Genomic DNA, 55,547 nt, shown 5'->3' with positions numbered 1-55,547 from the left:
GAGATTCTCAGGAGAACCCCGCTGACCCGGCGGCGTGTTTGCCGTTGTTCCGTGTCAGTGGTGGCGCATTATAGGGAGTTATTCCGGCCTGACAAGAGGAAATTTAAAATAATTTTCCGACCGCGCACTTTTTATTCTTTATGCTTATTTCAGCGTCGGTTTGTCGGTTAAATGGGCGATTTCTCGGGCGAAATTCGCCACCTGCTCCCAATCGGTATAGACAACTTCTTTGCGCGTATCCGTTTCACCGCCTGACATCTTCATAATCAGTTTGATCATAAAGCGGTCGTACCAGCGATAACGTGGGTAACGCAGCGCCCCGGCAATGACCGCGCAGCGATCGGGACGCCATTGTGAACTCATCAGAAACTTCCGCGCGTAGCTGTTGGTCTGTGGAGTACGCTTCTCCGGTTTACGCGCCACCAGGTTTACGGAGTAAAAGGCGCTCGGCATCGAATTCAGCCGCGTCGCATGCTTTTTGACAAATTCCTGGAACGCAGAGTGGTAGTGACCATAGCGAATAGAAGCACCAATGACCACACGGTCGTAGTTTTCCCACTGTGGTTCTTCAATGCGGTGCACATTGGCGACATCCGCCTGGATCCCCAGTTCTTTCAGTTCCGAAGCCAGGTAGGAGGCAATCTCGCGCGTTTGTCCGTCCCTTGTTGAGAAAAGAATTAATGTTTTCACGTATTACTCCATCATTCACGCCAGAAAGTCGGGGTAAAGAGCACCAGCAATGTAAAGACCTCGAGACGACCAAACAGCATGTTGGCAATCAGGATCCATTTAGCCACCGGGTTCATACTGGTAAAGTTATCAGCAACCACGCCAAGCCCTGGCCCCAGGTTATTCAATGTTGCAACAACCGAGGCAAAGGCAGAAAAGTCATCCACGCCCGTGGCGATAATCGCCAGCATACTGACAATAAACACCAATGCATAGGCGGAGAAAAATCCCCAAACGGCTTCGAGGATACGTTCCGGCAGTGCGCGATTCCCCAGCTTAATGCTGTAGACGGCGTTCGGATGCACCAGTCGTTTCAGCTCACGGTTCCCCTGCTTAAACAGCAGCAGGATGCGGATCACTTTCAGGCCACCGCCCGTTGACCCGGCACAACCGCCGATAAAAGCTGAACATAAGAGCAGTACCGGCAAAAAGAGCGGCCAGCGGGCAATGCTGTCAGTCGTAAACCCGGCGGTTGTCGCCATCGACACCACCTGGAAAAACGCCTGGTTAATTGTCATCAGCGCCGAACTGTAGACATTATGAAACCACAGTACGAGTGTACAAATAACCACCAGTGAAAACTGTACGCCGATAAACATGCGAAATTCCGGATCGCGCCAATAAACCTTCAGACTACGCCCACTTAACAGTGAAAAGTGCAGACCGTAGTTACAGCCAGAGATCAGCAGGAAGATAGCAATGATAGTGTTAATAGTCGGGCTGTCGAAATAACCGATACTGGCATCATGTGTCGAGAAGCCGCCAATAGCGATGGTCGCAAAGCTATGGCCGATGGCATCAAAGGCATCCATTCCAGCAAACCACAACGCCAGCGCACAGGCGACGGTCAGCAAGACATAAATCAACCACAGGGTTTTCGCCGTTTCCGCAATTCGCGGGCGCATTTTGTTATCTTTCAGCGGGCCGGGCATTTCTGCGCGATAGAGCTGCATCCCACCCACGCCGAGGATAGGCAGTATCGCAACCGCCAGCACGATGATCCCCATACCGCCAAACCATTGCAGCATCTGGCGATAAAAGAGGATGGCATGAGGGAGCGAATCCAGCCCCACCAGCGTAGTGGCCCCCGTGGTGGTCAGGCCAGAGAAAGATTCAAAAAACGCATCGGTAATCGTGAGGTTCGGGCTTTCCGAGAAGATAAAAGGGAGCGCACCGACGCTACCCAGCACGGTCCAGAACAGCACCACTATCAGAAACCCCTCACGGGATTTCAGTTCGCCCTTCTCTTTGCGGTTCGGCCACCAAAGCATAGAGCCAATGGCGAGGGCGACAAAAAAGGTCTGGGTAAAAGCGCGGCCCGCTCCATCCCGGTAGATGAGTGCTACCAGCCCAGGGATAATCATGGTCCCTGAAAATAAGATGACCAGTAGTCCAACGATTCGGGTAATGGCGCGAAAATGCATCTCTGCCGCTTCCTTAGTTCTGCAAAACGAAGTGGGGATTATTCTTCAATCGCTAACAATTGCAATGAACCACGGCTAAAATCCGCCAGCTTTGCGGAAAATTCAGCCACTTTCGCCGCCGGAAGCGCCACCCGCAGCAGAACGAATGCCTGATAATCACTGTTGATAATTTTGCCGTCACACTGCCCCAGCAACGCTTCAATGCCGGTTAACTGACTATATTCACATTGCAAAGTATATTCGGTTAATGGTGTCTTGCGTTGGGTCGTTAGCTGGCGCAGCGCCTGATTCACGCCGCCGCCATACGCTTTCACTAACCCACCGGTGCCAAGCAATATGCCGCCGTAGTAGCGCACCACCACAGCGGTAATTTCCCCGACGCCGCTGCCCATTAGTTGGGCGAGCATCGGTTTACCTGCCGTTCCCGCCGGCTCCCCGTCGTCAGAGAAACCCAGCTGTTGAGAATCATCCGGCGCACCCGCCACCCACGCCACGCAATGGTGGCGGGCATCGGGGTGTTCTGCCCGCACCGATTCAACAAACGCTTTTGCCGCCTCAACGCCATCGGTATGCGCCAACAGCGTAATGAAGCGGCTCTTTTTGATCTCTTCAACGACCATGACCGGTGCCGCAGGAATTAACCAGCTTTCCATCACGCCAGTTTCAGATCCCGGGTCATGTTTTCCACGTTGTTTTCGTGAATCACCACGTTGTCTTCGATACGAATGCCGCCGAACGGTTTCAGTGCTTCAATTTTCTGCCAGTTGAAGTGTTTGCTGAACTGCCCTTCACGCCACGGTGCCAGAAGCGATTCGATGAAGTAGATACCCGGTTCGATGGTTAACACCATGCCCGGCTGGAGAATACGGGTGCAGCGCAGGTACGGATATTTTGCCGGTGCCGCGAGGTGCGTACCGCTATCATCCTGCATAAAACCGGCTACGTCATGCACCTGCAGGCCCAGCGGATGGCCGATACCGTGCGGCATAAACGGTCCGGTGAGATCGTTTTCGACCATCGCTTCTTCACTCATATCGGTGATGATTTGATGTTTACGCAGCAGTTTGGCGATGCGCTGATGGAACTGGATATGGTAATCCACATAGCTGACGCCTGCTTTCATGTTGGCGATCAGCGCCAGTTGCTCATCATTTACGTCTTTCACCAGCTGTGCGTAGTCGTTGTCGCTTTTTGCCGACCAGGTACGGGTTAGATCAGCCGCATAGCCGTTATATTCGGCCCCGGCATCCAGCAGGAAGCTGCGCATCTCTTCCGGTGCCTGGTGGTCCAGTTTGGTGTAATGCAACACCGCAGCGTGTTCGTTAAGCGCCACAATGTTGCTATAAGGTACGTCGGTATCACGATGACCGGTCGCGGTCAGATAGGCAATGTTGATATCGAACTCGCTCATGCCAGAACGGAACGCTTCTTCTGCCGCGCGATGACCGTTGACCGCCATTTTCTGCGCTTCACGCATACAGGCCAGTTCGTACTCGGTTTTGAAGGAGCGATAGTAATGCAGGTAGTCGATCACCCCTTTCGGGTTGATATTGCTGGCCTCAATACCCAGTTGCAGCGCACGTTCTGGCACCGGACCGATATAACCGATATTGCCGCGCGCAGCAGGCAACAGACTACCAATGCCATCGGCTTTCGGCAGCGCGATCACTTCTACATCTTCAGTCCAGAAGGAGTTCGGCAGCGGTTCGACGTTGTGCCAGTAATCAACCGGCAGATAGAACCACAGTTTCGGCTTATTCACGCCATCCACCAGCAGCCAGCAGTTTGGCACCTGAGTTACTGGCACCCACGCTTTGAATTGCGGGTTCACTTTAAACGGATAGGGATGATCGTCGAGAAAAACGTTGAACAGTTCGCCGGAGTGAATAAGTAACGCATCCAGCTTGAAGCGCGCCAGCGCATCGCGAGTCCGTTCCTGTAAGGTAGCTATATGATTTTTATAGAGCGAGGCCAGTGATTCCATTTTTTACCCTTCTGTTTTTTTGACCTTAAGTCTCCGCATATTAGCACATCGTTCATCCAGAGCGTGATTTCTGCCGAGCGTGATCAGATCGGCATTTCCTTAATATTTTATTTGCATATTTTTAACACAAAATACACACTTCGATGCATCTGGTACGACCAGATCACCTTGCGGATTCAGGAGACTGACATGCTTTACAAAGGCGACACCCTGTACCTTGACTGGCTGGAAGATGGCATTGCCGAACTGGTATTTGATGCCCCAGGTTCAGTTAATAAACTCGACACTGCCACCGTCGCCAGCCTCGGCGAGGCCATCGGCGTGCTGGAACAGCAATCAGATCTAAAAGGGCTGCTGCTGCGTTCGAACAAAGCAGCCTTTATCGTCGGTGCTGATATCACCGAATTTTTGTCCCTGTTCCTCGTTCCTGAAGAACAGTTAAGTCAGTGGCTGCACTTTGCCAATAGCGTGTTTAATCGCCTGGAAGATCTCCCGGTGCCGACCATTGCTGCCGTCAACGGCTATGCGCTGGGCGGTGGCTGCGAATGCGTGCTGGCGACCGATTATCGTCTGGCGACGCCGGATCTGCGCATCGGTCTGCCGGAAACCAAACTGGGCATCATGCCGGGCTTTGGCGGTTCTGTACGTATGCCACGTATGCTCGGTGCTGACAGTGCGCTGGAAATCATTGCCGCCGGTAAAGATGTCGGCGCGGATCAGGCGCTGAAAATCGGTCTGGTGGATGGTGTAGTCAAAGCAGAAAAACTGGTTGAAGGGGCGATGGCGATTTTACGCCAGGCCATTAACGGCGACCTCGACTGGAAAGCAAAACGTCAGCCGAAGCTGGAACCGCTAAAACTGAGCAAGATTGAAGCCGCCATGAGCTTCACCATCGCTAAAGGGATGGTCGCGCAAACGGCGGGGAAACATTATCCGGCCCCCATCACCGCAGTAAAAACCATTGAAGCGGCGGCCCGTTTTGGTCGTGAAGAAGCCTTAAACCTGGAAAACAAAAGTTTTGTCCCGCTGGCGCATACCAACGAAGCCCGCGCACTGGTCGGCATTTTCCTTAACGATCAATATGTAAAAGGTAAAGCGAAGAAACTCACCAAAGATGTTGAAACCCCGAAACAGGCCGCTGTGCTGGGCGCAGGCATTATGGGCGGCGGCATCGCCTACCAGTCTGCGTGGAAAGGCGTGCCGGTTGTCATGAAAGATATCAACGACAAGTCGTTAACCCTCGGCATGACCGAAGCCGCGAAACTGCTGAACAAGCAGCTTGAGCGCGGCAAGATCGATGGTCTGAAACTGGCTGGCGTGATCTCCACAATTCACCCAACGCTCGACTACGCCGGGTTTGACCGCGTGGATGTTGTGGTAGAAGCGGTTGTTGAAAACCCGAAAGTGAAAAAAGCCGTGCTGGCAGAAACCGAGCAGAAAGTACGCCCGGATACCGTACTGGCGTCTAACACTTCAACCATTCCTATCAGCGAACTGGCCAACGCGCTGGAACGTCCGGAAAACTTCTGCGGGATGCACTTCTTTAACCCGGTCCACCGAATGCCGTTAGTAGAAATTATTCGCGGCGAGAAAAGCTCCGACGAAACCATCGCGAAAGTCGTCGCCTGGGCGAGCAAAATGGGCAAAACGCCGATTGTGGTTAACGACTGCCCCGGCTTCTTCGTCAACCGTGTACTGTTCCCCTATTTCGCCGGTTTCAGCCAGTTGCTGCGCGACGGCGCGGATTTCCGCAAGATCGACAAAGTGATGGAAAAACAGTTTGGCTGGCCGATGGGTCCGGCATATCTGCTGGATGTTGTGGGCATTGACACCGCGCATCACGCCCAGGCAGTCATGGCAGCAGGCTTCCCGCAGCGGATGCAGAAAGATTATCGCGATGCCATCGACGCGCTGTTTAATGCCAACCGCTTTGGTCAGAAGAACGGCCTCGGTTTCTGGCGTTATAAAGAAGACAGCAAAGGTAAGCCGAAGAAAGAAGAAGACGCCGCTGTTGACGACCTGCTGGCAGAAGTGAGCCAGCCGAAGCGCGATTTCAGCGAAGAAGAGATTATCGCTCGCATGATGATCCCGATGGTCAACGAAGTGGTCCGCTGTCTGGAAGAGGGCATTATCGCCACTCCGGCAGAAGCGGATATGGCGCTGGTCTACGGCCTGGGCTTCCCTCCGTTCCACGGCGGCGCGTTCCGCTGGCTGGACACCCTCGGCAGCGCAAAATACCTCGATATGGCACAGCAATATCAGCACCTCGGCCCGCTGTATGAAGTACCGGAAGGTCTGCGTAATAAAGCACGTCATAACGAACAGTACTATCCCCCGGTTGAGCCAGCCCGTCCGGTTGGCGACCTGAAAACGGCTTAAGGAGTCACAATGGAACAGGTTGTCATTGTCGATGCAATTCGCACCCCGATGGGCCGTTCGAAGGGCGGTGCTTTTCGTAACGTACGTGCGGAAGATCTCTCCGCTCATTTAATGCGTAGCCTGCTGGCGCGTAACCCGGCACTGGAAGCGGCGGCCCTTGACGATATTTACTGGGGTTGTGTGCAGCAAACACTGGAGCAGGGTTTTAATATCGCCCGTAACGCGGCACTGTTGGCTGAAGTGCCGCACTCTGTCCCGGCGGTTACCGTTAATCGCTTGTGTGGTTCATCCATGCAGGCACTGCATGACGCAGCACGAATGATCATGACCGGCGATGCGCAGGCATGTCTGGTTGGCGGCGTGGAGCATATGGGCCATGTGCCAATGAGTCACGGCGTCGATTTTCACCCCGGCCTTAGCCGTAATGTCGCCAAAGCGGCGGGCATGATGGGCTTAACGGCAGAAATGCTGGCGCGTATGCACGGTATCAGCCGTGAAATGCAGGATGCCTTTGCCGCGCGGTCACACGCCCGCGCGTGGGCCGCCACGCAGTCAGGCGCATTTAAAAATGAAATCATCCCGACCAGTGGTCACGATGCCGACGGCGTATTGAAGCAGTTTAATTACGACGAAGTGATTCGCCCGGAAACCACCGTGGAAGCCCTCACCACACTGCGTCCGGCGTTTGATCCCGTCAGCGGTACGGTAACGGCGGGTACATCTTCTGCGCTTTCCGATGGCGCAGCTGCCATGCTGGTGATGAGTGAAAGCCGCGCCCGTGAATTAGGTCTTAAGCCGCGCGCCCGCGTGCGTTCGATGGCGGTCGTTGGTTGTGACCCATCGATTATGGGTTATGGTCCGGTTCCGGCCTCGAAGCTGGCGCTGAAAAAAGCGGGGCTTTCTGCCAGCGATATCGGCGTATTCGAGATGAACGAAGCCTTTGCCGCGCAGATCCTGCCGTGTATTAAAGATCTCGGGCTAATGGAGCAGATTGACGAGAAGATCAACCTCAACGGTGGCGCGATCGCGCTGGGTCATCCGCTGGGTTGTTCCGGTGCGCGTATCAGCACCACGCTGCTGAATCTGATGGAACACAAAGACGTCCAGTTTGGTCTGGCGACGATGTGTATCGGTCTGGGTCAGGGCATTGCAACGGTGTTTGAGCGGGTTTAACCACTTGCCGGATGCGGCGTGAACGCCTTATCCGGTCTACGGTTCAGAACTTTTGTAGGCCCGATAAGACGCGGCAGCGTCGCATCGGGCACTGTATGCCGGATACGGCGTGAACGCCTTATCCGGCCCACGGTTCAGAACTTTTGTAGGCCCGATAAGACGCGGCAGCGTTGCATCGGGCACTGTTTGCCGGATGCAACGTAGAGTAATGCCACTGTATAAAGTTTTAGTTGCCGTTCTTCCCGCCTGTCAGGGGCGGGTTTTTTATATCTCAGATAAATGCAAACGCATCGCCAAACAGGCGATCTTCCCGCGCATTACGCTCACTGCAAAACAGGTCACGGGCAATTTTCGCCATCTCAAAACGTCCGGCAATATAGATATCATGCTCTGCCAGCGTACCATGATCCTGCAATACCGCCGTTAACACGGTGCCAGTACGCCCACGCCAGCCCGCTTCCGGTTGTTCAACCACCGGCACCACTTGTAGACCAGGATGCTTCAACGAAAGCGCCTCAAGCTCGCAGAGATCATACAGATGCTGCTCTTCACGCCCGCCCCAGTAAATGGTGATATCACGGTTTGGGTTACGCGCCAACGCTGTCAGCAAAATCGAGCGGGCATAAGAGAACCCGGTGCCGCCCGCAATCAAAATCATCGGACGCTCTTCATCATCGCGCAGCCACGCTTCTCCGTGGGGAATATCGACCACGATTTGATGATCTTTGAGGATGCGGTCCATGACTGCTTTCGCGTAAAGGTTGATTTCAGAAGCGCCAATATGCAGCTCGATAAACCCTTTTTCATCTGGCGTCGAAGCCATTGAGAACGGACGTTTGTCGCGCTCATCCATCACTACCATCAAATACTGACCAGCACGAAAAGAAAAGGCCGCGTCTGGCACGATGCGGACACGATATACGGTATCCGTGATAGCTTCTACCGAGGTCACTTTACAGCTTAAGGTTGTCATGCGCTTTCTCTGTCGGATCGATAAATAGGGCAAAACAAACGCGCATCAGGCGCTTTTACCGTTGTTAAAAATAGCCAGTTCATCCCAAATGGCGTCAATATGCGCGACAACATCTGGATCTTTTTTGATGGGACGTCCCCATTCACGCTGGGTTTCCCCCGGCCATTTATTCGTGGCATCCAGCCCCATTTTTGAACCCAGCCCGGAGACAGGCGAGGCAAAATCCAGATAATCAATAGGCGTATTTTCTACCAGAACAGTATCCCGCGCCGGGTCCATACGGGTGGTAATCGCCCAAATCACATCGTTCCAGTCGCGTGCGTTGACGTCATCATCGCAAACGATCACAAATTTAGTGTACATAAACTGGCGTAAGAACGACCAGACGCCCATCATGACGCGCTTCGCGTGTCCGGCGTACTGTTTTTTGATCGTCACTACCGCCAGACGATAAGAACAGCCTTCCGGCGGCAGGTAAAAATCGACAATTTCCGGGAACTGTTTTTGCAGAATCGGCACGAACACTTCGTTCAGTGCTACACCCAGTACCGCAGGTTCATCTGGCGGACGCCCGGTATAGGTGGAATGATAAATCGCATCTTCACGCTGGGTAATATGCGTCACGGTAAATACCGGGAAACTATCGACTTCGTTATAGTAACCGGTGTGGTCGCCATACGGCCCTTCCGGCGCAGTTTCGCCTTGTTCGATATACCCTTCCAGCACAATCTCCGCACTGGCGGGCACTTCAAGGTCATTGGAGATACACTTCACCACTTCGGTCTTGGTGCCGCGCAGCAATCCGGCAAACGCATACTCTGAAAGCGTATCCGGAACGGGGGTGACTGCACCGAGAATCGTGGCAGGATCGGCACCCAGCGCCACAGAAACCGGGAAACGTTCGCCCGGATGCGCCGCACACCACTCCTGATAATCCAACGCGCCGCCGCGATGCGACAGCCAGCGCATAATCAGTTTGTTTTTACCAATTAGCTGCTGGCGATAAATGCCCAGATTCTGCCGCTCTTTATGCGGGCCGCGCGTTACGGTGAGCCCCCAGGTAATCAGCGGCGCGGCATCTTCCGACCAGCAGGTCATAATGGGAATACGATTGAGATCGACGTCATCGCCAGAGACGATTTTTTGTTGGCAGGGCGCACCACGCAGTCGCTTTGTCGGCATGTTCAATACTTGCTTAAACTGCGGCAGTTTATCAAACAGGTCGCGGAAACCTTTTGGCGGCTCCGGCTCTTTCAGAAACGCCAATAATTTACCAACTTCACGCAGCGCCGAAACATCCTCCTGCCCCATGCCCATCGCCACGCGCTTTGGCGTACCGAACAGGTTGCACAGCACCGGCATTGAGTAGCCTTTAGGGTTTTCGAACAACAGCGCAGGCCCACCGGCACGCAAAGTGCGGTCAGCAATTTCAGTGATTTCCAGGTGCGGATCCACCGGGAGCGTGACACGTTTTAGCTCACCCTGCTGTTCAAGCAGCGTCAAGAAGTCGCGTAAATCGTTATATTTCATGGCGTCCATTGTAGCCTCTTAATCTGCGCCCATTATACGGCGTTCATCTTTGCGATGCTGTAAATTTGTTAAATTAGCGTGAACTCTGACGGTATAACGCAAACCGGGGAATATAATTAACTTAGCGTAAAGCTTTTGCTATCCTTGCGCCCCGATTAAACGGATAAGAGTCATTATGCAATCCTGGTATTTACTGTACTGCAAGCGCGGGCAACTTCAACGTGCCCAGGAACACCTCGAAAGACAGGCTGTGAATTGCCTGGCACCGATGATCACCCTGGAAAAAATCGTGCGTGGCAAACGTACTGCAGTCAGTGAGCCATTGTTCCCCAACTACTTGTTTGTGGAGTTCGATCCGGAAGTGATTCATACCACGACTATCAACGCGACTCGTGGTGTCAGCCACTTCGTGCGCTTTGGCGCGTCGCCAGCGATAGTCCCATCGGCGGTGATTCATCAGTTATCAGTGTATAAACCGAAAGATATTGTCGATCCATCGACGCCGTATCCTGGTGATAAAGTGATTATTACTGAAGGCGCATTCGAAGGTTTTCAGGCCATTTTCACCGAGCCCGATGGCGAGGCTCGCTCCATGCTATTGCTGAATCTTATTAATAAAGAGATTAAGCACAGTGTGAAGAACACCGAGTTCCGCAAACTCTAAAACGCAATCCCAAACAGTGTTTTGACATTGGCATCCGTGGTGGCAGCCAGCCATGCGGCATCTTCTCCACGCCAGTGCGCAATACGTTGCAAAATATGGGGCAGATGGGCTGGCTCGTTGCGCCGGGATGATGGCTTTGGCGTGAGATCGCGAGGGAGCAGATACGGCGCATCAGTTTCGATCAGCAATTTCTCCGCCGGAATCAACGGCAACAATTCCCGCAGCTCCAGCCCGCGTCGTTCATCGCAAACCCAACCGGTAATGCCGATATAAATTCCACGCGCCACGCACGCCTGCATCTCTTCGCGTGTGCCGGTAAAGCAATGAAGAACCGCACCAGGCAGTTTATCCAGCCACGGCTCCAGCAATGTCATAAACCGCTCGTGGGCATCGCGACAGTGCATAAATACCGGCATGTTTAATTCTGCGGCAATGCGTAGCTGGGCAACAAAAGCGAGTTCCTGCTCTTCCGGCGTCGAAAAGTTGCGGTTAAAGTCGAGACCACATTCACCAATCGCCACCACTTCTGGCTGCGCGGCCAGCTCAATAATCGCTTCTTCAGTCACAGCTTGCCACTGGCTGCTGTCGTGAGGATGTACGCCCGCCGTTGACCAACAGGACGAATACTGACGCGCCAGCTTTTGCGCCTGCTGGCTTTCACGCAGATTGGTACCGGTGATGAGTAGCCCATTAACTCCCGCGTCAAAAGCGCGCGCTACAACATCATCACGGTCTTTCGCAAATTGCGAACTGGTCAAATTAACGCCGATATCAAACATCCTGTACTCCATATGACAACCGCCCTGACGGGCGGTTGAATTTATTCTTCAGTTTTTTCGCTTTCTGCTTCAGCGTCGTTTTCCTCTTCCCGGTTTCGCCCTTTACCAACGTAAAAGCGTGAGAAGAAGACACCGATTTCAAACAGGCAGTACATAGGGATCGCCAACAGCGTTTGCGAGAAGACATCCGGCGGCGTCAGCAACATCCCGACAACGAATGCACCAACCAGCACATACGGGCGTTTTTTGCGTAAGTCTTCTGGCGAGGTAATCCCCATCCAGCACAGCAACACAATTGCCACCGGCACTTCAAAGGAGACACCAAACGCCATAAACAGCGCCATAACGAAGCTTAAATAGCTCGCAATGTCGGTGGATACCTGTACCCCTTCCGGCGCGGTATTGGCAAGGAAGCCAAATGCCAGCGGAAAGACCACAAAGTAGGCGAACGCCATGCCGATATAAAACAGCAGAGAGCTGGAAACCAGCAGCGGCACCACCAGGCGACGTTCATGCTTATACAGCGCTGGGGCGATAAACGCCCACACCTGATAGAGAATCACCGGCGCTGACAGAATCAGCGACACCATAAAGGTCAGCTTGATCGGCGTAAAGAACGGCGAGGCCACGTCGGTGGCGATCATCGTTGAACCTTGCGGCAACTGCTTGATCAATGGCGCGGATACCAGGTGATAGATGTCATTGGCGAAATAGACCAGACACAGGAATATCACGATCACCGAGATAATGCAGTTCAGCAGACGCTTACGCAGCTCAATCAGATGCGTGATAAGCGGTTGAGTATCTTCTACAGACATGTTTACGGTTTATCACTCGACGAAGGGGAAGGTGCAGCGGTTTTCGGTTCAGCGTCCGCAGCAGGTTTTACCACCGGCTCTGGCGTAGTTTCTGGCTTCTGTTCCGGCGAACTGGCCTGCGTTTGTGCAGCAGCAGGCGTTACGCCTTCATGCGCAGTTTCATTGTCTTTCACCACCGGGTTATGGATGGTGTGCGCTTCATCGCTCGCCTTTTCAGGATCGTTTGCAACGTAGGAACGCTTCATCGACTCCGCAGCCTGGCGTAATTCATCCATCGACGCTTTCAGTTCGGGCGTCAGGTTAGTGAGGCTCGCCTTTTCAACCTTTTTCAGACTGTCCTGAAACTCCTGGAGTTTTAACTCCTGGGTCAGTTCGTTCTGCACCGTTGTCGCCAGTGAACGCAACGCGCGAATCCAGCCCGCTACCGTTTTTACCGCCACAGGCAGTCGTTGCGGCCCCAGAACGACGAGGCCGATGATGAACACCAATAGCAGTTCGCTAAAACCGATATCAAACACAGATTACACCTGCTCTTTATCGTGGCGCTTCGCGTCTTCTGTTTTAGCCTGTTCCTGATTCGTATCCGCCTGCTTATCGGCGATAGTTTTCGCAGTAAAATCAGCATCCTGGCTGGTTTTATCCTGCTTTGGTTCATCATCGCTCATTGCTTTTTTAAAGCCTTTGATCGACGCACCAAGATCGGAACCGATGGAGCCGAGCTTTTTGGTGCCAAAAAGCAGTACAACGATGACGGCAATAATCAATAACTGCCAAATACTGATACCACCCATACATGTTCCTCTGTGGTAGATGATGATTAAACAAAGCCGCATTATACGTTACACGGCCCGCCTTGAGCGATGAAAAAATCAGCGTGTTTTGCGCCAACCGACAAACCAGGCGATCAGACCACCTGCCATTAACCAGCCGGGCATCAACCCCCATTCAGGTCGGCTGACCAACAAGAATGTGCCACTTAATACTAACGTAGCGCCAATTCCGAGAAAATAACGCGATTGTCCCTGACGTACATGATTTGACTGAAGCTCGCGGGCAATCTTATCAACACTATGCTGTAAATACTTGCCCTGGCGCAAACTGTCGTAAACCAGTTCGGGCAGTTCTGGCATTTTTTCGACCCAGAACGGCGCTTTTTCTTTAAATGCTCTCACCAGCGCAGGAATACCGACCTGATCTTTAATCCACGACTCCAGGAAAGGCTTCGCCGTTTTCCATAAATCGAGTTGCGGATAAAGCTGGCGTCCTACCCCTTCGACGTAGAGCAGGGTTTTCTGGAGTAACACCAGTTGCGGCTGCACTTCCATATTGAAGCGACGCGCCGTATTAAACAGATTTAACAGTACATGTCCAAACGAAATTTCGGCCAGCGGTTTCTCAAAGATAGGTTCACAGACCGTACGAATGGCAAATTCGAACTCTTCAACGTTGGTATCTGGTGGCACCCAACCAGAATCGACGTGTAGCTCTGCCACTTTGCGATAGTCGCGATTAAAGAAGGCGATAAAGTTTTCCGCCAGATAGCGTTTATCTTCTTTGTTTAGCGAGCCAACAATCCCGCAATCAATGCCGATATATTTCGGGTTTTCCGGGTGTTCATAGCTTACGAAGATGTTGCCAGGGTGCATATCGGCATGGAAAAAGCTGTCGCGAAAGACCTGAGTGAAGAACACCTGCACGCCGCGTTCCGCCAGCAATTTCATGTTGGTGCCGTTTTTCTCCAGCGTCGCAACATCAGACACCGGAATGCCGTAAATACGTTCCATCACCATCATCCCTTCACTACAATAGTCAGGGTAAACTTCCGGGATGTAGAGCATCGGGCTGTCTTCAAAATTGCGTCGAAGCTGAATGGCGTTGGCAGATTCCCGCAGCAAATTCAGTTCATCAATCAAGGTCTTTTCGTACTCGCGCACCACTTCGGTTGGGCGCAGACGGCGACCATCCGGCAGCAAACGCGGCACCCAGCGAGCCAGACGGTAAATAAGTTTCAGATCCGCTTTAATGACCGGCAAAATATCCGGGCGGATAACTTTAATCACCACCTCTTTACCATTCGATTTCAATCGCGCGGTATGAACCTGGGCGATAGAAGCAGAAGCCAGCGGCTTGATTTCAAAATCGTCAAACCACGCTTCTACCGGCAAGCCGCCCATTGCAGCTTCAATCTGCTGCTTCGCCAGCTTGCCATCAAACGGAGCGACTTTGTCCTGCAATAACGCCAGCTGATCGGCAATATGCGGCGGAAAAAGATCGCGGCGGGTTGATAACATCTGCCCGAACTTGATCCATACCGGTCCCAGTTCTTGCAGGGCCAGTCGTAGTCGCTCACCTAAAGGTTTGTCTTTATGCCGATTTGGCATCCAGAATAATGAGTATCGCCATAGCCGTAGCGGCAGGGTGATACGCATTTTGGGGATCAGTTCATCAAGTCCGTAGCTTAAAAAAGTGCGAATGATGAAATATAGGCGCCGTACTTCACCTGGCGTCATTTAGCCTCCAGTTTTTCCAGCCGTTTGGTCAGGGCATCAACAGCACGCTCGACGGCAGCCGTCTCTTCCGCAAACCAGGCCACTTCAAGCGGACCGGGTGCCATACGCCACTCTTCAGTAATGGCTTCCGCCACATAACATTGCTGGCGCTTAATGCCGTGATGCAGGAACTTTGCGCCTCCGCGCAGGGCTTTGCTGATACCTTCAGCGGCGATATCACCGGTATAAGGGGCCAGCAGTTCCGCAGGGTCGAACTCTGCCAGATCTGCCAGCGCAACGAAGTTTTGCACCACCTGAATATCACCCTGCACTTCCAGCTCACCACTGCGAATCAGTGCGGCAAGCTGCTGGCGATCACGAAGTTTCGGCAACACGCTGGCGTAAGCGATAACGGTGCAGTCAGCATCGCCTGCCCATTCGCCCAGTACATCGACCTGGCGTTCGCTGAACACCAGAATCAATGACGTCGAAAAGCCTTTTACCTCCACGCGCAGCACTTTGCCCAACAGACGCGAGCGGGCCGTTTTCAGCGCGGGTGAGCGATACAGGAAGGTGTTGAGCAGACTTTCAATTCCTGCCGTCACTAAAGGTTTAAAAGGCATTTCCGGTCTCCTGTCAGAACTTATAACCACGATGCAGCGCCACAACCCCTGCCGTCAGATTGTAGTAGTCGACACTTTCGAATCCGGCATCCTGCATCATGGTTTTCAGGGTATCCTGATCGGGATGCATACGGATGGATTCTGCCAGATAACGGTAGCTGTCGGCGTCGTTCGCGACCAGTGAGCCAATACGCGGCAGCACATGGAAGGAGTATGCATCATAGGCTTTGCTCAGCGGCTCGATAATTGGCTTCGAGAACTCAAGTACCAGCAGGCGGCCGCCGGGTTTCAGCACGCGATACATTGAACGCAGTGCTTTATCTTTGTCGGTGACGTTACGCAGACCAAACGAAATGGTGATGCAATCAAAGGTGTTATCCGGGAACGGCAGCGCCTCAGCGTTCGCCTGAACATACTCAACGTTGCCAATCACACCGATATTACGCAGCTTCTCGCGGCCCATTTTGAGCATGGATTCATTGATATCAGCAAGGACCACTTTGCCAGTTTCTCCGACCAGGCGAGAGAATTTCGCTGTCAGGTCGCCGGTGCCACCAGCCAGATCCAGCACGGTCTGCCCACGGCGTACGCCGCTGCAATCAATCGTGAATCGCTTCCACAAACGATGAATACCGAATGACATCAAATCATTCATGACATCGTATTTTGATGCCACGGAATGGAAAACGTGGGCGACCATATCCGCTTTTTGTTCCTTCGCGACGGTCTGAAAACCAAAGTGCGTCGTTTCTTGTGACTTATCCACCATCTCAATGCCTGCTCATCAAAAAATTGTTCCAGAAGTGTAACAGATTGGGCGTCGATGCCCTAGATTTCTACCCGGCTTAACTACCCCCAATGGGCTAGCGCGACTGCTGATTATATTCATCATCGCGTTGATAAGCTTCATCATTCGGCTGCTCCGGAACCGACCGAAGTCGATACTCTTCATCCTGGCTCACCGCCTGTTCAGCCAAATCCGGATTAATCTCGCGTTTAATTTCTACCCCTAAACCGCGAAACGCTTCTGCCTGCGCCAGCACATTTCCGCGACCTGAAGAGAGTTTTTTCATTGCCTGGCGATAGTTATCCTGCGCTTTGTCGAGACTTTGACCGATCGCGGACATGTCATCGACAAACAAGCGCATTTTGTCGTACAGCTTGCTGGCGCGATCGGCGATTTTCTGGGCGTTACGACTTTGATGCTCATAACGCCACAGGTTGGCGATAGTGCGCAGCGCCACCAGCAGCGTAGTCGGGCTAACCAGCATGATATTGTTTTTCAACGCTTCGGTGATCAGCTCCGGCTGACGGTCAAGCGCCAGTAAAAAAGCGGGTTCAACGGGAATAAACATCAGCACGTAATCCAGAGTTCGCAGCCCCGGCAGCTGTTGATAATCTTTGCGTCCCAGCAAACGGATATGGTTACGTACCGACGCGATATGTTCCTGTAGCGCGCTTTCGCGGGTGTAGTCATCTTCGGCGTTGAAATAGCGTTCATAGGCGACCAGCGTCATTTTGGCGTCGATCACCACATCTTTTCCCTGCGGCAACCGCACGATGACATCCGGCTGCATCCGCGAGCGGGCGTCATTTTCGATGCTGACCTGGGTTTCATATTCATACCCTTCACGCAGACCGGAAGCCTCCAGCACCCGCGTCAATACTACCTCGCCCCAGTTGCCCTGGGTTTTATTGTCGCCTTTCAGCGCACGCGTCAGGTTGATCGCTTCCTGGGCCATCTGGGCGTTGAGTTGCTGGAGGTTGCGGATTTCGTGAGTCAGGGTATGACGTTCTTGGGCTTCTTTACCAAAGCTGTCCTGGACCTGACGGCGGAAACCATCCAGTTGTTCACGCAACGGCGACAAAAGACTGTTCAGACTCTGGCGATTTTGCTCATCAACCCGACGATTACTGTGTTCAAAAATACGGTTGGCAAGGTTTTCAAATTGCTCACTGAGGCGCTGTTCGCTGTTGATCATCTGGCGAATTTTATCGTCAGCGTGTTGCTGTGCGGCTTCCATCCGCGTGGTCACTTCACGCAGATCGGCCTCCAGAGAGGTGTTAATACTTTGCAGGCTGCGCACTTCGTTATTGAGCAATTCACACTCTGCGCGCCAGTGCTCGCTTTGGGTAATTTGTTGTTTTGCCGCGCTTAACTCCGCGACCATCTCTTCACGTTCAGCTAATTGCTCGGCTTTTTGCTGCGCATGTTGATAACTGGCAAACAGCCAGCCAATTGCCACACCCACCAATGCAATAACTGCGTAAACCATGATTGAGAAATCCACAACGCCTCCTGACGCAACAACTTACCCGCACAAAATAGAATTGTGCTGTACAAACGTCCAGTTTGAAAGAAGTTTCCTGCGAGGCGCTACGCAAAACGATCGTTAATTTTCATTATTTTATCCCACAATATGAGATGGAGTTTATATTGTGGGATATATCACCTTTTCCCCACGTCATTATGTGGAACACTTCAGCAATATCATCAGGAGAAACGTATGGCAGAAACCTCTTCAACCACCGCAGGCGCACAAACGTTATTACGTGGACTGGCGGTTCTTAATGCTGTTTATAACGGCTGCCATGACCTAAAAAGTATCGGCGAGTTCACCGGCACGACCCGGAGCACAACCCATCGTTTAGTCACCGTTCTGGTGGAACAACGCTACCTGCGCCATGTCCCAACGCAGGGCTACCAACTGGGTGCCAAACTGATCGAATTTGGTGCCAGAGCACTGGAAAGCACCTCGCTGTACGAAATTGCCCAGCCCGTTTTGCAACGCCTTGCCCGTTACACCCTGGACACCGTGCATCTGGGGATCGTTGAAGGCGACGAAGTGCTGTATCTGGAGAAGATCAACAGTCAGCGCGGGCTGGAAATGCGCTCACGCCCAGGCCATCGCATGCCACTGGCAATCACCGGCATCGGCAAGGCATTGATCCTCAACCGAACAGAAGAAGAGTGGCGCACACTGTTTAAGACCTGTGGTGATGAAACAAAACTGGGCACATTTATTCAGAACATGCGTCGTTATGCCGCCAGTGGTTTTGCTTTTGATCTGGAAGAGAACGAGCCGACTATCCGTTGCGTTGCAGCGCCGGTTTACAACGCCCGGGATGAAATTGTGGCGGCTATTTCTGTCGCCAGTACCACCACGTATATGTCGCTGGCGCGTCTGGAAGAACTGGCACCTTACGTCAAATCCTGTGCAGAAGAGATATCCGCTGAACTGGGCTGGGGTAAGCACGTCCGCAAAGATAAATAAACCATGATTAAAGGAAACGACTAATGCCGGGAGCACCCTCATTTATTGCCCTGGACTGGGGAACGTCATCGCTTCGGGCATGGCGTTTTGGCGAATCACCAAATCCACAAGAAAAACGTGAATTCCCCTGGGGGATCATGAAATTACCCTCCCAGGCAGCAACACGTGAGGACGCTTTCCACGATACGTTTTTACGTGTCTGCGGCGACTGGCTGGCACAAACCCCATGCCCGGTACTGGCTTGCGGCATGCTCGGCAGTGCGCAAGGGTGGCAATCAGCAGCTTATTTACCTTGCCCGGTCACTCTCGAGGGTCTGGCGAAGCAGTTGACGCCTGTTATCCACCAGCAGCAGACAATGCTGCACATCATTCCTGGCGTGATTAAAGAAGGTGAAATGCCCGAAGTGATGCGTGGCGAAGAGACACAAATCTTCGGTGCTATCTCGATGGAACCGGCCCTGCAAAACGCGATCCATCAGGGTATGCCAGTGCTGATAGGCTTACCCGGCACACATGCGAAATGGGCAGTAGTTGAAAACAACACCATTACCGATTTCCGAACCTTTATGACGGGCGAGTTATTTGATGTTTTATCCCGCCATTCGATTCTCGGTGCCACCATGCATCCTGGAGATGAACCGCACTGGGATGCCTTCACCCACGGGCTGACAGCAGCACAAGAGCATCATCAGACCGGATTATTATCGACGCTGTTTTCGACCCGTTCGCGCCTGCTGACCAGTAATCTTACGTCGTCCTCGCAGGGGGATTACCTTTCCGGATTACTGATAGGCCATGAATTATGTGGTCTGGCATCCAGTTTGCTACGTGATTTACCCGCCACAACACCGATCGCCTTAATCGGTAGCGCAAATCTGAACAGCCGCTATTCACAAGCATTCAGCCACGTTTTTCCCGACAGACAGATACACGCCATTCCCAATGCCACTGAACATGGATTATGGCGAATCGCCCACGCTGCCGGGTTACTGTCCACTAACGCCAGGGAATGTACCCATGCCATTTAATACGCTTTTGCAAAAAACCGGGTTAGTCGCCATTTTACGCGGCGTGAAACCGGATGAGATTGTCGCCATCGGTGAAAAACTGTACGCCGCCGGATTCCGCCTGATTGAGATTCCTATGAACTCGCCGGAGGCGTTGCAAAGTATCAGTTTACTGCGCGACGCCCTGCCTAAGGACTGCCTGGTCGGAGCCGGAACTGTGCTTTCGGTAGAGCAGGTGGTTGCGGTTAAAGAGGCTGGGGGCCAGATTATCGTGATGCCGCATTGCGATACTGCGGTGATCCGTCGCGCCCGTGCGCTGGGTATGTATTGTGCGCCTGGCGTCGCCACGCCCACCGAAGCCTTTGCTGCCATTGAACATGGTGCTAATGCCATCAAGCTGTTCCCGGCTGAACAAATTACGCCAGAAGTTACCAAAGCCTGGCGTGCGGTTATTCCACAATCCGTTCCGATGTTACCGGTTGGCGGTATCACACCGGAAACCATGGCGCGTTATCTGAGCCACGGCGCAAACGGCTTTGGCCTCGGTTCTGCGCTATATCGCCCCGGCATGACGCCAGAGCAAGTCTATGAAAATGCAGTACTGTTTATGAACGCATGGAACAATTTAAATAGCAACTAACTGATAAATAAGGATATAAAAGCAATGATAAAACATCTTACCTTACCGAAAAAAATGGCTGCAATGGTACTTCTTGCAGGCGCTGCCCTCAGCATTGCGCCTGTACAGGCTGCCTCCTACCCAACCAAACAGATCGAGTTAGTCGTTCCCTACGCTGCCGGAGGCGGTACGGATCTGGTTGCCCGTGCCTTTGCTGATGCCGCCAAAAACCATTTACCCGTCAGCATCGGGGTTATCAATAAACCTGGCGGAGGCGGTGCTATCGGCCTGAGTGAAATCGCCGCTGCCCGCCCTAACGGTTACAAAATTGGTTTAGGCACGGTTGAACTAACCACCCTTCCCAGCCTCGGAATGGTGCGTTTTAAAACCAGCGACTTTAAACCCATTGCCCGTCTGAATGCGGATCCGGCTGCTATCACAGTCCGTGCCGATGCGCCGTGGAATAGCTATGAAGAATTTATGACTTACGCCAAAGCGAATCCCGGAAAAGTACGCATTGGTAACTCAGGCACCGGAGCTATCTGGCATCTGGCGGCAGCTGCACTGGAAGACAAAACGGGCGCAAAGTTTTCTCATGTCCCGTATGACGGCGCAGCCCCTGCCATTACAGGCCTGTTAGGTGGGCACATTGAAGCGGTTTCCGTAAGCCCAGGAGAAGTTATCAACCATGTGAATGGCGGCAAGCTGAAGACACTGGTAGTGATGGCGGATGAGCGAATGAAAACCATGCCTGACGTCCCGACGTTAAAAGAGAAAGGCGTTGATCTCTCCATCGGCACCTGGCGCGGCCTGATTGTGTCGCAAAAAACGCCGCAGGATGTGGTGGATGTTCTGGCAAAGGCAGCAAAAGAGACGGCTGAAGAGCCTGCATTCCAGGATGCACTGCAAAAGTTGAATCTCAACTATGCATGGCTTGACGCTGCCAGCTTCCAGACCCAAATCAGCGAACAGGAAAAGTACTTTGACGAGTTGCTGACTCGCCTGAGCCTGAAAAAATAAACCTGAGGTACGGTTGATGAACACAAAACAGTCTGTTGCTCAACTCGCCGTACCGCACCGCAAGCGCCTTTCATCAACGATGGTGGTGGCGCTGTTACTTTGTGTGGTTGCTGGCGCGGTGATGATTAATGCCGCTGATTTTCCAGCAACTGCCATTGAAACGGATCCCGGTGCAAGTGCCTTCCCTACCTTCTATGCCTGTGCCCTGATTGTGCTCGCTGTCTTGCTGGTGATACGCGATCTTTTGCAGGCAAAACCAGCCTCTTGCGCCAACGCACAGGAAAAACCGGCATTCAGGAAAACAGCAACAGGAATTGCGGCAACCGCGTTTTATATTGTGGCGATGAGCTACTGCGGTTATCTCATTACTACTCCTGTTTTCCTCATCGTCATTATGACGTTGATGGGCTACAGGCGATGGGTACTCACACCGGGTATTGCGCTGCTGTTAACGGCAATCCTCTGGTTGCTGTTTGTCGAAGCGTTACAGGTGCCATTGCCTGTCGGCACATTTTTCGAATAACAGGGGCCAGCAATGTTTGAAAGTGAACTTTTAACTCAGGGTTTTTCGACATTACTCAATAATCCTCAGGCGCTGCTGTTTGCCACTTTTGGGGTGATGCTGGGTATTGTGATTGGCGCTTTGCCTGGTCTGACAGCGACCATGGGTGTGGCGATTTTGCTGCCTTTCACCTATGGCATGGAGCCTGTTTCTGGCTTGTTGATGATTTGCGGCGTCTTTTTTGGTGGCGTCTACGGTGGTTCTATCACCGCAATTTTGCTCAAAATTCCCGGAACGCCTGCCGCCGCAGCCACCGCTATTGATGGTTATGAGCTGACGAAACAGGGAAAAGCAGGGCTGGCATTGAGTGCCGCCACGTTCTCTTCCTTTAGTGGCGGAACGCTCAGCATTATCGTGCTGATGTTTCTCTCTCCGGTACTTGCCAGTTGGGCGCTGAAATTTAGTGCCTCGGAGTCCTTCGCCCTGGCAACCTTCGGACTGAGCATTATTGCCAGTATTTCCGGTGAGTCACTGATTAAAGGGCTGATTGCCGGGGTTGGCGGATTGCTGATCGCAACGATAGGCCTTGATCCAATGGGCGGTTTTCCACGGTTTACAGGTGGATTTGTGGAGCTGATGAATGTGCCATTTATCCCGGTGATGATTGGTTTATTTGCTGCTTCAGAAGCATTTCGCTCTATGGAGCAAAACCAGCAAATTCGTCAGGGCGCGAAGGTGGCTATCGGCAGTCTGTTACTGCCCTGGCAAACACTACGCCGCATTGCATTAACCATTTTGCGCTCATCAGGATTAGGGGTTTTTATCGGCATGATCCCCGGTGCGGGGGCGGATATTGCAGCTTTTGTTGCCTATAACGAAACTCGTCGTTTCAGTAAGACACCAGAAAACTTTGGTAAGGGTGAAATTAAAGCTGTGGCCTCCTGTGAGGCAGGCGCGAATGGCTGCACCGGTGGCGCATTGTTACCTATGCTGACGCTGGGGATCCCTGGCGATGCGGTAACCGCCATCATGCTGGGCGCGTTAACGTTACAGGGAATGCAACCAGGCCCGCTGATGTTTACCGACCACGGTGATATGGTTTATACGCTGTTTGTCGGCATGATCTTCTGTTACTTCATGCTACTAGTTCTTGGACTGCTCTCTTTGAAAGTCATCGGTAATGTGGTGAAAATTCCCGGCAATATTCTCACACCGATGATCCTCGCACTTTGTGTGGTCGGGACTTATGCGTTGAACAATAGCCTTTTTGATGTTGGCATTATGCTGATTGCAGGCGTGGTGGGCTATTTCATGCAGAAAGGAGGATATCCGGCATCACCCGTAGTGCTGGCATTGATTATGGGGCCAATGGCGGAAAGTAATTTTCGCCGTGCGCTGTCGCTTTCTGGTGGGTCACTCGACTTTCTGTATACCCGACCGATCACTCTGGCATTGCTGACTCTGGCCGCCTTTACGCTACTGACGCCAATAATCCGCAAAATAATGCGTTTACGGCGTCAATAACTGATATCGCTCCCCGAAGTTGGGGAGCGTTTTTTTATTTCAGCAGACGACGCGCCGCTTCCACCACGATTTTCACCGCATGGCTTTCGGTTTGTTTCATCGTCTCAGCATTCGGGATCTCTTGCTGGGTGCGGTTAACGATAACGCCCGCCACCATACCCGCGCGCAGGCCCTGACTTGCACACATGGTCAGCAGGGTTGCAGATTCCATTTCATAGTTCATTACACCCATCGCCTGCCACTCTTCCATCGAGCCTTTAAAGTGGCGCACAACACGACCAGAGTAAGTATCGTAACGTTCCTGACCTGGGTAGAAGGTATCAGAAGAAGCTGTCACGCCAACGTGAGTCGTCGCGCCAATGGATTTCGCAGCTTCAACCAGCGCAGTCGTACATTCGAAATCAGCGACAGCCGGGAATTCCAGCGGTGCGAAGTGCAGGCTCGCACCATCCAGACGAACAGACGCCGTGGTAACCAGGACATCACCCACATTAATATGCGGCTGAATAGCGCCCGTTGTACCGATACGCAGGAAGGTGCGAATGCCCAGCTGTGCCAGCTCTTCAACAGCAATAGAGGTAGACGGGCCGCCGATACCGGTAGAGCAGACGATAACAGGTTTACCATCCAGCTCTGCACGCCAGGTGGTGAATTCGCGGTGAGATGCCAGCTTAACCGGCTTATCCATCAGCGCGGCGATCTTTTCCACACGATCCGGGTCGCCAGGGACGATGGCAAGCGTAGCCCCTTGTAAATCGTTTTTAGTGAGGCCGAGATGAAAAACATCAGACTTGGACATATACAACTCCTCTGTGAATCGGTTTAGTCAGAAGAAGCAAAAAGACACTTTACCGAAGGGTTTAACATTTTTTCGTGATACTCATCACCATGACGAAAATGCGTTGCATAAATTTACCCGCCAAAAGTGATGCAAATCACATAAATCACTCTTCATTCTGCAGGACTGCATAAAAGATGAGCCGATTCAGGCAATGTGATTTGTTGCATGCTGACTATAGTTAACATTGCGCAACATTTTTATAAGGGTACGGAGAATACCATGGCAACAACACAACAATCTGGATTTGCACCTGCTGCATCGCCTCTCGCTTCGACCATCGTTCAGACTCCGGACGACGCGATTGTGGCGGGCTTCACCTCTATCCCTTCACAAGGGGATAACATGCCTGCTTACCATGCCAGACCAAAGCAAAGCGATGGCCCACTGCCAGTGGTCATTGTAGTGCAGGAAATTTTTGGCGTGCATGAACATATCCGCGACATTTGTCGCCGTCTGGCGCTGGAGGGGTATCTGGCTATCGCACCTGAACTTTACTTCCGCGAAGGCGATCCGAATGATTTTGCCGATATCCCCACGTTGCTTAGCGGTCTGGTAGCAAAAGTGCCTGACTCGCAGGTGCTGGCCGATCTCGATCATGTCGCCAGTTGGGCTTCCCGCAACGGCGGCGATGTTCATCGTTTAATGATCACCGGATTCTGCTGGGGTGGACGTATCACCTGGCTGTATGCCGCGCATAATCCACAGCTAAAAGCCGCAGTGGCGTGGTACGGCAAACTGACGGGCGATAAGTCGCTGAATTCACCGAAACAACCTGTTGATATCGCAACCGATCTTAACGCTCCGGTTCTCGGCTTATATGGTGGTCAGGATAACAGCATTCCGCAGGAGAGCGTTGAAACCATGCGCCAGGCGCTGCGGGCTGCTAATGCGAAAGCAGAGATTATCGTGTACCCGGATGCAGGGCATGCGTTCAACGCCGATTATCGCCCGAGCTATCATGCCGAATCTGCGAAAGACGGCTGGCAGCGAATGTTGGAATGGTTTACACAGTATGGTGTTAAAAAGTAACGCCATAGTCGCTAAATCTGATGATTAAGCTCACACAATTTCAACGATTTTTTTAATCTCAAAACCATACAGCATCAAAAAATTTGTTGCTGTATGCCACTCTTTGACTCCCTTCACATTCGTCATCACACCACCTGCTGAATGCAAAAATTTCGTTGCTGTGCGGCAAACTTTTTTCCTGTTTTGTGTCGCTTTTCTCCTGAATACTCGTTCTCAGAACAACTGGATCGTTTAAACATCAGACAGGAGATTTACCATGACGCAATCCATTTTTCAGGCTCAACCCTTTGAATTACCTTTTGATCCGCGCACAACTGCACTGGTCATGATCGACATGCAGCGTGACTTTGTCGAAGCAGGGGGCTTCGGTGAGGCTCTGGGCAATGATGTTTCACTGGTACGCACGGCTATCGCACCATGTACAGAGGTGCTGGCAGCCGCACGTCAAAAAGGAACTATGGTTATTCATACTCGTGAAGGCCATCGTGCAGACTTAAGCGACTGCCCGCCAGCCAAACTGACGCGCGGCGGAAAAACCTTTATTGGTGAACCAGGACCGATGGGACGCATTCTGGTCAGAGGTGAAGCAGGTCATGACATCATTCCTGAACTGTACCCGGTGGCAGGCGAACCGGTGATTGATAAGCCTGGCAAAGGCGCGTTTTATCAAACCGACTTACATCTGATTTTGCAAAACCACGGTATCAAGACGCTGATAGTTTGTGGTGTAACAACCGAAGTTTGCGTAACCACCACCGTGCGCGAAGCAAATGATCGTGGCTATGAATGCATTATCCCGGAAGATTGTGTCGGCTCCTATTTCCCGGAATTCCAGAAATACGCCCTCGAGATGATCAAAGCACAAGGTGCCATTTTCGGTTGGGTTACTGATTCCAAAGCCATTATTGCAGGTCTGGAAGGCTAACGCCGATGGTACAGGTTACGCTTTGCGCATCGTCGTTGGGATATCTTTTCCCGCAGAATGAAACGCAAGATTTACGTCTGCATAGCGCTTTTAAACATGCGGTAAATCTGTATTCAGACGCGGGAACATTCATCACTCTGTTGTGTGCGCAAACGTATCTGAATCTCCCTGATGCTGCCAGAGTCTGGCTACCTGAATGTTGGGACTGGCGAAGAGAGATTGCCCATTCAGATCCCATTCAGTTAACCCCAGGCTTGCTGCGGACACCTCGATTTTGTGTGGCGCTCGATAACGCAACGCTCTGGCAGTCGCCATTTGTGGGGAGAATGCTGACACTTGAGGCATTCCCTTTGGTTTTCCAGCACTACCCAACGATGGCATCGCAACGGCTTTTATTTTGTCTGGAGCATAACGTTCAAAGCACATTGCACCTGCCGGATAGTCTCACGCACCAGGGATTAGCGATTATGGAACATCCAGATGCGCTGGAACGCCAGGCGCCACAACTGATCGGCTTTGGTAAAGGCTTAACGCCCGATGGAGATGACTATTTGTTGGGCTATCTGGCAGCACTCTGGTTATGGCAACTCCCTGCACCACTTGCCGATCATCAATACCGGTTGCAGCAGGCAATTGATCAACATGCGCACAACACCACGGATATCAGTCGTCATTATCTGGAGCGTGCGCTTCAGGGACATTTTTCAGAACCGATTTGCCAGTTACTCGCACAACTGGTTGGGAGCGCATCGGCAATGACAATCGCATCCTGTGCAGAACAGGTCATGCAATTTGGCGCAACGTCAGGAGTAGATTGCCTTGCAGGAATGCTGCATGGCTTTCGAACCCTGAACACCATGAATTGATTTCAACCTTTTCTCCCGTAGCCCGTTTATGGGGCTACACGGGGATGCTTTGCCCGAATTTTGCTATCGGGCGGAATGAAACAGGCGTAACAGCATGAAAGTTAAATATAAAGTTTTCAGTAATCTTTATCAGGACTCAGTTTCTCTGATGCAGATTTCCGCGCAAATCAGCAAGTTGCCCGGTATTCAACAGGCCTCGGTCGTCATGGGAACGCCCAATAATCTCGAACAATTGCGCGATGCGGGTCTGGGTAACGAAATCAACGCCAGTCCCAATGATTTAGTGATTGCAGTCATGGGTGAAGAAGATATTTGCAATGAAGCACTGGCACTGGCCCAGCAACGTCTGACCAGTAAACCCGATGATGAAACGGATAGTGGCATTAAAACACCGGAAAAGGTCAGCCTGGAAATGGCACTGGAAGCCGAACCCGAAGCCAACCTGGCACTCATTTCTGTACCGGGAGACTACGCCGCCGCCGAAGCAATTAAAGCGTTAAACCTCGGAATGAACGTGATGATGTTCAGCGATAACGTCAGTATCGGGCAGGAAAAATCCATCAAAACGCTTGCCCGAGAACGTCAGCGCATCGTAATGGGACCTGACTGTGGAACCGCCATTGTTAACGGCATTCCGTTAGGCTTCGCTAATGTGGTGAAACGCGGAGCAATTGGTGTTATTGGCGCGTCAGGCACCGGGCTACAGGAAGTGACTTGCCGAATCGACCAGCTCGGAGCGGGTATTTCTCAGGCGTTGGGAACAGGCGGACATGATCTCAGTGAAGAGATTGGTGGAATATCGATGCTCTTCGCTTTAGATGCGCTGGCGCAAGACGATGAAACTCGCGTGATTGTGCTTATATCAAAACCGCCTTCACCGATCGTTGCCCGGACTATTCTGGAGCGTGCCGAGGCTTGTGGAAAACCCGTAGTGGTGAATTTCCTCGGGGCGAATCCGCATGATCTGGCACGTCCCAATATCACTGCCGCCACCACACTTGCCAGCGCCGCCGACATCGCTGTGGCGTTACTGAATGCTCAGCCACTTCCGGCTGTCGAAACCGATGTACCCTGCGACGATCTCACAATGTTACAAAACGCCTGCCAGCGCCTGCCAGCCCATCGCCAGGCGATACGCGGTGTTTTCGCCGGAGGAACCTTCTGCTACGAAGCGCAACTTATCTGCCAACAAAAGGGATTCAGCGCAGCTTCCAATACGCCAGTTGCGGGTAATCGTGCTCTGGCAAATATCTGGCAAAGCGAAGATCACACGTTGATCGATATGGGCGACGATGATTTCACCCGTGGCAAACCGCATCCAATGATCGACCCAACTCTGCGCAATCAACGTCTGCTCAACGAACTCAACGACTCACACACTGCCGTCGTGTTATTCGACCTGGTACTTGGTTATGGCGCTTCCACGACGCCTGCCAGCGAATTACTGGACCAACTTTCACACATCGACATGAATAACGCACCGTTGCTGATTGCGCACGTTTGCGGAACGGAAGCTGATCCGCAAATACGCAGTCAGCAGATAAGCGCACTACAAAATGCAGGGGTCATCATCGCCAGCAGCAATGCACAGGCGGCGCTATGGGCCAGCACCGTTGCACAGACTCAGTTGCAGAAAAAGGGGCTAAACGTATGAATACCTTATTTAATCAGCCTTTGAAGGTCGTGAACGCGGGACTACACAGTTTTGCTGACAATATTCAACATGCCGGGGGAAGCGCAATTGCACTCAACTGGCAGCCACCAGCACAAGGCGATATTGACGCTGGATTGGATCTGGCATCGTTGCTACGTCATCCACTGGTAGAAAATGCCAACCAAATCGCCATGACACGTTATCTCGAAGCACAGCCCGTGCTGGTAGATGTCATGCTCGCTAAAGAGGCCATTCCAGCAATGGCTGAACAAAAACGTATTTTGCACTCTGGCCCGCCGATTGCCTGGGAAGAGATGTGTGGTCCGGTAAAAGGGGCGATTATTGGTGCCATGCTGTACGAAGGTTGGGCCACCAGCCAGCAAGACGCTGAAAACCAGATAAACGCAGGCGAAATCGACCTTGCCCCTTGTCATCATTATCACGCGGTTGGCCCAATGGCAGGCATCATCAGCCCGTCGATGCCGTTATGGGTGGTAGAAAACAAAACCAACGGCCATCGTACTTTTAGCAATTTCAATGAAGGTCTGGGTAAGGTTCTCCGTTTTGGCGCCAATAACGATGAAGTTCTCAATCGTCTGGCCTGGATGCGCGATGAACTGGCGCCGGCAATGAAAGCAGCAATCGCACAACACGGCGAGCTGGAACTCAAGCCATTAATGGCGCAGGCGCTGCATATGGGGGATGAAGTTCATAACCGCAATGCTGCCGCTACCGGTTTGCTGATTAAGCGCCTGCTCCCGGCATTGCTGGCCTGCTCTCTTCCACAGGAACATATCCAGCGCGTCGTGGCATTTATCACCGGTAACGATCACTTCTTCCTCAATCTGTCGATGGCTGCCTGTAAAGCAATGATGGATGCCGCCGCCAATGTACCGTTCAGTTCAATGGTTACGGTGATGGCGCGTAACGGGGTGAATTTTGGTATTCGGCTTTCCGGTACTGGCGATCGCTGGTTCCAGGCTCCTGCCAATGCCGTTGAAGGTCTGTTCTTCCCCGGATTTGGCGTTGACGACGCTGCTGCTGACCTGGGTGATAGCGCAATTACCGAAACCGCAGGTGTGGGTGGCTTCGCGATGGCGTCGTCTCCGGCGATCGTCAAATTTGTGGGAGGCACCCCTGCCGATGCCACCAATAACAGCCGTCGGATGCAAGCCATCACCCTCGGCGGTAACCCCGCATTTACACTTCCAGCCCTCAATTTTGCCCCCACCGCAGCAGGGATTGATGCGCGTAAAGTGACCGATCGCGGCATTTTACCGGTCATCAATACGGGTATCGCCCACAAACAAGCGGGGGTCGGGCAAATTGGTGCCGGGATCACCACTGCGCCGATGGCCTGTTTTGTCGCCGCTGTACGTGCACTGGCGGAGATCGTCGTAAAGGAGAACCATCATGGTTAAGCCACTGGCTGTCGTCGCGGTTGGCGGCAATGCGCTCATTCAGGACGAGCAACGCAATAGTATTCCCGATCAATATGTTGCAGTGATGGAAAGCGTGCAACATATCGTTGATATGGTTGAAGCCGGATGGGACCTGGTGCTAACCCACGGTAATGGCCCGCAGGTGGGCTTTATTCTGCGCCGCTCTGAACTCGCCAGTAACGAAGTTTCTCCGGTTCCACTTGATTACGCTGTGGGTGATACACAAGGTGCAATTGGCTACATGTTCCAGAAAGCGCTGCATAACGAATTGGCTCGCCGTGGCATAAACAAACCGGTAATTGCCCTGGTGACACAAACGCGAGTCAGCCCACATGACGATGCTTTCGCCAGCCCCAGCAAACCAATTGGCGCGTTTCTCGATGAAGCAACGGCCCAACAACGCCAACAACAACTCGGCTGGACGCTGATGGAGGACGCCGGGCGTGGTTGGCGGCGTACAGTTCCCTCTCCTGCACCACTGGAAATTATTGAGCACGACACCATCGCTCACCTGGTGCGCCAGGGATATCTGGTTATTGCCTGCGGCGGCGGCGGTATTCCGGTGGTGCGAGACGGGCAACAACTGAAAGGTGTAGAAGCCGTGATCGATAAAGATCTGGCCTCCGCGCTGCTCGCCAGTCAGTTAGGCGCAGATCTGCTGGTGATCCCCACCGGTGTAGAAAAAATGGCGATTAACTTTGGTACACCACAACAACAGTGGCTCGACGCTATCAGCGTTGCCGAAGCGCAAACGCTGTCGCGGGAAGGTCAGTTTGGTGTCGGCAGTATGCAACCCAAAGTGGAAGCCATTGTTGATTTCATCAATGCCAGCCAGCAACAAGGCAAACAGGCCAGCGGCCTGATTACTTCACCGCAAACCATAAAAGCAGCCCTGGCGCATCAGAGCGGTACATGGATAACCCTTTAATTCTCTGGAGAACACAATGACTACAACGCTTTTAGCCGTTAACGGAACGCTGATGCGCGGCCTGGAACTCAACCCAAATATGCAAAAAGCGGGCGGTATTTTTGTCCGTGAAGACCGAACTGACGCCCATTACCGGTTGTGGAGTATTAATGATCGCCATCCGGGAATGATTCGCGTGAATGAAGGAGGAACACACGTCGACGTAGAAATTTGGCAATTACCGCTGGCCAGTTTTGCCGCTCTGTTAATGAGCGAACCCGCTGGGCTGGCAATTGGCAAAATCAAACTTGCCGATGGTAGCGAAGTGCTGGGCGTACTGGCAGAAAACTGGCTGACCGAAGGCCAACGGGAAATTACAGAACTGGGTAGCTGGCGCAAATACACCGGGCATTTTCATACTGTGTAACGCGCATTTATAAAGGGAACATACTATGCGTAAAAAAGAAGAGAATCTGAATACGGCATCAGGATTGCGTATTGCCATGATTTTGCTGGGTATTGCCGTCACACCTGTACTGTTGTCATCCTCAAGCCTCGGCAATCAACTTTCCAGCAGCAGTTTAATTAGCGTCGTATTGTTAGGCGGCGTCATTCTGACCTTACTTTCAGCCATCACCATTAGCGTGGGAGAAAAAGCCCGCCTGCCAACGTATGGCATTGTGAAATATTCGTTTGGCGAAAAAGGGGCCATCGCCATTAACATTTTGATGGCGATAAGTCTGTTCGGCTGGATTGCCGTTACCGCCAATATGTTTGGTCATTCGGTACATGACTTACTGGCTCAACATGGACTGGAAGTTCCACTGGCACTGTTAGTGGCGGCTGGCTGTGTCATTTTTGTCGCCTCTACGGCATTTGGCTTTACCGTTCTGGGAAAAATTGCCCAGGTTGCCGTGCCGGTTATCGCGCTGGTGCTGTGTTACATCCTCTATGTGGCAACCCATACCGAAGTGGCAGTACCAGCGGCGATTGTGGAGATGAATACAGGTGTCGCCGTTTCCACCGTTGTTGGCACCATTATTGTGCTGGTTGCCACACTGCCTGATTTCGGTAGTTTTGTGCATAACCGCAAACATGCGCTGATTGCCGCAGGCGTGACGTTTCTGGTTGCCTACCCTCTGCTCTACTGGGCGGGTGCAACGCCGAGCGCCATTAGTGGTCAGGGATCTTTACTGGGTGCGATGGCGGTATTCGGTGCGGTTCTGCCTGCGGCGCTGTTGTTGATTTTCGCCTGCGTCACCGGTAACGCGGGCAATATGTTCCAGGGCACGCTGGTGGTTTCCACACTGCTTACCCGCTTTCCCAAATGGCAGATTACCGTGGCACTGGGTATCCTTTCCGCCATCGTAGGCAGTATGGATATTATGGCGTGGTTTATTCCGTTTCTGCTGTTCCTGGGTATCGCCACGCCACCCGTTGCCGGAATTTATATCGCTGACTTTTTCCTTTATCGCCGTAATGGCTATCAAGAGTCAGTGTTAGCCCAGGAGTCACAGATTAAAGTGCTGACATTCGCAGCATGGATCATAGGCGCAGCGGTTGGCTTTATGACCGTAAAAGGCTTATTCACCCTGACGACGATCCCTTCGGTAGACTCGATTCTGGTGGCATGTATCGCGTATGCGATTCTCAGTCGGGCAAGTCAACACCGCTAATTCCTGGGTATACTCAGGCAATGATTACGGCTGAATCTGGAGAGATTCAGCCACTTTACCACTGACCAGGGAGCCTTATGTTCATCTCAGACGAAACGCTTCGTGTTATTCATCTGGTCGCCAGACACCAGAGCATTACCACCGCAGCCGAGCAGTTAAATAAAGTCCCTTCCGCCATCAGTTACACCATCAAGAAAGCGGAAGAGAGCCTGGGCGTTGAACTGTTCATTCGTAAGGGACGCTATATTGAATTATCGCCAGCGGGAAGTTACTTCATCGAACATAGCAAAACTATTCTTGGCGACCTGGAAGCATTAAAGCGCAACACAGTGCTGATTCACGATGGTATTGAGCGTGAACTGACAATTGCGGTAAACAATATTATTCCTGGTGATTTGCTGGTGGCATTTATTCGAGATTTTGAACGGCAATTCACATCAACAACACTGACGGTAGATCTTGAGGTATACAACGGCTGCTGGGATGCGCTGTACAGTAAGCGTGCTGATCTGGTCTACGGTGCTCCTCATGCAGTACCAAGCAGTGAAGGCATCATTAGCGAACCGGTCGGACAAATGGAATGGGATTTTGTCGTCAGCCCACTCCACCCACTGGCAGCGAAGCGGCATCCATTAGAAAACAGTGAATTGCGTCATTATCCAGCGGTTTGTATCCGCGATACCTCCGTTAACTTCCCCCCGATGCAAGCCTGGTTGTTGGAAGGACAAAAACCCATTTTTGTTCCTGACTTCGCTACGGCAATCGCCTTAATAGAACAAAACGTCGGTATTGGTTATATTCCACATCATCTGGCATTGCCGTTATTGAACAGCGGTAAATTGCTTAAAAAGCCAATGCGCGAACATAAACACGCCACCAAGTTATTTCTTGCCGCTCGTTCCGATGGTATGGGCAAAGCCTGTCAGTGGTGCATAGAATATTTAAGAAACCCACAATTAATGACACGATTTGTATTTAATTGACAATACAATGATAAAAATATAAGTCTTGCTTTAATTAGAGCACCCGTTTAAATTATTTTTGTGCAGTTGACGTAATTCATGAAAATTAACCGGCCTGTTAATCATTACGTTCACTGCACACCTTCATTTTTTTCACACCTATCCACGCCTGAAAACTATGTTATAATCAGCACTTTCTGTCAGAATGAAATTTACTAATTATGAATAACATAACCGTAAAAAGTCTGATTCAAAGCAATTACCCTACACTGCATCAGGCGGAAAAAAAGGTCGCTGACTATATTCTTAGCCACGCACATGAAGTCGTGAACTATAGTGTCACTGAACTATCAGAAAAAAGCCATGCCAGTGAAGCGACTATCGTACGCACCTGTAAGAAATTAGGTTATCAGGGTTATTACCATTTAAAAATTGCATTAGCAAAAGAAGTCATTAATCCTGACAATAGCTATCCTGAAAATACCGACTTCAGCGATATAACATCTTTGGCAACCTTCTTATTAAAAAAACAGGCCGAAGATTTAATACAATCAACGCAATTTTTTAATGCCGACGTGCTTGAGTCCATTCTCAAACTACTTGCTAATTGCGATACTATTTTCTTTTTTGCTGCCGGAAATTCAAACCCACTGGCCGTTTATAGTGCTTATAAATTCAGCCAACTCGGATTAAAAACCGTTGTTCACGTCAGCCCGGAAATGCAAATTAATGCGGCATATTCTATGGGGAAACGCGACCTGGCGATTGGTATTTCTAACTCTGGCAGCACCAACTTAATGGTCGATATCTTTAAAGTGGTGAAAGAGCGCGGTGCCAAATCCGTTTGTATCACTAACTATATTAAATCTCCGTTATCAAAACTCTCCACCCATCAACTCAATACCGCGGTCAGCGATAAAATCTTCTTTGAAGCCTTCGACTCCACTCGCGTTCCGGCAATGGGCGTTATTGATATGCTGGTGCTGTTGTTTATGTATAAAAACAAGGCGCATTACGAGAAATACCGCACCCGTGAAGAGTTTCTTGGCTCCCGTTTCAAGGGGTAAAAGGTCATCCTTTCACCCCTTGTGCAGGTTTAGCTGTTCAGTAGCTCACGCGCCTGCGCCAGGACATTTTCCGGCGTAAAACCAAAGTGTTTGAACAACACATTCGCCGGAGCAGACTCACCAAAGCTCGTCATGCCGATCACTTTACCGTCCAGGCCGACGTAGCGTTCCCAGAATCCGGCGATGCTGGCTTCTACCGCCAGACGTTTGCGTACAGCTTTTGGCAATACCGATTCTTTGTACGCCGCATCCTGATTATCGAAACGCTCGGTACACGGCATAGAAACCACGCGAACTTTACGCCCTTCTTCCGTTAACGCTTTTGCGGCGCTGACCACTAACTCAATCTCTGAACCCGCAGAAATGAGGATCATCTCAGGCTGACCGTCACAATCACTCAGTACATAACCACCACGTGCAATCTCTGCCAACTGTGCAGCGGTGCGCGGCTGTTGCGCCAGAGGTTGGCGCGTTAATACCAACGACGTTGGGCCATCTTTGCGCTCAATCGCCTGTTGCCAGGCCACCGCCACTTCCACCTGATCGCAACCGCGCCAGGTTTCCATATTCGGCGTCAGACGCAGCGACGCCAGTTGCTCAACGGGCTGATGTGTCGGGCCGTCTTCGCCCAGGCCGATGGTATCGTGGGTATAAACAAACACCGAGCGGATCTTCATCAGCGCCGCCATGCGCAGTGCATTACGCGCATATTCCATAAACATCAGGAAAGTACCGCCGTAAGGGATAAACCCACCATGCAGCGCAAGACCGTTCATGATGGCCGACATACCAAATTCACGCACGCCATAGGAGATGTAATTCCCCGCCGGATTTTCTCCGGTGAAATCAACCGATTTCTGATGGCGAGTCAGGTTAGAGGGCGACAAGTCCGCCGAGCCGCCCATCAGTTCCGGCAGCATATCTGCGAAGTGATTGAGGCATTTCTGGCTAACCTGACGGGTTGCCAGCGCCGCCGGATGGGATTGCAGATCGTGCACATATTTCTGCATATTCTCGACCCAGCCAGCAGGCAAATCACCCTTCATGCGACGAGTAAACTCCGCCGCCAGTTCCGGCCACTGCTTCGCGTAGTCGGCAAACAGTGCATCCCATTCCTGTTGAACCTGCGCGCCTTTCTCGGTCGCATCCCATTCGGCATAAATTTCACCAGGAATTTCGAAAGGGGCATACGACCATTGCAGACGTTCACGCACCAGCGCCACTTCATCTGCACCCAGCGCCGAGCCGTGGCAATCGTGGCTGTTGGCTTTATTTGGCGAACCAAAACCGATAATCGTTTTGCAGCACAGCAGACTGGGCTTATCCGTGACGCTTTTCGCTTCACGCACCGCAGCATCTACCTCTTCTGGATCGTGACCATCAACGCCTTCAATGACATGCCAGCCGTAGGCACGAAAACGGGCAGCCGTATCTTCAGCAAACCTGCCTTCTACGTGACCATCGATCGAAATACCGTTATCGTCCCAGATAGCAATCAGATTGCCGAGCTTCAGCGTTCCTGCAAGACCACAGGCCTCGTGGGAGATCCCTTCCATCAGGCAGCCATCACCCAAAAATAGCCATGTGTGATGATCAACAATATTAAAGCCCGGTTTGTTAAATTCTGCCGCCAGCGCCTTCTCCGCAATCGCCATCCCCACCGCATTAGCTACGCCCTGCCCCAACGGGCCGGTGGTGGTTTCAACACCCGGCGTATAACCATATTCTGGATGACCCGGCGTGCGGGAGTGGAGCTGACGAAAGTCGCGAATATCATCCATCGACAGGTCATAGCCTGTAAGATGCAGCAAAGCGTAAATCAACATGGAGCCATGACCGTTCGACTGAACATAGCGGTCGCGGTTAAACCACTGCGGATTTTTTGGGTTATGACGCAGGTGACGACGCCAGACCACTTCGGCAATATCCGCCATCCCCATCGGCGCGCCCGGATGACCGGAGTTCGCTTTCTGGATCGCATCAACACTTAACATTCGGATGGCATTAGCCAGTAATTGTGAATTCATACTTCAGCTCTCTCTGTCTGGCGGGCTGAAACCAGCCCGCTAATCTCGAATTAGTTAGCACAGGCCACTGTCATTTCTGTCGGGCGCGGTCTGCTCATTACGGTTTTGATTTCGTCGCGCAGGATTTGCGATTTGCCGCCAAATATCACCTGTACACCGCCATCACCCAGTTTCACTAAACCCGCAGCCCCCAACTCCTTCAGCCGTTTTTCATTCACTTTCTTATCGTCTACCAGCGCCAGCCGCAGGCGTGTTGCGCAGGCATCCACATCTTCGATATTGTCGAAACCACCTACTGCTTCGATGATTTGGTATGGACGTTCTTCGCGCGTTAATGTGGTTGCAACGGCAATCTCTTCATCCTCACGTCCCGGTGTTTTCAGATTCAACTTGCGGATCAGTACCCGAAATACGGTGTAGTAAATCGCTGCATAGCCCGCGCCTGCCAGGAACACCAGATACCACGGCGTGCGGTTTGGCATAACGCCATTCAGTACGAAATCAATAAGACCGCCAGCAAAAGGATGACCAATGTGCACATTCAGGATGTTCATCAGCACAAATGAAGTGGCATATAAGAAGATGTGAATGATGTAGAGAACCGGAGCTGCAAACAAAAATGCATATTCCAGCGGCTCCGTAATCCCGGTAACAAATGTGGTCAGCGCACCGGAGAGTAAAAGGCCTTTAATCAGCGCCTTACGTTCAGGTTTTGCTTCCTGATACATCGCCAACGCGGCGGCAGGTAACGCAAACATCATGATCGGGAAACGACCTGTCATAAACAGCCCCGCCGTCAACGGAACACCGTCGCGCAATTGGGCAAAGAACACCGGAATATCGCCCGTCACCAGTTGCCCGGATTTAGCCATGTAGTCGCCAAAGTTGTAATAAAACGGCACGTTCCAGATATGATGCAGGCCAAAAGGAATCAGCGAACGTTCGCCAACGGCGTAAATAAAGGCCGCGAAGTTCGCGTTATGCCCACTGGTCACCAGCGTTGAAAGCGACGCCAGACCTTTTTGTACCGGTATCCACAGCCACGGCAATAAATAGCCGACAATAATTGCCGCCACCGCCGTAATAATCGGTACAAAGCGTTTTCCACCGAAGAAACCAAGAAACTGAGGCAATTCAATATTGTGGAAGCGGGTATAGAGCAGATAAACAAAGATGGCGACAATCAAACCGCCAAACACTCCCGTTTGTAACGTCGGTACCCCGAGGATCATCGCATAGTCACCGTTACTGGCTGCAACGGACTCCGCGGTAATGCCAAGTTGCGTACCCATCGTGGCATTCATGATCATGTAGCTGATAATCGCTGAAAGTGAAGAAGAACCATCACCTGTCAGGCCAATCACAATACCGACACAAAACAGCAAAGGAAGGTTGGCGAAAATCAGGCCGCCGCAATTCGCCAGCAGCTCAATGTTAAATGAAATCCCGATGGCTAAAATCAAACCCGCCGCCGGAAGAATGGCGATTGGTAACATCAGAGCAGAAGAAAATTTCTGCAACTTCTTGAAGTTAAACAAGGATGTTATTTTTTTGCTCATTTTTATTCTCCTGTAGGGTATCGAGCAAATAACGGCGACGACTATTCCAGATTGGCGTGGCGCTTAAACAGTTCACTTTCCGGCGCACCACTTTCAGCAGCCATCTTCATCACTAATGCATCGGCAATCACCAGCAAAGCTTGCTCATACAACGACGCCATCGGCTGTGCCGAGCGGAAAACAGAATCTTTTTGATTTTTGGAAGGGGCATTAATTTGCACGATGACATCGACAAACTCGGTGATAGTGGCGTGTCGATTCGTGGTTAACACCGCCACAGCGCCGCCAAGCTGACGTGCTTTTTTCGCCAGTGCCACCAGTTGTGCTGTCTCACCGGAAGCGGAAGAAACGATAAACAGATCGCCAGGCCCAAAGTTCGGCGTAATGGTTTCCGTCAGGAAGTAAACCTCTTTTCCCATATGCATCAGGCGCATGGTGAAGGCTTTCATGGAAAAGCCGGCACGTCCCAGGCCATAGCAGAAAACGCGCTGGCTTTGCTGAATAGCGTCGATCAATTTGGTGCAGTCATCCTCACGGATAGAGTCCTTAACGAAGGTTAATTCATTGATGATCTCAGTGATGTACAGCTTTGCGTCCATTTCACACCTCATGAAATAATTTTTCTCAAACACAAAATCTCATGAAATTTTATTTCATTCCAATGCATCAGTATGAAATGTGAAGCTAGTCACAAGAAAGAGAGTAGATTGTATATAACTATTTGAATTTAAGAATTATTTCTCTTTTTAAGAAAGATAAGCTTGAGGGGAAGGTGAAATCAGCCATAAAATTTTGCGGCTGTAACTGCCCTGTAAAAATCACAAACTGAACTCGTCTCTGGCTATACACCGAACAACTGATAACTCTTCATTGTTATAGATTATATTCATAACAAATATTAATCACTGCAAAATATTCATGTTTATTATTAATGATTACAGATTTTCCTCATGAAAACTGGTCTAAAGTGAAACATTTTATTTCCCATATTTAAATCCATTAACTTGAGGAGTAAATAATCATAAACAAATAGCAATATTGTTTATTTTTAAAACATCAAGCAATAAAGAGAGTTCATCAAAGATGAGTGATGAAATTTACCTGACCATAACCGGAGAACAACAAGGATGTATTTCCTCTCGTTGCGGAACGAGCGCATCAATAGGTAATCGCTGGCAGATTGGCCATGAAGATGAAATCTTCGCGTTCTCGCTATCTAATAGTATTACGAATACAGGCAAAGGGTCACAATTACATGGCCTTAGTTTCTGTAAGTTGATTGACAAAAGCTCCCCGTTACTTATTAACGCTATTAACAATAACGAGCAGTTGTTCATGGAGTTTGACTTCTATCGGATCAATAGATTTGGTCGATGGGAGAAATATTACAACATTCAACTCCGCGGCGCGCTCTTATCAGCAATCAATCACCTGTTTACTGAGAACAATCTGGATACAGAAACCATCACTGTCAGTTATGAATATATACTCTCCAGGCATCTGATTGCTAATACTGAATTTAGTCATTTGGCATTTCCCGATAACTACAACCGTCTGTTTATACCACGGCAAAAAACTAAAGATAATAATGGCCTCAAAACACTCAATAGTAAAGCGGTTGGCAGACTGCTTGCTGCTGGCGGCATATACAATGGGAATATCGAAGGATTCAGGAAAACAGCAAACAAGTTGGGAGGAGATGCACCTGCTGGTTACGATCAAGTTATGGATAACAAAGGGTTGCTCATCGCTGGTGCTTCAATAGTTGCTGGAGTTGTTCTGGGAAGAATGAGATTCCCTGATTTGGAATCATTTGAGCATTTCGGAGCCAGAGGAGCAGTATCAGGAAGACCATTTAATCCCGACCTTGCCGGTGGTCCAATAGAAAACCTGACGATAGATGGCGTAACAATCAATAGGGAAGGTATCGCTATTGTTGAAAAGCATATCTCCAGATTTGATCATGATCCAGCTAATGATGTAATGATTTCAAGGCTAAAAAAAATAGCAAATAAAGAATTGCTTCCTGAAAAATACGATCTGAACTACTATACTCATGAATGCCGCGAGTATCAGCGTTATTGTAATTTAGGATGGGAAACAGGTGAACCGAATGGTTTAGATGGATATGAATTATGGAATAATGCACATACTGCAACTCTAGAAGACTTTAAAATTAAAGATACTGACTTATTTCATCCGGATGCAAAAAAATGACGATTACGATAGTTGAATTTAACGTGCTGAAAGTTATGGCTGAGAAAGATATTGACTGGAGCTGGATGGTGCTGGATCGTACTTTAGCTATACGAAATATTCCAGGATTTGGCAACGTAGCGAATATCGTAACAAAGCTGGTTAATCATGGGTTGGTTGATATCGTAAATGGTGAGGGCAACTCTAAACCACGCTACAGAGTTTCTCAATATGGATTGAATCTTATCAAAGAACAACAAGACAACCTCTTCTGATCCAGCCATTACAGGAGCATGATTTACATTGTGATCTTTCAATAAGATACTCATCAATTTTGGTACAGAATATCGTGATCACTAAAAATGAACTTAACGTGCTGAACGTTATGACTGAGAAAGATATAAACTGGAACTGGATGAATCTCGATCGCACACTATCCATAAGGCAAATACCAGGATTCGGTAATGTTGTTAATATTGTTAACAAATTAGCTAACGAAGGTTTGGTTATTATTGAGGATAGCGGGCATAAGTCTATGCCTCACTACCACGTTAGTGAAAAGGGATACAATCTCGTGCAACGTGAGAATAAATAACGTAGCGTTGATTACTGAACGGAATCACTCAAAACTGTGTTTTGCGAAAAAAACGATTCGGTTATTTCTACTCCTGAAGATCTGCTTCAATCTGGCACTCATGCAAAATGGCTTCCAGTACTGGAAGCCATTATCGTACTGCAATTTACAATGACTCGTTAATACTCATCATCCCCGACGCAAATTCTGCGCCGCCTGCACCATGTTCGCCAGTGCCGCGCGGGTTTCTGGCCAGCCGCGCGTTTTCAGGCCACAGTCCGGGTTGACCCACAGACGCTCTGCCGGAATGCGTTTTGCCGCTTTCTTCAGCAAGGCTTCAATCCATTCCACGCTCGGTACATTTGGCGAGTGAATGTCATAGACGCCAGGACCGATTTCATTTGGATAATCAAACTCTTCAAACGACTCCAGCAACTCCATGTCGGAACGCGAGGTTTCGATGGTGATGACGTCTGCGTCCAACGCCGCAATCGAATCCATGATGTCGTTGAACTCGCAGTAACACATGTGAGTGTGGATTTGTGTGTCATCTTTCGCCACGGCGGCGTTGATACGGAAAGCCTCCACGCCCCACTGGAGATAGGCATCCCAGTCGCTGCGACGCAGTGGTAAACCTTCGCGCAATGCCGGTTCGTCAATCTGAATGATGCCAATTCCAGCGGCTTCCAGGTCCGCGACTTCATCACGCAGCGCCAGCGCAATTTGTTTGGCGATGGTTTCACGGCTGACATCTTCACGCGGGAACGACCAGCAGAGAATAGTCACCGGGCCGGTCAACATCCCTTTCACCGGTTTATCAGTCAGGGATTGCGCATATTTTGCCCACTCCACGGTAATCGGCGCCGGACGACTAACGTCACCAATAACAATCGGTGGCTTCACGCAGCGGGAACCGTAGCTCTGTACCCAACCGTTTTGCGTAAAGACAAACCCGTCGAGGTGCTCGCCAAAGTATTCCACCATGTCATTACGCTCGGCCTCGCCATGTACCAGCACATCCAGTCCCAAACGTTCCTGCTCAACAATGGCCTGCTTGATATGTTCCGCAATGCCCGTACGGTAGTTATTGGCGTCGAGATTACCCTTTTTGAAATCCAGACGCAGGGTACGAATCTCCGTGGTTTGCGGGAAGGAACCAATCGTGGTGGTCGGCCACGCGGGCAGTTTAAAACGCGCACGCTGGGCTTCAGCACGCACTTCATAGACATTCGCACGCTGACTGTCCTGAGCGGTGATCGCCGCCAGACGCTTTTCTACTGCCGGATTATGTACACGAGTAGAGTGACGACGCGCCTGAATCGGAGCGCTCCACTCTGCCAGAGCTGCCGTATCACCACTGTTCAGCGCATCGCGCAGCAATGCCAGTTCATGACATTTTTGCAGGGCGAAGGCAAACCAGCTTTTCACTTCTGCATCAAGACGCGTTTCCACGCTCAGGTCGATGGGGCTGTGCAGCAACGAGCAGGAAGATGCCACCCACAAATCGCGTTTGCCGACAATGTCCTTAATTTGCGCATATTTCTCGGTAAGATCGGCGCGCCAGACGTTACGACCATTGATAAGACCCGCAGACAGCAGCCAGTCAGAAGGCAGACGCTTGTGCAGTTCAGCAACGTCATCTTTACCATGTACGAGATCGACATGCAGACCCTGAACAGGCAGCGCAGTAATCGTGTCGAGGTTTGGCGTTACGCCTTCAAAATAGGTAGTCAGCAGCAGTTTCACCTGCCCCTGCAGAGCATCGTAAGCGGGTTTGTACGCATCCAGCCACGCCTGCGGCAGTTCCAGAACCAGCGCGGGTTCGTCGATCTGTACCCACTCAATGCCGCGTTTCGCCAGTTCTGCCAGCACTTGCTGATAAACCGGCAGAATGTCGTTCAGCAGGCTAAGGCGGTCAAACTGTTCACCTTTCACTTTACCCAGCCACAGGTAGGTAATCGGCCCCAGCAGCACAGGTTTCACCTTGTGGCCCAGCGCCAGCGCCTCGTCCACTTCCTCCAGCAACTGCGTCCAGGTCAGTTTGAACTGTTGGCCTTTAACGAACTCCGGCACCATGTAGTGATAGTTGGTGTTAAACCATTTGGTCATTTCCGCTGCCGCCGCAGGTTCGCCAGTCGGTGCACGTCCACGACCAATACGGAACAGGGTGTCGATATCTACCGAACCATCTTTGTTCTGGTGACGCGCCGGAACGTTACCCAGCAGCAGGCTGGTGGTCAGGACATGATCGTACCAGGCAAAATCGCCCACCGGCAGCAGGTCGATACCCGCTTGCTTTTGTTGATCCCAGTGACGAGCACGCAATTCACGCCCTACCGCCAGCAGTTCTTCACGCGTGGAGTTCCCCGCCCAATAACTCTCTTGCGCTTTTTTCAGCTCGCGACGCAGGCCAACGCGAGGGAAACCGAGGGTGTGATTAAGAATTGTCATTATATGCCCCTTATGGAATTTTTAGTATTTAGCCGTCCAGATGTTTACACATCCATAATTGGCGGTTACTGTATATTCCTCAAGCGCAAATTATTCATGCCGAAGTGAAGGACTTTCATGATCGAAGTAAAACACCTGAAAACGCTACAAGCGTTGCGGAACTGCGGCTCACTCGCAGCCGCTGCGGCGACGTTGCATCAAACGCAATCCGCCCTGTCTCACCAGTTTAGCGATCTGGAACAACGCCTTGGCTTCCGGCTATTTGTGCGTAAGAGCCAGCCGCTACGCTTTACACCGCAGGGAGAAATCCTGTTGCAACTGGCAAACCAGGTACTGCCGCAAATTAGCCAGGCACTGCAAGCCTGCAATGAACCGCAGCAGACGCGTCTGCGCATTGCCATTGAGTGCCATAGCTGTATTCAGTGGCTGACGCCCGCGTTAGAAAATTTCCATAAGAACTGGCCGCAGGTGGAGATGGATTTTAAATCAGGCGTAACGTTTGACCCGCAGCCTGCATTGCAGCAGGGCGAGCTGGATCTGGTGATGACCTCCGATATTCTGCCGCGCAGTGGCCTGCATTATTCGCCGATGTTCGATTATGAAGTGCGTCTGGTGTTGGCACCTGACCATCCACTGGCGGCGAAAACGCGTATTACACCGGAAGATCTCGCCAGCGAAACGCTGTTAATTTATCCGGTGCAGCGTAGCCGACTGGATGTCTGGCGCCATTTTCTTCAGCCAGCAGGCGTTAGCCCGTCGCTGAAAAGCGTCGATAACACCTTGTTGTTGATTCAGATGGTTGCCGCGCGGATGGGTATTGCCGCCCTGCCGCACTGGGTGGTGGAGAGTTTTGAGCGCCAGGGTCTGGTCGTAACCAAAACCCTGGGCGAAGGATTGTGGAGCCGACTGTACGCCGCCGTGCGCGATGGCGAGCAGCGTCAGCCGATTACAGAAGCGTTTATTCGCTCAGCGCGCAATCACGCCTGCGATCATCTGCCGTTTGTGAAGAGCGCGGAGCGACCCACTTACGATGCACCCACAGTGAGGCCAGGATCACCAGCGCGCCTGTAATAAACGTTGGCCAGTGCGGCTGTTGGTGCCAGATAGCCAGGTTAACCAACAGCCCTGCCGGAACGTGCATATTATTCATAATGCCCAGCGTTCCGGCGTCCACCTGCGTCGCGCCGTAGTTCCACATAAAGTAGCCAATACCGGAAGCCACCACGCCAAGAAACACCAGAATGCCCCATTGCAGCGTGGTTTGCGGCATTTTCTGCGCATTTCCCAGCAAGAACCATGCAATCACTGCCACCAGGAACGCGCCAAGATAGAACCACGCAAAGGCGTTATGCTGCGGCATCGGGCGAGTTTCCATCAGACGTTTGTAACCCACCATGCCGATGGCAAAAGTGATATTGGAGAGCTGCACCAGCAACAAGCCAGTCCAGAAATGGTCGGTGACCTGATCATAGCGAATAATCCCGGCACCAATCACCGCCAACAAGGCGCTAAAAGCATAGCCCCAGCGCAGACGGCGCTTACTCATGATGTCATAAATCAGCGTGATGTAGAGCGGCGTCAGTACGGTGAACAGCAACAGTTCGGAGACCGTCAGGTAGAGATAGGCGCGGAAACTCAGCATATACATCACACCGAGCTGCATCGCGCCCACCAGCATATACAGGCCAACCGTTTTCAGGCTATTGCCACGGGTGCGCAGAAACGGCAGAAAAACGAGTGCCGCCAGGCCAACGCGCACCAGCACCGCAAAATAGCTATCGACGTGCCCCGCAAGGTACTCGCCATAAAAGCTAAAGGAGAAGGCCCACAGAATCGTGGTGATGATAAGTAGCGCCACAATGGAAAACTCTTTGATTAACGAGTATCCATTGTAGCGAAGTATCAGGTTGACAACTGACCAAATAAAGAACGATTACGACAAATAGAGTTTACGCAGATAATGCGGCACTGCGTCTTCGGCGTTAGTACCAATCACTTCCAGCTCTGGATGCAGATCTTTCAGCCGTTGATGCGCGCTGCCCATAATGCAGCCTTTCCCCGCCATCGACAGCATTTCGGCATCGTTCATTCCATCGCCAAAGGCAATACAATCTTGCAGGCTGTAGCCCAGTTTCTTCGCCACCGCTTCCAGCGCATGGCCTTTTGAAACGCCGCCCGCCATCACTTCCAGGCAGGTTAAGGTAGAGAAACTGACATTGACGCGATCGCCCCAGCGAGCGTTAATCGCCTGCTCCAGTGGCAGAAGTTTTTCATGGGAATCGCAGGTGAAGAACACTTTGCTGACGCCTTCCGGCTCCAGCAATCCCGGCTCATACAGCGCATAATTGAACACCGCTTCTTTGAAAAAGCGCATCTCTTCCGGGCGATGGCGATTCATAAACCATTCATCATCGCGATAAACGTTAGTAATGATCTCCGGGTTGTCGTTGACCACGCCAAACAGGTCACTGGCAATGTCGCGATCCAGGTTATGAGCAAAAATCAGGTTGCCATCCAGATCGTGAACGCGCGCGCCATTGGAGGTAATCATGTAAGACTTAATCTCCAGATTATCGCGAATTTGCCCCACATCAACGTGGTGACGACCGGTCGCAAACACAAAGTTGATGCCGCGCGCGGTGAGCAGCTTCAGAGTTTCTTTGGCGTAAGGGGATAACGTATGGTCGGGAGAAAGTAACGTGCCATCTAAATCAGACGCAACAACCTGGTACATAAGAAATTTAAACCTCTGTAGAGCGGTTTCCGCTGGGTGAGTTATGCCTGTTGAAAAAATCAACGATAGCGTGGAGCGCGACTGAGCGCATTGCGTCCTTTTCAAAAAGGATCTCATGGTACGCACCTTTAATTACCAACGGCCGTCCTCCTTCGACAGGATGGCCCGCAGCGGTGCGTAGTTCACAAAAACGGTCGTGCATGCGGTTATCCACCACGCGTTCCTCTTCAGCTTGTAAGAGAAGCGTTGGCGTGGCGTCATCACCCGCACCGGCTAACACCTGTTCGCCAGCCAGAATACTTTCGCGTACCCAATGGTAGGTCGGCCCACCGACGCGAATTGTTGGGTCATCAGCATAGAAACGTAAGTTACGTCGATATCGCTGTCTGCTGTGGGTCAGTACGTTGATAGCAAACGGCAACGCGCGCCAGCGCCCGGTGCCTATTGCATAGCCATCACGGAAACGTGGATGCGCTTCGGCCCAATTGAGGATCTGCCGTGCCATAAATGACGGCATACGAATCACGATCCCAAACATTGGCGCAGTTAGCGCAATGGCGTCACATACACCTGGATGGCGTTGCAGAAATAATGTGGAGATCGCACCGCCCATCGAATGTGCCAGTATATAGCGTTTACGCCACGGACCGGGCTGAACCTCCTGTTGCCAGAATGCCGCCAGATCATCAACATAATCATTAAAGCGATTAACATGCCCGAGATGTGGATCGCCTAACAGGCGACCGGAACGTCCCTGCCCGCGATGGTCGATGATTAAAACATCAAACCCCAAATGGAACAGGTCGTAGGCCAGTTCCGCATATTTTACGTAGCTCTCAATACGCCCCGGACAGATGACTACCACCCGGTCATGGTGCTGTGCGCGAAAACGGACAAAGCGCACCGGAATGTCATCCACACCAGTAAACTCTGCTTCATCACGCTGACGCCAGAAATCAGTCAGCGGTCCCATGGTAAAAGCAGCAAACGCGTTTTCTCTTGTTTCCCAGTCTTTTTGCTGCTGAAACATCGGGTAATCTGCCTCTTAAACCACGTAAAATCGTTTTTTTAAGCGTGCCTGACACAACGCTGCGACAGTAGCGTATTGTGGCACAAAAATAGACACACCGGGAGTTCATCATGACCTTAGAATGGTGGTTTGCCTACCTGCTGACATCGATCATTTTAAGCCTGTCGCCAGGCTCTGGCGCAATCAACACCATGACCACCTCGCTCAACCACGGTTATCGCGGCGCGGTGGCGTCTATTGCTGGGCTTCAGACCGGACTGGCGATTCATATTGTGCTGGTTGGCGTGGGGTTGGGGACGCTATTTTCCCGCTCAGTGATTGCGTTTGAAGTGTTGAAGTGGGCAGGCGCAGCTTACTTGATTTGGCTGGGAATACAGCAATGGCGCGCCGCTGGCGCAATTGATCTTAAATCGCTGGCCTCCACTCAATCGCGTCGACATTTGTTCCAGCGCGCAGTTTTTGTCAATCTCACCAATCCCAAAAGTATTGTGTTTCTGGCGGCGCTATTTCCGCAATTCATCATGCCGCAACAGCCGCAGCTGATGCAGTATATCGTGCTCGGCGTCACCACTATTGTGGTCGATATTATTGTGATGATCGGTTACGCCACCCTTGCTCAACGGATTGCTCTATGGATTAAAGGACCAAAGCAGATGAAGGCGCTGAATAAGATTTTCGGCTCGTTATTTATGCTGGTGGGAGCGCTGTTAGCATCGGCGAGGCATGCGTGAAAATAATGTCGGATGCGGCGTAAACGCCTTATCCGACTTACTCTGATGACGCGTCTGGCATTAACGCGAAATAATCAAATGAATGCCAAATCCGGCAAATAACGCCCCGGCAAAACCATCAATCCACTTCGCCAGACGTTGATAACCACGGCGCATTTGCGGCAGAGCAAACAGGCTGGCAACGACGGTAAACCACGCCAGTGTTTCGACAATAATCAACGCGAAAATGCCCCAGCGTTCGGTGGTGCCGACATTATCACCGACAAACAGCGAGAACACCGAACCAAAGTAGATAATCGCTTTAGGGTTCGCGAGATTGGTCAGTAAGCCCTTAAGAAAACTGCGCCCGCTTTTCGCCAGTTCGACTTGTGGCGCAGGGGCAGAAACAACCTCTTTTTTCAGTGCACCACGTAGCATCTGGTAACCCATCCAGCAGAGATACAGGCCACCGCCCACCATAATCAGCGTATGCAGCCAGGCCATTTTTTCGATAATCAAATGTAGGCCAAGCAACGCAATCCCAGCCCAAACCATTACGCCGCAGGTAATGCCCAGCACGCCCATCATCGCTTCTTTACGGGAACGACTAACAGCGGTCTGAGAGACAAAAAAGAAATCGGGACCGGGGCTCATAAGCGCCACAATGTGCACCATGGCGACGGTGAGGAATAACATCAACATACATTAGACTCGCGGGGGAAACGTTTACGGAGTCTTCATCCTGGCACTTTTTTATGCTGCTGACTACTCTTCGTCGTCACCATCGACATGCGCACGAATCAGCGCCATAAACGGTTTGCCAAAGCGTTCCAGCTTGCGCATACCAACGCCGTTAACGCTGAGCATTTCGCTGGCGGTGATCGGCATCTGCTCCGCCATCTCAATCAAGGTTGCGTCGTTAAACACCACGTACGGCGGGACATTGCTTTCATCGGCAATCGATTTACGCAGTTTGCGTAATTTGGCGAACAGTTTGCGATCATAGTTGCCGCCGAACGATTTCTGCATCGCTTTCGGTTTGAGCGCCACGATACGCGGCACGGCAAGTTGCAAAGAGGATTCGCCGCGCAGCACCGGACGCGCAGCCTCTGTCAGTTGTAGGGCAGAATGCTGGGCAATATTTTGCGTCACCAGGCCGAGGTGAATCAGCTGGCGGATCACGCTCACCCAATGTTCATGGCTTTTATCACGGCCCATGCCATAGACTTTCAGTTTGTCATGACCATAGTCGCGGATACGCTGGTTATTAGCACCGCGAATCACTTCCACCACATAACCCATCCCAAACCGCTGATTCACACGACCAATGGTGGAAAGGGCAATCTGCGCATCGGTTGAACCATCGTACTGTTTTGGCGGATCGAGGCAGATATCGCAGTTCCCGCACGGCTCCTGACGCCCTTCGCCAAAATAGTTCAGCAATACCAAACGACGGCAAGTTTGCGCTTCAGCAAACGCGCCCATCGCATTGAGTTTATGACGTTCGATATCCTGCAACTGCCCCTGCGGCTTCTCTTCCAGACAACGGCGCAGCCACGCCATATCAGCCGGATCGTAAAACAGCATCGCTTCCGCGGGCAGGCCATCACGCCCGGCGCGTCCAGTTTCCTGATAATAGGATTCGATATTGCGCGGAATATCAAAATGCACCACGAAGCGAACGTTAGGCTTGTTGATGCCCATGCCGAACGCCACCGTCGCCACCACAATTTGCAGGTCATCGCGCTGGAATTTTTCCTGCACATCAGCGCGAACATTATTTTCCAGCCCGGCATGATAGGCCGCCGCGCTAATTCCCTTGCTTTGCAGGCGCGCAGCGGTGTCTTCTACTTTCGCACGACTATTACAGTAAATAATCCCCGACTTACCGCGTTGTTCCTGTACATAACGCATCAACTGATCGAGCGGTTTGAATTTCTCCATCAGCATGTAGCGAATATTCGGACGGTCAAAACTGCTGATTTGAATCAGCGGATCGTTCAGCCCCAGCAGGCGCACGATATCCTGGCGCGTGGTGTCATCGGCTGTGGCAGTCAGCGCCATAAACGGGAGCGTCGGAAAACGCTGACGCAGCTGACCGAGGGCAGCGTATTCCGGGCGGAAATCGTGACCCCATTGGGAGATACAGTGCGCTTCATCAACGGCTAATAACACCGGATTCCAGTGCGCCAGATGCTCAAGAAAGTTATCCAGCATCAGGCGTTCCGGCGCGATATAAAGCAGGCTGATTTGCCCGGTGCGACAGCCTGTCATCACTTCAAGCTGCTGCTCGCGGGTTTGCGTCGAGTTAAGGCACGCCGCCGCCACGCCGTTGGCTTGCAGTTGATCTACCTGATCTTTCATCAACGAAATCAGCGGTGAGACAACCACGGTAAGGCCGTTTAGCAATAAGGCAGGGATTTGATAGCAAAGGGATTTTCCGCCACCAGTGGGCATGACGACCAGGCAATCGCGACCGGAAAGTACGGTGTCGATAATCTCTTCCTGGCCGGGGCGAAACTGTTGGTAGCCAAAGGTTTCTTGTAAAACCTGTTTAGCTCCGGACTCCAGATTCAACACTTCCGCCTGCGCCACATTCACCCCGATTGCCTGAAATAAAAACAGGCGCTATTTTCAGCGCCTGCGCGAGAAACTGCAATGCTTTTAGTCTCTGAGAGGGTAATCCTGGATGCTGGATTCCAGATTTGCCAACCATTCATCAAAACAGGTCGTTTAGCATAACTCCCACACCAACGCGGGTCTGGTTGAAGTTATAGTCGATGAGCGATTCGCCGTAACCACTGTAAACCTGAGTATAAAGGCGCACATGTTTGGTGATCGGGTAGCTTAAGCCTAACTCCGCGCCGCCGTAACCGGTGTTCCAGTTGTACTGCCCTTTCGCGCTCAGTACCGCATCACCGAGGTGATAGCCGATTTTAAGCTGGTAGTAACCCATATATTTGGTGATGTCCGGGTTATCGTCCGTATTCCCCACCACATACCACGGCTTCACCTCTACCAGCCAGTTACCGTTTTCTGCCATCAGGCGGGTATAAAGGCGGTTCCAGCTGCGGGAAGTCGGGTCTGAACGCCCGTTTGAGTCGTGGTTGTAGCCCATTTCCACATCGCGCAGCGTCCAGCCAGCAAAGTTGTAATCCGTGGCAAAACCGAGGAACAATTGCGGTTCGTAGTTAGTTTCACGAAACGGTGATGACTCATCGCTATTAGAAAGCTGCCACCAGGATTTCTGTGTGTAGGAGGCGCCCAGTACAGAGTTTGGCCCCAAAATCCCACGCCACAGCGGAAACGCCAGGCTCAACTGGAACTTTACTTCATCCTTACGCGCGTTTTCCGCCCAGTCGTAACTGGCAATCGCTTCTTTATTCAGATCGCTGGTTTGGGTGTAGATGATGTAGTTGGTGTCATAAGGATAAAGGGTGAACGGATTGTCATGCTCCTGCAGCATATTGGCGATAATACTGCCACGCACCGCTGGCGCGTCATGCACCTCTTTCACCGTTGCCTCTTGTGCATATACTGCCATAGGCAACATAAACACCGGCAACAACCAGCCCTGCAGAGTCCGCATCGCTCGTGTTCTCCGTAACGAATTATTGATAAGGTGAATATTTTTCTGCGGGCTATTTTACATACTTAACTCCATAGCCGTTAGTTATCCCTTCCTAAAGTAGAAACCAACAATAAATAAGCATAAAATCAACATTTCATTAACTAATGAAGTGTAAGGATGTTATGTCTGCCGTACTGACCGCTGAACAAGCCCTCAAATTAGTGGGTGAGATGTTTGTTTATCACATGCCATTTAACCGCGCATTGGGGATGGAACTGGAGCGTTACGAAAAAGAGTTCGCACAGCTGGCCTTTAAAAATAAGCCGATGATGGTGGGCAACTGGGCGCAAAGCATTTTACACGGCGGGGTCATTGCGTCGGCGCTGGATGTCGCCGCAGGTCTGGTGTGCGTGGGAAGTACCTTAACCCGCCACGAAACCATCAGTGAAGATGAACTACGCCAGCGGCTATCGCGGATGGGGACCATTGATCTTCGCGTCGATTATCTGCGCCCAGGCAGAGGCGAGCGTTTTACTGCTACCAGTAGCCTGTTACGTGCAGGCAATAAAGTCGCCGTCGCCCGCGTTGAATTACACAATGAAGAACAGCTTTATATTGCCAGTGCCACCGCCACCTATATGGTAGGTTGAAGACATAAAAGCAGGTAAACTGCTGTTACCAATTAAAAATGAGTATTCCCGATGGATGCAAAACAAACGCGGCAGGGCGTATTACTCGCTCTTGCCGCTTATTTTATTTGGGGTATTGCGCCAGCGTACTTCAAACTGATTTACTACGTGCCCGCCGATGAGATCCTGACGCATCGCGTGATCTGGTCGTTTTTCTTTATGGTGGTGCTGATGAGCATTTGCCGCCAGTGGTCCTATTTAAAAACGCTGATTCAGACGCCACAGAAAATTTTTATGCTGGCAGTCTCTGCCGTGCTGATTGGCGGCAACTGGCTACTGTTTATCTGGGCGGTGAACAATCACCATATGCTGGAAGCGAGCCTTGGTTACTTTATTAACCCGCTGGTGAACATTGTGCTGGGGATGATTTTCCTCGGCGAGCGATTCCGCCGGATGCAATGGCTGGCGGTGATTCTGGCGATATGTGGAGTGCTGGTTCAGTTGTGGACTTTTGGTTCACTGCCGATCATCGCGCTGGGGCTGGCGTTTAGTTTTGCTTTCTACGGCCTGGTGCGCAAGAAGATTGCTGTTGAAGCGCAAACCGGCATGTTAATCGAAACTATGTGGTTGCTGCCCGTGGCGGCGATTTACCTGTTTGCTATTGCCGACAGCTCAACCAGTCATATGGGGCAAAACCCGATGTCGCTGAATTTACTGCTGATCGCCGCCGGTATTGTCACCACCGTGCCACTGTTGTGTTTTACTGCAGCTGCGACACGCCTGCGTCTCTCAACGTTAGGCTTTTTCCAGTACATTGGTCCGACGCTGATGTTCCTGCTGGCTGTGACGTTTTACGGTGAAAAACCGGGTGCCGATAAGATGGTAACTTTCGCCTTTATTTGGGTGGCGCTGGCAATTTTTGTGATGGATGCGATTTATACGCAGCATAGAACGTCCAAATAAAAAATAAATATATTCTGAAAAAATATGCCGACTCTTGCATGAGAGTGGGCATATTGCCATGCTGACAGGAGACTCACATAAGGAAAGGCAGAATTTCCAGACGTCGTTGTATATTTTCATTTGCTTTAATAAATTTCATTTTTGGTAAATTCAGCATTATGTTATTAGCGATGAGCAAGACCAATCATTAACCAAGTTCTCTTCAGAATGTAATGAAAAATGTGAAGTGCATTTCTTTTTTAAAATTTTTTTACCCTATTATTTCTTATCAAATTAACATTGCCCTTAATTATAAGAAAGGAGAATATAAATGAACAACATATTAGGCTCATCAATTAATATGCCCTGTACACTTTTCGAAACTATTACTTTATTCGATGATTTTTCTGCTGATGATATGCAGTATGGGGATATGGAAGAACAAGATTTTCTCTCACTCGGCTTAAGCGACATCTCTGCAAAAGTTGATCCTTACCGCCTCATTAAATACCATTTTCCTGGGCCGAATTCTACTTATGGTGCTTTTAGTGTTCCAACTTCTGGAACAAAAATATCACAAAGTGAATGTATTGATATTTTATTTGCAGAAATGAAAGATCTGGCAAAAATGTTTTCCTTTTTTGGACAATACAAAACACTCATCCAGGATCTGATTGATCATTTTAGATATGGAAATGGCAACAGTTTCCATAGCCAGGAATTGAACTTATCTTTTCATGAACGAATAAACAAATATGATTATAATAGCCCAATACGTGTAATCAAAGAATGTATCGAAAATGATATTTCTTCAACACCTACGATAGGATACCGGCCTCTTCTCCTACAAAAGATTAAGACCGAATTACTTTCATCAAGACTAAATAAATTCAATGATTTTAAAGATAATTTTAATGGCCTGGGAATCAGCACTCATGATATCTCAGCTCAAAAAATATCTCTTTTAAATTTTCAAAAATATCCTATGGGCTGGAGCGCTACCATTCATTTCATAGCACAAGACCACTTTGACTGATATAAAAAACAAGATTTACAACAAGTATAGATTTTTTCGCATATGGTTCTTTTTACAACGGCATAAAGACTTTGCTTTCAAACCTTTCTTCACCAATTTTAACACTATCGAAAGAATCGAAAATTATCTATGAAAAGAAAACTCCAGAAAATTATATTATATTTATTTCTTCTATGCTGCATCTATAATTTATGGACATTGCGTCCTGTACAGATTTTGTATACATACTCTGATGCTGGCAATTCAGTCTTTCTGGTCGTTGATCATCTGCCATGGACTGATAGCGATAAAATAAATTGGTATCTGAAGCATCAGGATGAAATTAAAAGTCAAAATCCCCTACCAGAAGATAGTTGGCATACCTGGTATGTTATTGATATCGGTAATGGCTTCACTGACTATAAAAAATATATCGAAGGGCCGTATGAAGATCTCTACTGTTTCCCGACGATTAAGAGCAATGATAATTGCATCGTAAAAAACTATTTAATGGTTATTAATGAATATCCTTACCGTAATACTCATTTTTTTATTGCTGATAACAATGAGTATCAACTAACCCAGGAAAATAAGATAGAGCGAGTGTTCAACCCGCATGACTTTGAAAAAGACAATTTTCAGCAATAAGCCGGATAAAGAACAATCTTTACCCGGCATTTATATTACAACCAGTTCTTCCGCTTAAAGTACAGATACGGTGCCAGGCCCGCGAGGATCATAAAGATAATCGCGCCTGGGTAGCCGAAGCTCCACTTCAGTTCCGGCATAAACTCAAAGTTCATCCCGTAGCTGGAAGCGACCAGCGTCGGTGGCAGGAACACCACGGATACCACCGAGAAGATTTTGATGATGCGGTTCTGCTCGATATTGATAAAGCCCATCGCCGCCTGCATCAGGAAGTTCACCTTCTGGAACAGGGATTCGTTATGCGGCAGCAGGGATTCGATATCTCGCAGGATTTCACGCGCCTGCTCCAGTTGCCCACCCGGTAAGCGTGCTTTACGTACCAGGAAGTTGAGCGCGCGCTGGGTATCCATCAGACACAGGCGAACTTTCCAGCCGATATCTTCCAGTTCCGCCAGCGTGGAGAGCGCCTCGTCGTACTCATCGCCCTGATGCCCTTCCATAATTACCCGGCTCAACTGCTCCAGGTCGCTGTAGATATTTTCAATTTCATCTGCCAACTGTTCGATTTTGGTTTCGAACA

General features: G+C 50.9%; 53 protein-coding genes and 1 pseudogene (1 of these 54 only partly in view). 28 read left to right on the top strand and 26 right to left on the bottom strand.

Annotated features, from left to right (window positions below; genetic code table 11):
* Positions 1–144 precede the first annotated feature (144 nt).
* From hemG to pepQ, 4 genes are read right to left on the bottom strand one after another with little or no spacing between them, the layout of a single operon-like run.
* Positions 145–690: a menaquinone-dependent protoporphyrinogen IX dehydrogenase gene (gene hemG, locus C4F37_RS22370; RefSeq protein WP_000853963.1), complete on the bottom strand. Its 546-nt coding sequence runs from the start codon at positions 688–690 to the stop codon at positions 145–147.
* A gap of 11 nt (positions 691–701) precedes the next feature.
* Entirely contained in the window at positions 702–2,153 is a 1,452-nt protein-coding gene (gene trkH / locus C4F37_RS22365) for a Trk system potassium transporter TrkH (RefSeq protein WP_000545665.1), read from the bottom strand.
* A gap of 38 nt (positions 2,154–2,191) precedes the next feature.
* On the bottom strand, positions 2,192–2,806 hold the full coding sequence (locus C4F37_RS22360; protein ID WP_001335246.1) for an IMPACT family protein: 615 nt from the start codon (positions 2,804–2,806) through the stop codon (positions 2,192–2,194).
* The gene (gene pepQ / locus C4F37_RS22355; RefSeq protein WP_001540254.1) at positions 2,806–4,137 is read right to left on the bottom strand and encodes a Xaa-Pro dipeptidase; all 1,332 of its coding nucleotides are present in this window, start codon (positions 4,135–4,137) and stop codon (positions 2,806–2,808) included. Before pepQ ends, C4F37_RS22360 begins: the two co-directional genes overlap by 1 nt.
* 189 nt (positions 4,138–4,326) lie before the next feature.
* On the opposite strand from pepQ, the gene fadB reads away from it, so the two are divergent.
* Positions 4,327–6,516 (top strand): fatty acid oxidation complex subunit alpha FadB, encoded by a 2,190-nt coding sequence (fadB, locus tag C4F37_RS22350; RefSeq protein WP_001540253.1) that lies wholly within the window; start codon positions 4,327–4,329, stop codon positions 6,514–6,516.
* A gap of 9 nt (positions 6,517–6,525) precedes the next feature.
* Positions 6,526–7,689, top strand: coding sequence for an acetyl-CoA C-acyltransferase FadA (gene fadA / locus C4F37_RS22345; RefSeq protein ID WP_001540252.1), 1,164 nt, complete (start codon positions 6,526–6,528; stop codon positions 7,687–7,689).
* 271 nt (positions 7,690–7,960) lie between these two features.
* On the opposite strand, the gene fre is transcribed toward fadA, so the two are convergent.
* Positions 7,961–8,662 (bottom strand): NAD(P)H-flavin reductase, encoded by a 702-nt coding sequence (fre, locus tag C4F37_RS22340; RefSeq protein ID WP_000209826.1) that lies wholly within the window; start codon positions 8,660–8,662, stop codon positions 7,961–7,963.
* A 45-nt stretch (positions 8,663–8,707) separates the two neighbouring features.
* Entirely contained in the window at positions 8,708–10,201 is a 1,494-nt protein-coding gene (gene ubiD / locus C4F37_RS22335; RefSeq protein WP_001540251.1) for a 4-hydroxy-3-polyprenylbenzoate decarboxylase, read from the bottom strand.
* Positions 10,202–10,367: 166 nt separating this feature from the next.
* Between ubiD and rfaH the strand changes: the two genes are divergently transcribed.
* Positions 10,368–10,856 carry a transcription/translation regulatory transformer protein RfaH gene (gene rfaH, locus C4F37_RS22330; RefSeq protein WP_001192400.1) on the top strand — a complete coding sequence of 163 codons (489 nt, stop codon included), beginning with the start codon at positions 10,368–10,370 and terminating at the stop codon, positions 10,854–10,856.
* Here rfaH and tatD read toward each other — a convergent pair.
* From tatD to rmuC, 8 genes are all read right to left on the bottom strand, one after another.
* Complete coding sequence (gene tatD / locus C4F37_RS22325; RefSeq protein ID WP_001298607.1) at positions 10,853–11,635, bottom strand: 3'-5' ssDNA/RNA exonuclease TatD; 783 nt, start codon at positions 11,633–11,635, stop codon at positions 10,853–10,855. The genes rfaH and tatD overlap by 4 nt on opposite strands.
* Positions 11,636–11,676: 41 nt before the next feature.
* Positions 11,677–12,453, bottom strand: a complete 777-nt coding sequence (gene tatC, locus C4F37_RS22320; RefSeq protein ID WP_000109949.1) for a Sec-independent protein translocase subunit TatC — start codon at positions 12,451–12,453, stop codon at positions 11,677–11,679.
* 2 nt (positions 12,454–12,455) lie between these two features.
* Complete coding sequence (tatB, locus tag C4F37_RS22315; RefSeq protein WP_000459600.1) at positions 12,456–12,971, bottom strand: Sec-independent protein translocase protein TatB; 516 nt, start codon at positions 12,969–12,971, stop codon at positions 12,456–12,458.
* A gap of 3 nt (positions 12,972–12,974) precedes the next feature.
* Positions 12,975–13,244, bottom strand: a complete 270-nt coding sequence (tatA, locus tag C4F37_RS22310; protein ID WP_001295260.1) for a Sec-independent protein translocase subunit TatA — start codon at positions 13,242–13,244, stop codon at positions 12,975–12,977.
* A gap of 78 nt (positions 13,245–13,322) precedes the next feature.
* Entirely contained in the window at positions 13,323–14,963 is a 1,641-nt protein-coding gene (gene ubiB, locus C4F37_RS22305; protein WP_000187545.1) for a ubiquinone biosynthesis regulatory protein kinase UbiB, read from the bottom strand.
* Entirely contained in the window at positions 14,960–15,565 is a 606-nt protein-coding gene (ubiJ, locus tag C4F37_RS22300) for a ubiquinone biosynthesis protein UbiJ (RefSeq protein WP_001305365.1), read from the bottom strand. The genes ubiB and ubiJ overlap by 4 nt, the downstream gene beginning before the upstream one ends.
* 13 nt (positions 15,566–15,578) lie before the next feature.
* Positions 15,579–16,334: a bifunctional demethylmenaquinone methyltransferase/2-methoxy-6-polyprenyl-1,4-benzoquinol methylase UbiE gene (gene ubiE / locus C4F37_RS22295; protein WP_000227959.1), complete on the bottom strand. Its 756-nt coding sequence runs from the start codon at positions 16,332–16,334 to the stop codon at positions 15,579–15,581.
* A gap of 94 nt (positions 16,335–16,428) precedes the next feature.
* The gene (gene rmuC, locus C4F37_RS22290; RefSeq protein ID WP_000347712.1) at positions 16,429–17,856 is read right to left on the bottom strand and encodes a DNA recombination protein RmuC; all 1,428 of its coding nucleotides are present in this window, start codon (positions 17,854–17,856) and stop codon (positions 16,429–16,431) included.
* A gap of 216 nt (positions 17,857–18,072) precedes the next feature.
* Here rmuC and C4F37_RS22285 point away from each other — a divergent pair, with 216 nt between their 5' ends.
* Genes C4F37_RS22285 through C4F37_RS22260 form a run of 6 tightly spaced genes read left to right on the top strand, consistent with a single transcriptional unit; the run spans position 18,073 to position 23,512 of the window.
* Positions 18,073–18,840: an IclR family transcriptional regulator gene (locus tag C4F37_RS22285; protein WP_001305366.1), complete on the top strand. Its 768-nt coding sequence runs from the start codon at positions 18,073–18,075 to the stop codon at positions 18,838–18,840.
* A gap of 23 nt (positions 18,841–18,863) precedes the next feature.
* The gene (locus C4F37_RS22280; protein ID WP_001117533.1) at positions 18,864–19,868 is read left to right on the top strand and encodes a 2-dehydro-3-deoxygalactonokinase; all 1,005 of its coding nucleotides are present in this window, start codon (positions 18,864–18,866) and stop codon (positions 19,866–19,868) included.
* Positions 19,858–20,487 (top strand): 2-dehydro-3-deoxy-6-phosphogalactonate aldolase, encoded by a 630-nt coding sequence (locus C4F37_RS22275; protein WP_001116472.1) that lies wholly within the window; start codon positions 19,858–19,860, stop codon positions 20,485–20,487. The genes C4F37_RS22280 and C4F37_RS22275 overlap by 11 nt, the downstream gene beginning before the upstream one ends.
* A 24-nt stretch (positions 20,488–20,511) precedes the next feature.
* Positions 20,512–21,486 carry a Bug family tripartite tricarboxylate transporter substrate binding protein gene (locus tag C4F37_RS22270; RefSeq protein WP_001540244.1) on the top strand — a complete coding sequence of 325 codons (975 nt, stop codon included), beginning with the start codon at positions 20,512–20,514 and terminating at the stop codon, positions 21,484–21,486.
* 16 nt (positions 21,487–21,502) lie between these two features.
* Entirely contained in the window at positions 21,503–22,009 is a 507-nt protein-coding gene (locus C4F37_RS22265) for a tripartite tricarboxylate transporter TctB family protein (protein ID WP_001093393.1), read from the top strand.
* A 12-nt stretch (positions 22,010–22,021) separates the two neighbouring features.
* Entirely contained in the window at positions 22,022–23,512 is a 1,491-nt protein-coding gene (locus C4F37_RS22260) for a tripartite tricarboxylate transporter permease (protein ID WP_000463026.1), read from the top strand.
* 34 nt (positions 23,513–23,546) lie between these two features.
* Here the strand turns inward: C4F37_RS22260 and udp are convergent, their stop codons facing one another.
* Complete coding sequence (gene udp / locus C4F37_RS22255; RefSeq protein WP_000045178.1) at positions 23,547–24,311, bottom strand: uridine phosphorylase; 765 nt, start codon at positions 24,309–24,311, stop codon at positions 23,547–23,549.
* Positions 24,312–24,572: 261 nt separating this feature from the next.
* Between udp and C4F37_RS22250 the strand changes: the two genes are divergently transcribed.
* The 10 genes from C4F37_RS22250 (at position 24,573) to C4F37_RS22205 (ending at position 34,881) form a co-directional block, all read left to right on the top strand.
* Entirely contained in the window at positions 24,573–25,382 is an 810-nt protein-coding gene (locus tag C4F37_RS22250) for a dienelactone hydrolase family protein (protein WP_001298606.1), read from the top strand.
* Between the two features lie 256 nt (positions 25,383–25,638).
* Positions 25,639–26,307: a cysteine hydrolase family protein gene (locus C4F37_RS22245; RefSeq protein ID WP_001540240.1), complete on the top strand. Its 669-nt coding sequence runs from the start codon at positions 25,639–25,641 to the stop codon at positions 26,305–26,307.
* 5 nt (positions 26,308–26,312) lie between these two features.
* Complete coding sequence (locus tag C4F37_RS22240; RefSeq protein ID WP_001540239.1) at positions 26,313–27,173, top strand: DUF2877 domain-containing protein; 861 nt, start codon at positions 26,313–26,315, stop codon at positions 27,171–27,173.
* A gap of 94 nt (positions 27,174–27,267) precedes the next feature.
* Complete coding sequence (fdrA, locus tag C4F37_RS22235) at positions 27,268–28,827, top strand: acyl-CoA synthetase FdrA (RefSeq protein ID WP_001540238.1); 1,560 nt, start codon at positions 27,268–27,270, stop codon at positions 28,825–28,827.
* Positions 28,824–30,248, top strand: a complete 1,425-nt coding sequence (locus C4F37_RS22230) for a DUF1116 domain-containing protein (RefSeq protein WP_023150713.1) — start codon at positions 28,824–28,826, stop codon at positions 30,246–30,248. Before fdrA ends, C4F37_RS22230 begins: the two co-directional genes overlap by 4 nt.
* Positions 30,241–31,197 (top strand): carbamate kinase, encoded by a 957-nt coding sequence (gene arcC / locus C4F37_RS22225; RefSeq protein WP_001540234.1) that lies wholly within the window; start codon positions 30,241–30,243, stop codon positions 31,195–31,197. Before C4F37_RS22230 ends, arcC begins: the two co-directional genes overlap by 8 nt.
* Positions 31,198–31,213: 16 nt before the next feature.
* Positions 31,214–31,603 carry an allophanate hydrolase-related protein gene (locus C4F37_RS22220; protein ID WP_000214035.1) on the top strand — a complete coding sequence of 130 codons (390 nt, stop codon included), beginning with the start codon at positions 31,214–31,216 and terminating at the stop codon, positions 31,601–31,603.
* Positions 31,604–31,628: 25 nt separating this feature from the next.
* A complete protein-coding gene (locus C4F37_RS22215) occupies positions 31,629–32,852 on the top strand; it encodes a cytosine permease (protein WP_001227362.1) in 1,224 nt (407 codons plus the stop codon).
* 77 nt (positions 32,853–32,929) lie between these two features.
* Positions 32,930–33,835 (top strand): LysR substrate-binding domain-containing protein, encoded by a 906-nt coding sequence (locus C4F37_RS22210; protein WP_000470719.1) that lies wholly within the window; start codon positions 32,930–32,932, stop codon positions 33,833–33,835.
* A gap of 200 nt (positions 33,836–34,035) precedes the next feature.
* Positions 34,036–34,881 (top strand): MurR/RpiR family transcriptional regulator, encoded by an 846-nt coding sequence (locus C4F37_RS22205; RefSeq protein WP_001060029.1) that lies wholly within the window; start codon positions 34,036–34,038, stop codon positions 34,879–34,881.
* 29 nt (positions 34,882–34,910) lie between these two features.
* On the opposite strand, the gene tkt is transcribed toward C4F37_RS22205, so the two are convergent.
* From tkt to hxlB, 3 genes are read right to left on the bottom strand one after another with little or no spacing between them, the layout of a single operon-like run.
* Positions 34,911–36,908: a transketolase gene (gene tkt / locus C4F37_RS22200; protein ID WP_001774090.1), complete on the bottom strand. Its 1,998-nt coding sequence runs from the start codon at positions 36,906–36,908 to the stop codon at positions 34,911–34,913.
* Positions 36,909–36,958: 50 nt separating this feature from the next.
* On the bottom strand, positions 36,959–38,467 hold the full coding sequence (gene ptsG, locus C4F37_RS22195; protein WP_000037970.1) for a glucose-specific PTS transporter subunit IIBC: 1,509 nt from the start codon (positions 38,465–38,467) through the stop codon (positions 36,959–36,961).
* 41 nt (positions 38,468–38,508) lie between these two features.
* Complete coding sequence (gene hxlB / locus C4F37_RS22190; RefSeq protein WP_000339042.1) at positions 38,509–39,066, bottom strand: 6-phospho-3-hexuloisomerase; 558 nt, start codon at positions 39,064–39,066, stop codon at positions 38,509–38,511.
* 484 nt (positions 39,067–39,550) lie between these two features.
* Here hxlB and tssD point away from each other — a divergent pair, with 484 nt between their 5' ends.
* From tssD to C4F37_RS27955, 3 genes are all read left to right on the top strand, one after another.
* Positions 39,551–40,684, top strand: coding sequence for a type VI secretion system tube protein TssD (gene tssD / locus C4F37_RS22185; protein WP_001540226.1), 1,134 nt, complete (start codon positions 39,551–39,553; stop codon positions 40,682–40,684).
* A complete protein-coding gene (locus tag C4F37_RS22180) occupies positions 40,681–40,938 on the top strand; it encodes a hypothetical protein (protein WP_000156431.1) in 258 nt (85 codons plus the stop codon). Before tssD ends, C4F37_RS22180 begins: the two co-directional genes overlap by 4 nt.
* A 74-nt stretch (positions 40,939–41,012) precedes the next feature.
* Positions 41,013–41,258 (top strand): hypothetical protein, encoded by a 246-nt coding sequence (locus C4F37_RS27955; protein ID WP_001298603.1) that lies wholly within the window; start codon positions 41,013–41,015, stop codon positions 41,256–41,258.
* Positions 41,259–41,426: 168 nt separating this feature from the next.
* Here C4F37_RS27955 and metE read toward each other — a convergent pair whose 3' ends face one another.
* Complete coding sequence (metE, locus tag C4F37_RS22170; RefSeq protein ID WP_001540223.1) at positions 41,427–43,688, bottom strand: 5-methyltetrahydropteroyltriglutamate--homocysteine S-methyltransferase; 2,262 nt, start codon at positions 43,686–43,688, stop codon at positions 41,427–41,429.
* Between the two features lie 117 nt (positions 43,689–43,805).
* Between metE and metR the strand changes: the two genes are divergently transcribed.
* On the top strand, positions 43,806–44,759 hold the full coding sequence (metR, locus tag C4F37_RS22165) for an HTH-type transcriptional regulator MetR (protein WP_000573618.1): 954 nt from the start codon (positions 43,806–43,808) through the stop codon (positions 44,757–44,759).
* On the opposite strand, the gene bioP is transcribed toward metR, so the two are convergent.
* The 3 genes from bioP to pldB form a co-directional block, all read right to left on the bottom strand.
* On the bottom strand, positions 44,647–45,546 hold the full coding sequence (bioP, locus tag C4F37_RS22160; RefSeq protein WP_001196238.1) for a biotin transporter: 900 nt from the start codon (positions 45,544–45,546) through the stop codon (positions 44,647–44,649). The genes metR and bioP overlap by 113 nt on opposite strands.
* A 75-nt stretch (positions 45,547–45,621) precedes the next feature.
* The gene (yigL, locus tag C4F37_RS22155) at positions 45,622–46,422 is read right to left on the bottom strand and encodes a sugar/pyridoxal phosphate phosphatase YigL (protein WP_000285366.1); all 801 of its coding nucleotides are present in this window, start codon (positions 46,420–46,422) and stop codon (positions 45,622–45,624) included.
* A 7-nt stretch (positions 46,423–46,429) separates the two neighbouring features.
* Positions 46,430–47,452 carry a lysophospholipase L2 gene (pldB, locus tag C4F37_RS22150; protein WP_000487668.1) on the bottom strand — a complete coding sequence of 341 codons (1,023 nt, stop codon included), beginning with the start codon at positions 47,450–47,452 and terminating at the stop codon, positions 46,430–46,432.
* A 110-nt stretch (positions 47,453–47,562) separates the two neighbouring features.
* On the opposite strand from pldB, the gene rhtB reads away from it, so the two are divergent.
* Positions 47,563–48,183, top strand: a complete 621-nt coding sequence (gene rhtB, locus C4F37_RS22145) for a homoserine/homoserine lactone efflux protein (protein WP_000171710.1) — start codon at positions 47,563–47,565, stop codon at positions 48,181–48,183.
* Between the two features lie 60 nt (positions 48,184–48,243).
* Here the strand turns inward: rhtB and rhtC are convergent, their stop codons facing one another.
* The 3 genes from rhtC to pldA form a co-directional block, all read right to left on the bottom strand.
* Entirely contained in the window at positions 48,244–48,864 is a 621-nt protein-coding gene (gene rhtC, locus C4F37_RS22140) for a threonine export protein RhtC (protein WP_000928839.1), read from the bottom strand.
* A 63-nt stretch (positions 48,865–48,927) separates the two neighbouring features.
* Positions 48,928–50,757: an ATP-dependent DNA helicase RecQ gene (gene recQ, locus C4F37_RS22135; RefSeq protein WP_001442069.1), complete on the bottom strand. Its 1,830-nt coding sequence runs from the start codon at positions 50,755–50,757 to the stop codon at positions 48,928–48,930.
* Positions 50,758–50,881: 124 nt separating this feature from the next.
* Positions 50,882–51,751 (bottom strand): phospholipase A, encoded by an 870-nt coding sequence (gene pldA, locus C4F37_RS22130; protein ID WP_001259692.1) that lies wholly within the window; start codon positions 51,749–51,751, stop codon positions 50,882–50,884.
* Between the two features lie 164 nt (positions 51,752–51,915).
* Here pldA and yigI point away from each other — a divergent pair, with 164 nt between their 5' ends.
* The 4 genes and pseudogenes from yigI to C4F37_RS22110 all read left to right on the top strand — a co-directional run bounded on the left by yigI (position 51,916) and on the right by C4F37_RS22110 (position 54,967).
* Entirely contained in the window at positions 51,916–52,383 is a 468-nt protein-coding gene (yigI, locus tag C4F37_RS22125; protein ID WP_001374601.1) for an acyl-CoA thioesterase YigI, read from the top strand.
* A 51-nt stretch (positions 52,384–52,434) separates the two neighbouring features.
* Positions 52,435–53,325, top strand: a complete 891-nt coding sequence (gene rarD / locus C4F37_RS22120; RefSeq protein WP_000339101.1) for an EamA family transporter RarD — start codon at positions 52,435–52,437, stop codon at positions 53,323–53,325.
* Between the two features lie 310 nt (positions 53,326–53,635).
* A pseudogene (locus tag C4F37_RS22115) lies at positions 53,636–54,473 on the top strand (YPO3983 family protein).
* Entirely contained in the window at positions 54,470–54,967 is a 498-nt protein-coding gene (locus C4F37_RS22110; protein WP_000823788.1) for a DUF943 family protein, read from the top strand. Before C4F37_RS22115 ends, C4F37_RS22110 begins: the two are co-directional and overlap by 4 nt.
* 35 nt (positions 54,968–55,002) lie before the next feature.
* Here C4F37_RS22110 and corA read toward each other — a convergent pair whose 3' ends face one another.
* Positions 55,003–55,547, bottom strand: partial view of a magnesium/cobalt transporter CorA gene (gene corA, locus C4F37_RS22105; protein ID WP_000947159.1) — the 3' portion only. It continues 406 nt past the right edge of the window; 545 of the gene's 951 nt are visible here — the last part of the coding sequence; the start codon falls outside the window, past its right edge; the stop codon is at positions 55,003–55,005.

This window comes from Escherichia sp. R1, from assembly GCF_003000935.1.
Lineage (GTDB): Bacteria > Pseudomonadota > Gammaproteobacteria > Enterobacterales > Enterobacteriaceae > Escherichia > Escherichia coli.
The sequence above is the reverse complement of the archived record's forward strand: the minus strand, read 5'-3'. Positions and strand labels throughout refer to the sequence as shown.

What these genes read in the sequence shown, in the direction of transcription:
- trkH (WP_000545665.1), bottom strand. Translation starts at nt 2,153, where the DNA reads ATGCATTTTCGCGCCATTACCCGAATCGTTGGACTACTGGTCATCTTA.
- C4F37_RS22360 (WP_001335246.1), bottom strand. Translation starts at nt 2,806, where the DNA reads ATGGAAAGCTGGTTAATTCCTGCGGCACCGGTCATGGTCGTTGAAGAG.
- pepQ (WP_001540254.1), bottom strand. Translation starts at nt 4,137, where the DNA reads ATGGAATCACTGGCCTCGCTCTATAAAAATCATATAGCTACCTTACAG.
- fadB (WP_001540253.1), top strand. Translation starts at nt 4,327, where the DNA reads ATGCTTTACAAAGGCGACACCCTGTACCTTGACTGGCTGGAAGATGGC.
- fadA (WP_001540252.1), top strand. Translation starts at nt 6,526, where the DNA reads ATGGAACAGGTTGTCATTGTCGATGCAATTCGCACCCCGATGGGCCGT.
- fre (WP_000209826.1), bottom strand. Translation starts at nt 8,662, where the DNA reads ATGACAACCTTAAGCTGTAAAGTGACCTCGGTAGAAGCTATCACGGAT.
- ubiD (WP_001540251.1), bottom strand. Translation starts at nt 10,201, where the DNA reads ATGGACGCCATGAAATATAACGATTTACGCGACTTCTTGACGCTGCTT.
- rfaH (WP_001192400.1), top strand. Translation starts at nt 10,368, where the DNA reads ATGCAATCCTGGTATTTACTGTACTGCAAGCGCGGGCAACTTCAACGT.
- tatD (WP_001298607.1), bottom strand. Translation starts at nt 11,635, where the DNA reads ATGTTTGATATCGGCGTTAATTTGACCAGTTCGCAATTTGCGAAAGAC.
- tatC (WP_000109949.1), bottom strand. Translation starts at nt 12,453, where the DNA reads ATGTCTGTAGAAGATACTCAACCGCTTATCACGCATCTGATTGAGCTG.
- tatA (WP_001295260.1), bottom strand. Translation starts at nt 13,244, where the DNA reads ATGGGTGGTATCAGTATTTGGCAGTTATTGATTATTGCCGTCATCGTT.
- ubiB (WP_000187545.1), bottom strand. Translation starts at nt 14,963, where the DNA reads ATGACGCCAGGTGAAGTACGGCGCCTATATTTCATCATTCGCACTTTT.
- ubiJ (WP_001305365.1), bottom strand. Translation starts at nt 15,565, where the DNA reads ATGCCTTTTAAACCTTTAGTGACGGCAGGAATTGAAAGTCTGCTCAAC.
- ubiE (WP_000227959.1), bottom strand. Translation starts at nt 16,334, where the DNA reads ATGGTGGATAAGTCACAAGAAACGACGCACTTTGGTTTTCAGACCGTC.
- C4F37_RS22285 (WP_001305366.1), top strand. Translation starts at nt 18,073, where the DNA reads ATGGCAGAAACCTCTTCAACCACCGCAGGCGCACAAACGTTATTACGT.
- C4F37_RS22280 (WP_001117533.1), top strand. Translation starts at nt 18,864, where the DNA reads ATGCCGGGAGCACCCTCATTTATTGCCCTGGACTGGGGAACGTCATCG.
- C4F37_RS22275 (WP_001116472.1), top strand. Translation starts at nt 19,858, where the DNA reads ATGCCATTTAATACGCTTTTGCAAAAAACCGGGTTAGTCGCCATTTTA.
- C4F37_RS22270 (WP_001540244.1), top strand. Translation starts at nt 20,512, where the DNA reads ATGATAAAACATCTTACCTTACCGAAAAAAATGGCTGCAATGGTACTT.
- C4F37_RS22265 (WP_001093393.1), top strand. Translation starts at nt 21,503, where the DNA reads ATGAACACAAAACAGTCTGTTGCTCAACTCGCCGTACCGCACCGCAAG.
- C4F37_RS22260 (WP_000463026.1), top strand. Translation starts at nt 22,022, where the DNA reads ATGTTTGAAAGTGAACTTTTAACTCAGGGTTTTTCGACATTACTCAAT.
- udp (WP_000045178.1), bottom strand. Translation starts at nt 24,311, where the DNA reads ATGTCCAAGTCTGATGTTTTTCATCTCGGCCTCACTAAAAACGATTTA.
- C4F37_RS22250 (WP_001298606.1), top strand. Translation starts at nt 24,573, where the DNA reads ATGGCAACAACACAACAATCTGGATTTGCACCTGCTGCATCGCCTCTC.
- C4F37_RS22245 (WP_001540240.1), top strand. Translation starts at nt 25,639, where the DNA reads ATGACGCAATCCATTTTTCAGGCTCAACCCTTTGAATTACCTTTTGAT.
- C4F37_RS22240 (WP_001540239.1), top strand. Translation starts at nt 26,313, where the DNA reads ATGGTACAGGTTACGCTTTGCGCATCGTCGTTGGGATATCTTTTCCCG.
- fdrA (WP_001540238.1), top strand. Translation starts at nt 27,268, where the DNA reads ATGAAAGTTAAATATAAAGTTTTCAGTAATCTTTATCAGGACTCAGTT.
- C4F37_RS22230 (WP_023150713.1), top strand. Translation starts at nt 28,824, where the DNA reads ATGAATACCTTATTTAATCAGCCTTTGAAGGTCGTGAACGCGGGACTA.
- arcC (WP_001540234.1), top strand. Translation starts at nt 30,241, where the DNA reads ATGGTTAAGCCACTGGCTGTCGTCGCGGTTGGCGGCAATGCGCTCATT.
- C4F37_RS22220 (WP_000214035.1), top strand. Translation starts at nt 31,214, where the DNA reads ATGACTACAACGCTTTTAGCCGTTAACGGAACGCTGATGCGCGGCCTG.
- C4F37_RS22215 (WP_001227362.1), top strand. Translation starts at nt 31,629, where the DNA reads ATGCGTAAAAAAGAAGAGAATCTGAATACGGCATCAGGATTGCGTATT.
- C4F37_RS22210 (WP_000470719.1), top strand. Translation starts at nt 32,930, where the DNA reads ATGTTCATCTCAGACGAAACGCTTCGTGTTATTCATCTGGTCGCCAGA.
- C4F37_RS22205 (WP_001060029.1), top strand. Translation starts at nt 34,036, where the DNA reads ATGAATAACATAACCGTAAAAAGTCTGATTCAAAGCAATTACCCTACA.
- tkt (WP_001774090.1), bottom strand. Translation starts at nt 36,908, where the DNA reads ATGAATTCACAATTACTGGCTAATGCCATCCGAATGTTAAGTGTTGAT.
- ptsG (WP_000037970.1), bottom strand. Translation starts at nt 38,467, where the DNA reads ATGAGCAAAAAAATAACATCCTTGTTTAACTTCAAGAAGTTGCAGAAA.
- hxlB (WP_000339042.1), bottom strand. Translation starts at nt 39,066, where the DNA reads ATGGACGCAAAGCTGTACATCACTGAGATCATCAATGAATTAACCTTC.
- tssD (WP_001540226.1), top strand. Translation starts at nt 39,551, where the DNA reads ATGAGTGATGAAATTTACCTGACCATAACCGGAGAACAACAAGGATGT.
- C4F37_RS22180 (WP_000156431.1), top strand. Translation starts at nt 40,681, where the DNA reads ATGACGATTACGATAGTTGAATTTAACGTGCTGAAAGTTATGGCTGAG.
- metE (WP_001540223.1), bottom strand. Translation starts at nt 43,688, where the DNA reads ATGACAATTCTTAATCACACCCTCGGTTTCCCTCGCGTTGGCCTGCGT.
- metR (WP_000573618.1), top strand. Translation starts at nt 43,806, where the DNA reads ATGATCGAAGTAAAACACCTGAAAACGCTACAAGCGTTGCGGAACTGC.
- yigL (WP_000285366.1), bottom strand. Translation starts at nt 46,422, where the DNA reads ATGTACCAGGTTGTTGCGTCTGATTTAGATGGCACGTTACTTTCTCCC.
- pldB (WP_000487668.1), bottom strand. Translation starts at nt 47,452, where the DNA reads ATGTTTCAGCAGCAAAAAGACTGGGAAACAAGAGAAAACGCGTTTGCT.
- rhtB (WP_000171710.1), top strand. Translation starts at nt 47,563, where the DNA reads ATGACCTTAGAATGGTGGTTTGCCTACCTGCTGACATCGATCATTTTA.
- rhtC (WP_000928839.1), bottom strand. Translation starts at nt 48,864, where the DNA reads ATGTTGATGTTATTCCTCACCGTCGCCATGGTGCACATTGTGGCGCTT.
- pldA (WP_001259692.1), bottom strand. Translation starts at nt 51,751, where the DNA reads ATGCGGACTCTGCAGGGCTGGTTGTTGCCGGTGTTTATGTTGCCTATG.
- yigI (WP_001374601.1), top strand. Translation starts at nt 51,916, where the DNA reads ATGTCTGCCGTACTGACCGCTGAACAAGCCCTCAAATTAGTGGGTGAG.
- rarD (WP_000339101.1), top strand. Translation starts at nt 52,435, where the DNA reads ATGGATGCAAAACAAACGCGGCAGGGCGTATTACTCGCTCTTGCCGCT.
- C4F37_RS22110 (WP_000823788.1), top strand. Translation starts at nt 54,470, where the DNA reads ATGAAAAGAAAACTCCAGAAAATTATATTATATTTATTTCTTCTATGC.